Raw genomic sequence first — 56,393 nt, 5'->3', positions numbered from 1 at the left:
GGTGTCGCTGCCGCAGCCCGCGGTGGAAGCCGGCGGCGTGGCCGCGGAGATCGACGATACGCAGCCGCTCGCCGGCGGCCAGGACGTCGACGGTGCGCACGCCCTCCTGGAACGCCTGCGCCCGGCGCAGCAACCGGTGATCGGGCCGGAGTGGGTGGCGGTGCCCGAGCCGATCGCGTTCCCGTCCGCGGGCGGGCGCACGGCGTACGCGATCCTGTACCGGCCCCGGCACGCAAAGGTTCAGGCGCCCGAAGGGACGCTGCCGCCGCTGATCGTGTCGATCCACGGCGGGCCGACGTCGATGACGCGGGCGATGCTGACGCTGAACATCCAGTACTGGACGACCCGCGGGTTCGCGTTCGTCGACGTCAACTACGGCGGCAGCACCGGCTACGGCCGCCCCTATCGGGAACTCCTCGACGGTGCCTGGGGCGTCGTCGACGTCGAGGACTGCCAGGCGGCGGCACGCCACCTCGCCGACACGGGGGTGGTCGACCCGGGAAAGCTGGCGATCCGCGGCGGTTCCGCGGGCGGGTTCACCACGTTGGCCGCGCTGGCGTTCGGCGACACGTTCCAGGCGGGCGCGAGCCATTTCGGCGTCGCGGACCTGGCGGCACTCGCCCGGGACACGCACAAGTTCGAATCGCGGTACCTGGACGGGCTGGTCGGGCCGTACCCGGACAAGGCGGGGGTGTACGCGGAGCGTTCGCCGATCAACCACGTCGACGGCATCGACTGCCCGCTCGCGGTGTTCCAGGGCCTGGAGGACGAGGTCGTGCCGCCGTCGCAGGCCGAGATGATCGTGGGTGCGGTGCGTGACAAGGGCCTGCCGTATGTGTACCTGGCATTCGAGGGCGAGCAGCACGGGTTCCGGAAGGCGGAGAACATCATCCGCGCGCGTGAAGCGGAGCTGTGGTTCTACGGGCAAGTGTTCGGGTTCGCGCCGGCGGATGCGATCGAGGCGCCCCCGGGCGAAGGGTTCTGACGTCGCGACACCGGCAACAGCGGCGGACGGAAAGACCAGCAAAGCCGAGTAAAGCCAAACAAAGCAGAACAAAACAGAACAAGGCAGAACAAGGCAGAATCTCACCCGATCGTGATCACCCGTTCGTGCCGGGCGCGTCCGCCGCGCCCGGCACCGCAGTCCGGACAGACTGGGACGTATGCGAACCCGACCGGGAGCGTGAGCAGTTGGATACCTGTCGGTAACAACGGCCGCACCGGAGGGAAACACGGGCCGGGGATTCTCGTGGGCAAGCCAGGAGGCACCGGTCGATCGGAAGAACGGGGGACCCGCGCGTGCTGCTCACACCGCACGAACAGGAGCGGCTGATGCTCTCGTACGCGGCCGACCTGGCGCGTCGGCGCCGAGCCCGCGGTCTGCGGCTCAACTATCCGGAGTCGATCGCCGTCCTGTCGTCGTTCCTCCTCGAGGGGGCCCGCGACGGGCGCGGTGTGGCGGATCTCCAGGAGGCAGGCCGGCACGTGCTCGGCCGGGACGACGTCATGGACGGCGTCCCCGAGATGCTCGGGGAGGTGCAGGTGGAGGCGACGTTCCCGGACGGCACCAAGCTGGTGACGGTGCACCACCCGATCCCGTGACCGCCGGTCGCGGCGGCGCGTCCCCGAACGGTTCCGGGTCCGCCAACGGCGTCGGACCCGGCTCCGGACCGGCAACCGCCCGGCCTCGCGGCCGGGTCCGCCCTGCCGCGTCGCCCGGGCCCGTGGTGCCCGGTGAAGTCCTGCTCGGCGAGGGGCCGGTGCCGCTCAACCCGGGCCGTCCGGTCACCGCGCTGCGGGTTCTCAACACGGGGGACCGGCCGGTGCAGATCGGTTCGCATCTGCACTTCCCGGCGGCCAACGACGCGCTCGACTTCGACCGGGCGGCGGCGTGGGGGCGGCGGCTGCACGTCCCCGCCGGCACGGCCGTGCGGTTCGAGCCGGGCGTGGTCCGCGAGGTGGAGCTGGTGCCGATCGCCGGTGCCCGCGTCGTCCCCGGGCTGAAGGACGGCCGCGGGGGCACCCTCGACGCGGTGGCACCGGCACCGCCGACGGAAGCCGATCCCGCCGACGGGGCGGTCGCATGAGCGCGATCGACCGGCACCGCTACGCGCTGCTCTACGGCCCGACCACCGGCGACCGCATCCGGCTCGCCGACACCGACCTGATCGTCGAAGTGACCGAAGACCTCTGCCGTCCGCGCGGTGCGGGCGGCGACGAGGCGATCTTCGGCGGCGGCAAGGTGATCCGCGAGTCGATGGGCCAATCCGCCGTGACCCGTGCGGAAGGCGCACCGGACACGGTGGTCACCGGCGCCGTCATCCTCGACCACTGGGGTGTGGTCAAGGCCGACGTCGGCATTCGCGACGGCCGGATCTGCGGCATCGGCAAGGCCGGGAACCCGGACACCATGGACGGCGTGCACCCCGACCTGGTGATCGGCCCGTCCACCGAGGTGATCTCCGGCAACGGGCGGATCCTCACCGCGGGCGCCGTCGACTGCCACGTCCACCTCATCTGCCCGCAGCAGTTCGCCGAGGCGCTCGGTGCGGGCGTGACCACGATGATCGGCGGCGGCACCGGACCCGCGGAAGGCAGCAAGGCGACGACGGTCACGCCCGGCGCGTGGCATCTCGCCCGGATGCTCGAAGCACTGGACGACGTCCCGATCAACTTCGTACTCCTCGGCAAGGGCAATACCGTCTCGGACGCCGCACTGTGGGAGCAACTGCGCTCCGGCGCGGCCGGGTTCAAGGTGCACGAGGACTGGGGTTCGACCCCCGCGGTGATCGACGCCAGCCTGCGCGTCGCCGAAGCCTCGGGCGTGCAGGTCGCGCTGCACAGCGACACACTCAACGAAACCGGCTTCGTCGAAGGCACGTTGGCGGCGATCGGGGACCGGACGATCCACGCGTACCACACGGAAGGTGCCGGCGGCGGGCACGCGCCCGACATCATCACGGTCGCGGCGCTGCCGAACATCCTTCCGTCGTCGACGAACCCGACCCGGCCGCACACCGTCAACACGGTCGAGGAACACCTCGACATGCTGATGGTGTGCCACCACCTCAACCCGTCGGTGCCGGAGGATCTGGCCTTCGCGGAATCCCGGATCCGGCCGTCGACGATCGCCGCCGAGGACGTGCTGCACGACCTGGGCGCGATCTCGATGATCGGATCGGACAGCCAGGCCATGGGCCGAGTCGGCGAGACCGTGCTGCGGACGTGGCAGACCGCGCACGTCAACAAGGTGCGGCGCGGTGCGCTCCCCGGTGACGGTGCATCCGACAACCTCCGGGCACGCCGGTACATCGCGAAGTACACGATCTGCCCGGCCGTCGCGCACGGCCTCGACGACGAGATCGGGTCGGTCGCGGTCGGCAAGCTCGCCGATCTGGTGCTGTGGGAGCCCGCGTTCTTCGGTGTGCGCCCGCACCTCGTGCTCAAGGGCGGGGCGATCGCGCACGCCGCGATGGGGGACGCCAACGCGTCCATCCCCACCCCGCAGCCGGTGCTGCCGCGGCCGATGTTCGGCGCCGCGAACGCCCGTGCCACGAGCGTGCATTTCGTCGCGCCGGCGGCGCTCGACGCCGGCCTCGCGGACCGCCTCGCGGTACGCCGCAGACTCGTTCCGGTCGCCGACGTGCGCGCCCGCGGCAAGAGCGCCATGCCGCTCAACGACGCGACCCCGCGCATCGAGGTCGACCCCGGGACGTTCGCCGTGCGCATCGACGGCGAGAAGGTGGAATCGGAGCCCGCTGCCGCTTTGCCGATGGCGCAGCGTTACTTCCTGTTCTGACCCGGCTGCCTTCCGTTAACAACCGACAGGTAGCCTGACCGTGCAGGGCGGGCCCGCAAGGGGCCGCGACACGCACATGGCCAATCGGCAGCGGTGACCGGCCAGGACCGGAATCGACGGCTTCGAACGGTACTTGAAGTTTGGGGTGGTACATCATGGGGGCGGGACTCCTTCTCCTCGGCGACTCACGACTCCCCGCGGGCGGACACGCCCACTCCGGCGGACTGGAAAACGCGGTGGCCCGCGGCGACGTCCACGACCTCGACACACTCACCGACTTCCTCCTCGGCCGCCTCTACGGCGCCGGCACGGTGCAGGCCGCGTTCGCCGCCTGCGCGGCCCTGGCCGCCGGACCGTACGCGGTGCCGGCCGACGCGCCGTGGAACGAACTCGACGCGGAACTCGACGCCCGCACCCCGTCCGCCCCGGCCCGCGCCTCTTCCCGCGCGCAAGGCCGCGCGCTGCGCCGCATCGCGCGCGCCGCGTGGCCGGAGGACCCGTGGACGGCGCTCGGCGTCTCCCCGCACCATGCGGTGGTGCTCGGCGCCGCGGCGACCCGGGCCCGGCTCGACGCCCACGGCGCGGCCGTCCTCGCGGCGACGCACACCGTCAACGGCCCGGCCTCGGCCGCGGTGAAGCTCCTGTCGTTCGACCCGATCGCGGTCACCGTCGTCCTCGCCGAAATGACCGGGCACTGCGACCAGGTCGCGGCGGAAGCGGTCGCGGCGGCGCGGACGGTGATGGCCGACCGCGACTGGGACCGGCTGCCCGCCTGGTCGACGCCCGGCCTCGACGTGAGCGCGGAGCTGCACGAACACGAGGAGGTCGTGCACTTTGCGTCGTGAGGCGGTCGGCTGAGGGGCGTCCACTGGTTATCCCACCTCGGACCGAGCCCCATAGCCCTTCCAGGAGGCGCCGTCATGGCCCACGTCGAACACAACCCCGGCAACGGGGGCCGCGCACACGGCTCCGCGCCCGACGCCCCCGGATCGCGGGCGCTGCGGATCGGGATCGGAGGACCGGTCGGGTCCGGCAAGACCGCACTGGTGGCGGCGCTGTGCCGGGCGTTGGCCGGGGACGTGTCGCTGGCGGTCGTGACCAACGACATCTACACCACCGAGGACGCCGACTTCCTGCGGGCGGCCGGCGTCCTCGCGGCGGACCGGATCGCCGCGGTGCGGACCGGCTGCTGTCCGCACACCGCGGTACGCGACGACATCAGCGGCAACCTCGACGCTGTCGAAGATCTCGAAGCGGCGCACAGCGACGTGGAGTTGATGCTCGTCGAGTCCGGCGGCGACAACCTGACCATGACGTTCAGCCGCGGCCTCGCCGACGTGCAGCTGTTCGTCATCGACGTATCCGGCGGCGACAAGGTGCCGCGCAAGGGCGGGCCCGGGGTGATGCGCTCCGACCTGCTCGTGATCAACAAGACGGACCTGGCGCCGATGGTCGGCGCGGACCTGGGCGTGATGGCCCGCGACGCGGAGCGCATGCGGCCCGGGACACCGGTGGTGTTCCTGTCGCTGCGCGGCGGCGCGGACGGGGCGGCCCCGGTGGTGGCGTGGGTGCGGGCGCAGTTGGCGGCGTGGCAGTCGGGAGTGGCGGTGCCGGTGGTGGCGGATCCGGTCGAGTCCGCGCGATCGGCCGGGTGACGCGTGGAAGCTGTGGCCGTCGTACGGGCGGAAACGGCGCCGAGCGGGCAGGGTACGGGGAGCCGGATCGTGGTGCTGCAGGGGCGGGCGCCGTTGCTGCCCCGGGTCGCGGCGGTGCCGGGTTCCGGCGCGGAGGTCGTGTTCGTCGGCGGGGCGGCGGGGCCGCTCGGCGGTGACGAGCTGGCGGTGCGCATCGAGGTCGGGGCCGGGGCCCGGCTGACGGTGCGCACCGCCGCGGCGTCCGTCGTCCTGCCGGGCACCGGCGCGGCGGCCCGGCAGCGGGTGGAGATCGACGTCGAGGACGGCGGCGAACTGGCGTGGCTGCCGGAGCCGGTGGTGGTGGCCGCGGGGGCGCGCTACGAGTCCGCGGTGCGGGTCACGCTGGGGCGGGCGACCCGGCTGCTGATGCGTGAAACGCTGGTGCTCGGAAGGGCGTTCGAGCCGTGCGGCGATGCCCTGTCGCGGTGGGACGTGAGCGCCGAGGGCCGGGTGCTGCTGCGCCAGCAGGCGGCGTACGGGCCGGCGGCCAAGCCCGGGTGGCGCGGGCCTGCCGGCACGTGCGGGGGCACGGTGGTCGGGACCGAACTGCGGTACCCGGACGTCCCCGACCTCGCGCCGCGGCTGCCGAGCGTGCCGGGACGCGCGGTGTGTGCGTTGGCGGGCGGGGGACGGCTGACGACGGTGGTGGCGGGGGACGCGCTGCGGGCCGAGCAGTTGATGGCGGAGGAGGCAGGCGTGGGGGAGGCCGAGCCGACCGCAGTTGCCGGTGCCACGATCCCACCCGTCGGTTCCTCCAGAAGCCTTGCCGCAACCTCGCCCTGAATCGGACCTCGATGCACGACAATCCCCCCTGGAGGGGCGGCTCGGCGGCGGCGGGATGGGGCAGGTCTTCCTGGGCCGCTCTCTCGGCGGCCCCCGTCGCGGTCAAGCTGGTCCGGCCCGAACTGCCCGGCGATCCCGGATTCCGGCGCCGGTTCGCCACCGAGGTCGAGGCAGCCCGCCGGGTCGGCGGGTTCCACACCGCACAAGTGGTCGAGGCCGATCCCGATGCCGACCCGCCGTGGCTGGTCACCGCCTACATCCCCGGCCCGTCCCTGCAGCAGGCGGTCCGGCCGTCCTCACGGTTCTCTCACCTCTCCCCGGCACGATTTACTGTCCTCGAGCCGGGTCGACGAAAGGGAACAAACTGATGCGACTCCTCGTGACCGGTGGCGCCGGATACATCGGCTCGGTGACGACGGCGATGCTGCTCGGCGCCGGGCATGACGTGACGGTCCTCGACGACCTGTCCACCGGCCACCGCGACGCGGTGCCGGCCGGGGCGGCGTTCGTCGAGGCGCACATCACCGAGGCCGGGCCGGTGCTGGCCGCGGCGGCGTACGACGGGGTGCTGCACTTCGCGGCGAAGTCCCTCGTCGGCGAGTCCGTCGATGCGCCGGCCAGGTACTGGGGCAACAACGTGGCGGGCTCCCTCGCCCTGCTGGACGCCGTCCGCGAGCACGACGTGCCGCGTTTCGTGTTCTCCTCGACGGCCGCGACCTACGGCGACCCCGTCGAGGTGCCGATCGCGGAGACGGCGGAGACCCGGCCGACGAACCCGTACGGCGCGTCCAAGCTGGCCGTGGACCACATGATCGGCTCCTACGCGCAGGCCTACGGCCTCGCCGCGGTGTCGCTGCGCTACTTCAACGTCGCGGGCGCCCACGCCGGCCTCGGGGAACGGCACACCGTCGAGACCCACCTGATCCCGCTCGTCCTCCAGGTCGCCCAGGGCACGCGCGACCACGTGTCCGTCTACGGCACCGACTGGCCGACCCCCGACGGCACCTGCATCCGCGACTACATCCACATCGCCGACCTCGCGCGCGCCCACCTGCTCGCCCTCGACGCCGCCGCCCCCGGTGTCCACGAGATCTGCAACCTGGGCAACGGCATCGGTTTCTCGGTACGCGAAGTGATCGAGGCGTGCCGCCGCGTCACCGGCCACCCGATCCCCGCCGTCGACGCCCCCCGCCGCGCGGGCGACCCCGCCGTCCTCGTCGCCTCCGCGGACCGCGCCCGCACCCTCCTCGGCTGGAAGCCCGAGCACCCCGACCTCGACCGCATCGTCGCCGACGCCTGGTCCCTGCTCACCTGACGCACCCCGGCCGCAGGAAACGCCCGCAAAAAAACGGAGGGCGCCCCGGCCAAAGGGCGCCCTCCATGCGAACTGCACAGTTCGCGAGCAGGGACAGCATAGCCGCTCCCCACGCCGGCCGCGGCCATGCGTCTGTACGGCACGAAGACCAAGGCGGCCGCGGTGCGCGCCGCCATGGAAGAAGCGGTGAAGAAGCGGCTGCGCGACGAGTTCTTCGCGGCGATCGACAGCGGCGAGATCGATCTCACCTATGACGCCCGTGATGCGGGCACAGGTGCCGCATGACCGACTCCTACTTACTCGATACTTCGGCGCTCCAACGCCGGGCGAAGCCCCAAGCGAGGTTGCTGCTCGACGAGTTGAGCGAACGCGGCGGGTTGGCCGTGTGCGGCCCGGTCGAAATGGAAGTCATGTACTCGGCGCGCAACGTCGGCGAGGCGCTGCGCATGCGTGAGTGGCTGCGCGGATTCGACCATCTGCCCATGCCCGACGAGGTCTGGGATCGCGCGATCGACGTTCGGCACTTGGCCGTCGCCAAGGGCATACATCGAGCATTGTCCCTGCCAGATCTGCTGATTGCCGCGACCGCCGAGCGTCACGGCGTAACGGTGCTCCACTACGACGGGGACTACGACATGATCGCCGCCATCACCGGTCAGCCGATGCGGTGGATTGCGCCGCCGGGCACCGCCGACTGAGGGTCGGAGGTGCCCGGCGCCGCCCGGACTCAGTCCCGCACCGGAACCCGGACCACCTGGCCCGGCAGGCCTGCCTCGTCTTCCCTGGCCCCGTCGACCTGGATCGGGGTGCCGTTGACGATGACGTGGCGGATTCCGGTGGGCTGGTCGGCGGTGAGGCGTTCGCCGTCGGCGGGGAAGTCGCGGACGCGGCGGACCGGGCCCGGGGCGACGGTGGCCGGGTCGAAGACGACGATGTCGGCCCAGCAGTCGGGGCGCAGGTAGCCGCGGTCGGTCAGGCCCAGGAGGTCGGCCTGCACGCCGGTGAGTTTGCGTACGGCCGTTTCGATCGGCATCAGCGACCGCTCGCGGACCCACTTGCCGAGGTAGTCGGTGGCCTGGGGGGCGTCGCAGAGCTGTCCGACGTGGGCGCCCGCGTCGGACAGGCCGAGGGTGCAGTGCTCCTCGGTGAGGATACCGAGCAGGGCGTCGACGTCGTCGTTGGCCAGGATGCAGCGCATGCGCAGGCCCAAGTCCGGCTCCTGCAGGGCCAGGTCAAGGAGGACGTCGAACGGGTCGCCGCCGCGCTCGGCGGCGATCGCGTCGAGGTGCCGTCCGACCAGGTCCGGGTTGGCGGGCGCCTCGTCGACGAGGTAGGTGCCCCAGCGCGGCACCAGGAACGCGCCCTCCTTCTCCCACGCCGCGCGGGCGCGCTTGCGGAACTCCGGGTCGGCGTAGGCGGATCGGCGTTCCGCGACGCCGCCGGCCATGAGTTCGCCGAAGGCCGGGTTGGAGTTGAGGGTGAACGGCTCCACGAGGCTGAAGGAGAAGGTCAGCGGTCGCGGGCTGACCTGCGGCCACACCTGCGCGCCCTTCTCCCACCCGGCGCGGTTCAGCGCGACGAGCCGGTTGTGGGAGCCGGCCGGCGTGGTCATCAGGGCCGTGTACGTGAACGGCACTCCGACACCGGGCTGGATGTCGTACAGATCCGGCACCCCGAGCTGCTCGCCGGGCGTGAACTCCACGATCCCGCGCCGCTCTTCGCGGACGACGGCGAGCAGCGCGTCGATCTCGGCGCGGTCCGCGAGGCGGCTCGGCACCGGCTTGCCATCGATGCCGCGGTGCGTGGGGGCGAAGCTGGTCGCGAAGCCCGCCGCGCCTGCCCGCAGGGCGGCGCGCAGCACCTCGGACATGCGGGTGATCTCCGCCTCGTCGGCGGCGCGTTCGTAGGCGTCCATGCCCATGACGTACAGCCGCAGGGCGGTGTGGCCGATGTAGGCCGTGTAGTTGAGGCCCACGCCACGGCGTTCCACGGAGTCCAGGTACTCGCCGAAGTCGACGAAGTCCCAAGGGATTCCGGCGGCGAGTGTGGCGACGTCCATGTCCTCGACGTTCTCCAGTGTGCGCGCGATCACGTCGTGGTGTTCGGGGCGCGTGGGGGCGATGGAGAAGCCGCAGTTGCCGGCGACGACGGTGGTGACGCCGTGGAAGCAGGACGGGGTGAGGGCCGGGTCCCAGAACACCTGCGCGTCGTAGTGCGTGTGGATGTCGATGAAGCCGGGTGCGACGACGTGGCCGGTCGCGTCGAGGGTGCGGCGGCCGGTCAGGCCGGTGCCGATCGCGGTGATGCGGCCGCCGGTGACGGCGACGTCCGCCGCATAGGGCGCGGCCCCGGTGCCGTCCACCACGGTTCCGCCGGTGATCACCAGGTCTGCGGTCATGCGTCGGTGCCCCTTCCGTGCGCTGCTTGCTGTGCCTGCTGTGCCTGCTGTGCCTGCTGTGCCTGCTGTGCGTGCTGTGCCTGCCGGCCGTCGAGCGAGAGCCCGTACAGGTCGGCGCAGTTGCGCCACAGGATGGCGTCGCGGACCTCGTCGCCCAGGTGCGCGGTGTGCTCCGCGAGGACGTCCTGCGAATGCGGGAACGTCGAGTCGGAGTGCGGGTGGTCGCTGGCCCACATCAGGCGCCGGTGGTCCATGAGGTCGGCGACGCGGAACGCGACGGCGTCGTCCTGGAACGTGAGGTGGATGTGGTCGCGCACGTATTCGCTGGGAAGGCGTGCGAGTGCGCGGTCGCCGAGCCAGTTGTGGTGGTACTTGACGGCGTGGTCGGCGCGGTACATCCAGTGCGGCATCCATCCCGCGTCGGCTTCCACGCACACGACTTTGAGGTCCGGCACGCGGTCGAAGACGCCGCCGAACACCATCGTGCCGATGACGTCCTGGCAGCCGCGCATGATGCCCAGGAAGCTGTTCATCTTCGGGCCGCGGTACTGCGCTCCGCCGATCTGGTCGTTGCCGGACGTGAGGATGTGGAACGCGACGGGCAGCCCGAGTTCGGCCGCGGCGCGCCACAGCGGGTCCCACGCCGGGTTGTCGTAGTCGCCGATCTCGCTTTCCGCGGCGGCGTGTCCCGGCATCATGACGCCGCGCAGCCCGAGTTCCTTGATGCGCCGGAAGTCCTCGACGCCTTCGGCGACGCTGCGCAGCGCGGTCTGCCCCACGCCGATGAGCCGGTCCGGCGCGTGGGCGCAGAACGCCTCGGCCATCCACAGGTTGTAGGCATCGAAGCAGGCCTTTTTGTAGTCCGCGTCGGGGTGGTTGCACAGCAGCATGCCGACGGACGGGTAGATGACCTCCGCGGCGACGCCGTCGCGGTCCTGCTCGGCGAGGCGCGCGGCCGGGTCCCAGCCGCCGGGATGGAGCTGCTCCCAGTCGGTGAACTCGAACGGGCCGACGGTCTCGGGCGGGCGTCCGGCGGCGGCGACCATCCCGTAGGGGATGCGGTTGCGGCCGTTGTCGATCTCCATGACGGCGCCCATGCGCGGGTCGGTCGCGGCCACGGGGGCGCGGTCGCGGAAGCGCGGGTCGATGCGGTCGACGTAGCAGTCGCCCGGCTCGGTGACGTGCGAGTCGGCGGATATGGCGAACAGCGGGGTGCCCATGAGGTGGGGTCCTCTCCCGCAGGGCCCTCCTGCGGGAGAGGCCGTGCGATGGACAAGCGTGCGAGGGATGCGCTGCGGGGGAGCAGCCGCAATTGATGAGTGCACATTAAGAAGGGCGTCCGTTAGTTTCAATGCTCGTGGGACGCAATCCGGAAGCGACGCGGCGCGAGCTGCTCGACAGTGCCGCGCGGCTGTTCGCCGAGCGCGGTATCGCCGCGGTGTCGCTCAACGAGATCAACACGGCCGCGGGGCAACGCAACGCGTCGGCACTCCAGTACCACTTCCGGTCCCGGGAGGGGCTGCTGCGGGCGCTGCTGGAACGCCATCTCGCGCAATTGCGGGAGCGCCGCGACGAGCTGCTGGGGGTCGCCGACGCCCATCCGGAGAAGGTGCGGCGCGCGGCCGAGGCGTTCGTGCTGCCGCTGGCCGGGTTCCTGGAGGGGGACTGGCGCGGCCGCGCGTTCCTGCGCATCGTGGCCGAGCTGATGGCGGATCCGTCGCGCAGCGCGCCGGAGGTCCGCGAGCTGCTCGACGCGACGGCGGCCGACGAGGCGTACGCGCGGATCTGGAAGCACGGCCGCGGCGTCCCCGCGGTGCTGCGCCCGGAGCGGATGCGGGTCGGCGGCTCGATGGTGCTGCACGCGTTGGCGGACCGGGCCCGGCTGCTGGAGCACGAGGGCAAGCCAACCCAGATCGCGCCGGAGCTGTTCGTGGGGAACCTGGTGGACATGTTCCTGGCGGCGACGCTGGCACCGGTCGGGCGGTAGGCGGCGGCGAGCCCGCGGAGCGGCCGGGGGCGGCCGGGCGGAGCGGCCGCCCGGGAAGCTCGTTGACTCGGTCGGCAACCCCTCCACATAATGAACTCTCATTATTCAGCGCCGGGGCGACCGGACCGGTCGAACCACGCCCACCCAGGGGGTCCGCCATGAAGCACGCCGACGTCGTCGCCACCGCGCGCCGCATCATCGGGCACCTGGAAGCACGCACCCTCGATCTCGGCGAGGCCCCGCTGCGCGTGGACGCGTCGGTGTTCACCGACCCGGAGCGACTGGCCCGCGAGCGCGAGGTCCTGTTCCGGCGCACGCCGCAGGTGGTGGGCTGGGCGGGCGAGGTCGCCGAGCCCGGCGACTTCCTGGCCCGCGACGTCGACGGCGTGCCGGTCCTGGTGACCCGCGACGAGGACGGGGAGCTGCACGCGTTCCTCAACGCCTGCACGCACCGCGGCAAGCCGGTCGCCGACGAGTCCGCCGACCGCGAAGGCACCTCGGGCACCGGCTGCGGCACCGCCCGCCGCTTCCTGTGCAGCTACCACGGCTGGCAGTTCGACGGCCGCGGCGCGCTCGTCGGGCTGCCCGCGCGGCAGCAGTTCCCGGGCATCGACCCGGCCGAGTTCGGCCTCAAGCGGCTGCCGGTGGCGGTGTCCGCGGGCCTGATCGTGGTCGGCCTGCGGCCGGACGTCGAGGTCGAGGGCGCGCTGGCCGACGTCGAGGACGCCTTCGCCGGGTTCCCCTACGACCGGACGCGCGCCGTCGTCAGCGAGACCTTCCGGCTGCGCGCCAACTGGAAGCTGACCGTCGACATCAACCTGGAGGGCTACCACATCCCCTTCCTGCACAAGGCGACCATCAACGGCCTCGTGCTCAACCACGGCATCGTCGACACGTTCGGCCCGCACACCCGCTTCGCGGTGCCCATCGCGGGCGGCTTCGAAGGCCTCGCCGTGGTGCCCGAGGAGCAGTGGCCGGCCCGGCTGCCGATGGTCAACGTGCAGACCGTCAGCCCGTCGACCGTGCTGATCGAGAGCCCGCTGAGCACCACGATGCTGCGCGTCTACCCGGGGCAGGTGCCCGGCGAGTCGGTGATCCACATGACCGAGGGCACCTGGGAGCCGCTCGACGAGCGGAGCATCGCGACGGCCCGCATCAACCACGAGACCAACAAGGGCGTGCTGGTCAACGAGGACTTCCCGGGCGCGGAAGCCTGCCAGCGGGGATTCTCCGCCGGCCTGGACACCATGGTCGTCGGGATGGGCGAATCGGCGGTGGCGCACTGGCACGAGGTGTGGGACAAGGCGCTCGCCGACGCGAGCTGAACGGTGCGACCTGCAAGCGACCTGCAAGCGACCCGGCCGGCGCGGGCCGAACAGGGGAAATCGGCAGGTCGGCGGGCCGGAACCGGGAGCCCCGGGTCAGGTCCCCGACGGTGATGTGGTGTGATCGACGAGGAAGGAATCATCGGAGGTCACACGCGTGAGCCACGTCGAGACGGTGCGTTTCGAAGTCGCCGGGGTGCACTTGTCGGGGCTGCTCGCGCGCCCGGACGGCGGTGCCGCGCGCGGCACCGTGCTTGCCTTGCACGGCGGCGGATCGCGCGCCGCGTACTGGCACCGGGACAACGCGCCGGACGCGTCGCTGCCGCTGCTCGGCGCCTCGCTCGGCTGGACCGTGCTGGCCGTCGACCGCCCCGGCTACGGCGAGTCCGCCCGCGACGCCCGCGCCCGCGTGAACCTGGACGGCCAAGCCGACCTGCTCTTCGCGCTCCTGGACGTGCTGCCCGCCTACCTCGGCGCGGACTACGGCGCCGGGGTCTTCCTCGCCGCGCACTCCATGGGCGGGATCCTCGCGCTGCGCATGGGTGCCGCGGACGCCGGGCGCGACCTGCTCGGCATGGCCGTCGGCGGCGTCCCGCTGCGGTACAGCCCCGCGAAAGCCGAGGCGATGGCGCTGGTGCCGACCGACCGGGAATTCGTGCCGCCGATGCGCGCACCCGGGACCGGGCCGGAGACGTTCTTCGGGCCGCCCGGCTCGTACGACCCGGGGCTGCTGAGCCGCGACGGCCGCATCGGGGCGCCCGTCCCGACCGCCGAGTTCGTCGACGCCCGCGACAACCCGCTGACCCTGCCGGGCGTCCTCGGCAAGGTCCGGGTGCCGGTGCACTGGACGGTCGCCGAGTTCGAAAGCTCCAACCAGGCCGGCCCTGCCGTCCTCGACGAAGCCGGGCGGCTGCTCGGCCAGGCCCCGCGCGTGGAACTCCACACGCAGCCCGGCGTCGGGCACAACCTGAGCCTGCATTACGCGGCCCGCGCCTACCACCTCCGGGTGATGGCGTTCGCCGAAGAGTGCCTGCCGAGGGGAAGCTGACACCGCGCGGAGGCGAAGCGGCGCGGGGACGCGCGATTCACTCCTGAGAGTGGAACGGGGCGTCGCTCTCCAGGGTGAACCACACGACCTTGCCGCTCGGGGTTTCCTCGGCTCCCCACGCCGCGGCGAGGCACTCGACGAGCGCCAGCCCGCGGCCGAACTCGTCGTCCAGCCCGCCGCCGCGCGCGGCCGGCAGGCGCGAACTGGCGTCCCGTACCTCCACGCGCAGGCGCGCGCCGTCGTGCCGGAGCGTCAGCGAATGCCACGCTCCCGGTCCCACGTGGACCAGCACGTTGGTGAGCAACTCGCTCAATAAGAGGCTTGCGACATCGCCGAGTTCGCCAAGTCCCCAGCTACGCAAGGTGTGTTCCGCGGCGCGGCGGCTGCGGCTCACCCCTCGGTCCGAGGCGGCGAGCTGGACGCAATAGTGACGGACGTCTTCCGCCATCACCGGCATGGTCTTCCTCCGTGGGGACACGCATGGCGTGCGTGGGATCGGGGGTCCTCAAGGCCGGGCATGAAGCCGTCGGGGCGACCGAGAGTGACCCTGAGACAACGGTGGGTCAGATCGGACATTCAGCGTGCCGTGCGACCACCAACCCTGCAACTCCCATCTTTGGATTGTCGGGTGATTGTTCGTACTGGCCACGAAGCCGCCCATCGTGGTGCACACTGTCCCCCCGCCCACGTTGTCGCGCAACGCGGCCGGCCCGCGCCGGAACGCGGGCGCGGAGCCCGCCGGGCACGCGGAAGACCAACCGGCACATAGGCACGACCCGGCACGTACGCACAACGCCCTGGAGGTGCATCGTGGCCTTAGCCCCCAACCCCACCGTCCGCCAGCGTCGGCTCGGCACCGAACTCCGGCGCCTGCGCGAAGCCCGAGGCCTCAGCCTCGAACACGTCGCGGCCCGCCTGGAGTGCTCCGACTCCAAAGTCAGCCGCATCGAACTCGGCCGCAGCGGTGTGCGGCCGGTAGACCTGCGGATCCTCCTCGACCTGTACGCCGTCGACGACGACGCCGAGCGCGAGTCGCTGCTCACCCTCTCCCGCGAGGCCAAAAAGCGCGGGTGGTGGCGCAGTTACTCGTCGGTGCTGCCGCCGTCGTACACCGAGCTGCTCAGCCTCGAAGCCGACGCTTCGGGCATGCGCGGTTTCGAACTGTCGCTCGTCCCCGGCCTGTTGCAGACCCCCGACTACGCCCGCGCGGTCATCTCGTCGGTCCGCGACGACCTGGCGCCCGACGAGGTCGACACGCTCGTGCGGGTGCGCGCCGCCCGCCAGTCGATCCTCGACCGGACCGGGCCGGACGGCGAACCGGCGTTCCAGCTCACCCTCGTCCTCGGCGAGGCCGTGCTGCGCCAGCACGTCGGCGGGCGCGAGAGCATGCGCGCCCAACTCCTGCACCTGGCCGAGGCCGCGACGCGGCCGAACATCCGCATCCAAGTCCTGCCGTTCGCGTGCGGCGCACACCCCGCCATCGAAGGGGCGTTCGCCGTCATCGATTTCCCCGCACTTTCCGATCTGGACGTGGTGGTTGTCGACACGCGCACGAGTAGCCTCTATCTCGAGGAACCCGAACACGTCCGCGTCTATCACCGGATGTTCGAGGACATCCGCGCTTCCGCGCTCTCGTACGGGGACTCATCGTCCATGATCGAGCACGCTGCAAAGGAATTGTCTTGAGCAACGCACAGCACGATCCCGCACTTTCCGTTCCTTCGGCCGACCCGGCCGCGGCCCCCGTCGCCGCAGTTCACCCCGGGTCGGGCTGGCGCCGCAGCAGCTTCAGCGGCGGCGCGAACAACTGCGTGGAGGCCCGCCCCGACGGCGCCTTCGTCGCCATCCGTGATTCGAAGAAGGTCCGCGGCCCGATCCTCGCCGTCGACCCCGCGGCATGGACCGAATTCCTCGGCGGCCTCGACTCGCGGGCCCCCGGACACTGAGGCAAATCACCCCGGGAATTCACCACAAAGGGTGATCTGAATTACCCGCGCGGGTGAATTCTCACGATGATCGTTCCGGCCTGAAGCGCGTCCGCGGCACCCCGGTCCCGAGTCCGGGGCGACGCGGCGGGCCCGCGCCGTGCCGCCCCCGGCCCCCGTTTTCACCGGGAAGAGTGGGCCACCTGGAAGAGTGGGGGTGTGCATGTCTCGGTACTGGGCCCGCTTCAGGTGCGGGACGACGAAGGGGGGCCCCTCGCGGTCTCCGGCGCACGCCTGCGCGTGCTCCTGACCCGCCTCGCCCTCGACGCCGGCCGGCCGGTCCCGGCCGACCGGCTCGTCCACGCGGTCTGGGACGCGGACGAACCCGGCGGCGCGGCGAACGCACTGCAGTCGCTCGTGTCCCGGCTGCGGCGCATGCTCGGCACCCACCGGATCCGCTCGGGCCCCGCCGGTTACACACTGGCCGTCGAACCGGACGCCGTCGACGTGCACCGTTTCGAACGGTCCGCCGCCGACGGACGCACGTTTCTGGCCGCCGGGGACCTCGCCGCCGCCGACCGGCACCTCACCGCCGCGCTCGCGCTGTGGCGCGGGCCCGCGCTCGCCGACGCGGCGGGCGCCGCGTGGGCGGTCGGCCCCGCGGCGCGCCTCGAGGAAATGCGGCTGACCGCGGTCGAGGACCGCATCGACGCCCGGCTCCGGCTCGGCCGCGCCCACGAAGCCGTCGCCGAACTCGAACAACTGGCCGCCGAACACCCGCTCCGCGAACGCCTGCACGGACAGCTGGTCGCCGCCCTCGACACGGTCGGCCGCCGCGCCGACGCGCTCTCCGCCTACCAGGCCTTGCGTGACCGCCTTGCGGAGGAACTGGGCATCGACCCGTCGCCGGAACTGGACGCCGTGCACTTGGCGGTACTGCGAGGCGAGCGGACGGTGGTGGCCATATCGGTGCCGCCCACCAGCTCCACCGCCACCAGCCCCGCCACCACCAATCCCTCTGTCTCTGCGGACACCGTCGCGCAGGGCGACCGTGCGGCGCGGGTGGCGAGCGGCCTCGGTGCCGCGGCGCCCGTGGAGGCCCCGGACGGCAGCACCCCGGCTCGCGCGGGCGGTTTGGGCGGGGCACCGTCGAAGGGCGGCGCGGCAGGCGCGGGGGGAAGCGTCGCGGAACCGGCTGCGGGCGGGCAGACCGGTGGCCGGGTCGGCACCGGGCCCGCGCAGGAACCCGGCGCGGGCAACACTTCCCCGGCGTTCGCGCCCGGCGGCTCGTCGGACGCCTCCGGCACCCGCGAGGCCACCACCCCGTCCACCAACCTCACGCTTCGCCTCACCAGCTTCGTCGGGCGGGTGGACGAGCGGGCGAAGCTGGCCGGGCTGTTGGCCGAGTCGCGGTTGGTGTCGGTGGTCGGGCCCGGGGGTGCCGGGAAGACGCGGATCACCGTGGAGACCGGGCGTGAGCGGCTGCCCGACTACCCCGGTGGCGTGTGGTTCGTGGAACTCGCGCCCGTGCACGATCCGCTCGACATCCCGCACGCGATCGTCGCCGCGCTCGGGCGGCGCGACGTCGGGATCCTCGGCGACCTGCTGGAGACCACCACCGGCAAGACGCGCGGTCGCGACGCGCTGTCCCGGGTCGTCGAAACCCTGTCCCGGCGCCCGGCGTTGCTGATCCTGGACAACTGCGAGCACCTCGTCGGCGCCACCGCGGAGATCGCCGATTTCCTGCTCGGCGAAGTCCCCTCCCTGCACATCCTCACCTCGACCCGGGAGCCGCTCGGCGTCCTGGGCGAAACCCTCTACCCGCTCGGCCCGTTGGCGCTGCCGCCGAGCAGCGCCGGTGCCGACGAAGCGATGCGCTACCCGGCCGTCCGCCTGTTCGCCGACCGTGCTTCCGCCGTCCGCCCCGGCCTCGCCGTCGACGACGCGAACCTCGCCGCCGTCGTGGAGATCTGCCGCCGCCTCGACGGCATGCCCCTCGCGATCGAACTCGCCGCCGCCCGCACCCGCGCGCTCTCCCCGCAGCAGATCGCCACCCGCCTCGACGACCGCTTCCGGCTGCTGACCGGCGGAAACCGCACCGCGATGCCCCGCCACCAGACACTCCGCGCCGTCGTCGAATGGAGCTGGGACCTCCTCGACGACCGCGAACGCGCCGTGCTGCGCCGCCTGTCCGTGTTCGCCGGCGGCGCCACCCTGGACGCCGCCGAGGAAGTCCTGCCCGACGGCGACGTCGTGCACCGCGACGACGTCCTCGACCTGCTCACCGGACTCGTCGACAAATCCCTCGTCGACGTCTTCGGCACCGGCGAACCCCGCTACCGCATGCTGGAGACCATCGCCGCGTTCGCCGCCGAACACCGCGAGCGCGCCGACGAGACCGAGACCACGGGCGCCCGCCACCTCGTCTGGTGCAAGGCGATGCTCGACGCCGTCGAACCGGAGCTGCGCGGGCGCGGCCAACTCGCCGGACTCGCCGCGGTCGGCGCCGAACACGACAACATCGCCGCCGCGCTGCGCTACGCCGTCGACCGCACCGACACCACGTCGGCCCTGGTGATCGTCGCCCGGCTCGGCTGGTACTGGCAGATCCGCGGCTACCACCGCGAAGCCCGCACCTGGATGGCCGAGGCGCTGGCGCTGCCGTACGACGAGGTCACCACCGACCGGGCCAACGCCGAGTGGTTCTACGGCATGACGCTGGCCGTCAGCGGCCGCGAACCGGATGCGCTGCGCTGGCTCATGCGCGCCCGCTGGCACGTCCGCCACTTCGCCCCCGAGGCGATGCCCCCGACGCTTCGCCTGATGCGCGCGCTGACCGCGGCGTTGCGCGACTATCACCTCGGCACCTTCAGCGCCAAGGAACTCGAACCGGACCCGGCGTACTACAGCGACCCGTGGACCCGCGGCTTCCACGACCTGATCCGCGGGCACCTCGCCGTCAACGTCGGCATGACCGAAGCCGGCCTGCGCTGGCTGCGCGCCGCCCGCGCCCAGTTCGCCGAACTCGGCGAACGCTGGGGGCATTCGTCGGCCGTCGCCGGACTCTCGGAGGTGTACGCGTACACCGGACGCCTCGACGACGCGATCGCGGCGATCGGCGAAGGCCTCGGCCTGGTCCGCGAACTCGGCGCGCCCGAGGACATGCCCATGCTGCTTATCCGGCGCAGCCTGCTGCGGATCGTCACCGGCGACCGGGCCGGGGCGCAGGCGGACGTCGACGAGGCCGCGCGGGTGGCGACGGACGGGGAGACGGCGGGCGGGATGATGCTCGCGTACGCGGGAGCCGCCGACATCGCCCGGCTGATGGGCGATCTCGCGGAGGCTGACCGGCTGTTCGCCAAGGCCCTGGGCGAAATGGAGCGGTCCCACAGCCGGCCCGGGCAGGTCTCGGCGCGGATGTTCCTGGGGATCGCCTACATCGCCGACAGCAAGGGCGACCGGACGGCCGCCCGGGACGCGCTCGACCGGGCGACCATGGTGGCGCTGGACACCCGCGACATGCCGATCACCGCCGGGGTGGCCGAGGGCCTGGCGTGGTGGGCGCAGACCGAAGGCGATCCGGAGCGCGCGGCGCTGCTCCTCGGCGCGGCCGTCACACTGCGCGGGCATCCGGATTTGGGGCATCCCGACGTCGTGCGCATCACCGGCGAGGTGCGCGCGGCGCTGCCGCCCGAGGTGTTCGACCGGGAGTTCGCCCGTGGGGCGGCGTTGCCGCCGGCCGAGGCGGAAGAGCTGATGCGGAACAGTTGAGTGCCGACGCCGCAACGGCGGACCGAGGTCGTCTCGGGCCGCCGTCGCGGGGGGTTGCGCGGGTCCGGTGGTTCCGGTGGTGCGGGTTCTCCGCCGGGGGCGGGGCATGGCACGGGTGTCCGGTCAGGACTTGTTGCGGTAGACGCGGACCGTGAGCGGGGCGAAGACCGCGAACATGCCGGCCGACCAGCCGAGGGTGATCAGCGCGTCGGTCGCGACCGGGCCGCCGTCGACGAGCAGGTTGCGGATCGCGGTGGTCAGGTGCGTGACCGGGTTGAGCTTGACCCAGGCCTGGAGCCAGCCCGGCATCGTCTCGGTCTTGGCGAAGATGTTCGCGCCGAAGGTCAGCGGGAAGCCGACGAGCATCGCGGTGCCCTGGACGCTGCGGGGGTTGCGCATGACGACGCCGAGCAGCGCGAAGATCCAGGACATCGCGAACGAGAACACCAGCACGAGCCCGATCGCGGCGGCCGTCTCCATCGGGCCGGTCTGCACGCGGAAGCCGATCGCGGAGCCGAAGCCGAACACGACGGCGATCGCCACGACGTACCGGCACAGGTCGCCGACGACGGCGCCGGCGAGGGGTGCCCACCGGGAGATCGGCAGCGACCGGAAGCGGTCGAACACGCCCTTGGAGATGTCCTCGCACAGCCCGACACCGGTGCCGAGCGACGCGAACACGACGGTCTGCACGAGGATGCCCGGCAGCGCGAACTGCAGGTACTCGTGCGTGCTGCCTTCGATCGCGCCGCCGAACAGGTAGACGAACATGACGGTGAAGATCACCGGTTGGAGTGTCAGGTCGATCAGTTGTTCGGGTTGATGCTTGAGCCGTACCAGGTTTCGCCAGGTGAGCGTGAGGGTGTGGCGGACCACCGCGAACGGGTCGGCCCGGCGGCGCGCGGGAGCCGGGGCGGGGGCGACGGGCGTGGGGGTGGCTTCGCGGGTGGGGAGAGTGGTGGTCATGGGGGACTCCTTCTCGGTGTGCGGCAGGTGTGCGGCTTGTGTGCGGCTTGTGGGTGATCGGGGTGCGGGTCAGGCGGCCTTGTCGGCTTCGGTGCCGTCGGCGGCGTCCGCGCCGCTGCGGTGACCGGTGAGTTCGAGGAAGACCTCGTCCAGGCTCGGCAGCCGCAGGGCGAGTTCGGTGGCCCGGATGCCGGCGTCGTCCAGGCGCCGGACGACGGCCGTGAGGAGCCCCGGGTCCGCGACGGCGACGGTGACCAGGCCGTTGCGGAGGTCGGGCTTGCGGCCGGCCAGCTCGGCGAGGATCGCCGCGGTGTCCTCGGCGCGGGCCGGGTCCTCGGGCCGGATCTCCAGGCTCTGCTCGCCGACCTGCGCCTTGAGCGCGGCAGCGGTGCCGTTGGCGATGACGCGGCCCTGGTCGATGACGGCGATGTCGTCGGCGAGCTGGTCGGCCTCGTCGAGGTACTGCGTGGTGAGCAGCACGGTGACGCCTTCGTCGCGGACCAGGCCGCGCACCAGGTCCCACACGTCGCCGCGGCTGCGCGGGTCGAGCCCGGTGGTGGGCTCGTCGAGGTAGAGGAACTGCGGGCGTCCGACGAGGCTCGCGGCCAGGTCGAGGCGGCGGCGCATACCGCCCGAGTAGGTGCCGGGCGGGCGGCCCCCGGCCTCGCTGAGCTGGAAGCGTTCGAGCAGCTCGCTCGCCCGAGCCTTGGCGTCGGCCCGCGACAGGTCGAGCAGCCGTCCGAGGAGCAGCAGGTTCTCGAACCCGGTCATCTCCTCGTCGACCGAGGCGTACTGCCCGGTCAGGCCGATCAGCCGCCGCACCTCCGCCGACTGCTCGACGACGTCGAACCCGGCGACCCGGGCGCGGCCCGCGTCGGGGGTGACCAGTGTGGCCAGCACCCGCGTGGTGGTGGTCTTCCCGGCGCCGTTCGGGCCGAGCAGTGACAGCACCGTGCCCTGCTCCGCGACCAGGTCGATCCCGGCCAGTGCGGTGGTCTTCCCGTACCGCTTGACCAGCCCTTCGGCTTCGATGGCGTAGGTCATGTGCTCCTCCGTTCCGTCGGCCGGCGGCCTTGGCGGCCGCCGGCGCTGTTCTTCCGACGAGAACCAAGGTGCCGGGCGGCCCTGATACGGCCCGCACATGCCGCTGACAGCGGCGGAGGGGACGGAGGACAGCGCTGAGACGGCGCTGAGACGGCCCTGACACGGCGCTGACACGGCGGCCGCGACGGGGCTGTTACAGCGGGGCGAGGAGCATCAGGACCTCGTCGCGGTCGCCGTGGGCGAAGCGGAGGGCGTCGGGCCAACGGCCGATTTCCGTCCAGCCCAGGCGGTTGTAGAACGCTTCGAGGCCTTCGCCGCCGCGGGCGGTCAGGTGGAGTTGTGCCAGGGCCATCTCGTCGCGGGCGATGGCGCGGATGCGGTCCATCAAGGCGGTGGCGATGCCGCGGCCCCGGTGGTCGGGGTGGGTCTGGACGCGTTGGACGGTGCCCCAGTGGCGGACCAGGGGGTCGCGGTGGCGGGTGAGGCTGAGCCATCCGGCGAGACGGCCGTCGACCTTGGCGAGGAGAAGGCGGCTGTAGGCGGGGTCGAGGCCGGCCACGAGTTCGGCGGCGACGGGCGAGACTTGGGCGCGGTCGACGGGTGGGAAGGCGAAGCCGACGGCGCCGCCGGCGTTGGCGACGGTGATCCAGCAGTCGGTCAGTTCGCGGGCGAGGGAAGCCGGGACGTCGTGGGGGTGCAGGGCCTGGACGAGTTCGACCGGGCCGCGGGCGGCAGCGGGGGTCATCGGGATTCCTTGCCTGGTCAGCGGCGGTCCTGGCGGGCGGTGTGGGCGGTGATTTTGATGGTGATGCCGGCGGCGAGGACGGTGGAGGCGAGGGACGTCCACAGGCACACTTGGGCCCACGTGGCGTCGGGCGACAGCGCCTGGGAGAGGAACTCGAGGAACAGGAAGCCGCCGGCCAGGAACAGGACGACCGCGAGCATGATCAGCGGGCCGTGGGCGCGGGGCTCGTCGATGAACTCGCGTTCGGTGCGCTCGCGGTGCCTCGGCAGGTTCGACGTCATGCGGCCACGATGGCGGATCGGCCCGGTGACCGGGATGAGTTGTGGTACTCAACCGGGATTGAGGGAAGACCATCGAAGCAATGGCCAAGGGCCGCGATAGCTTCGGGGTGGGGGCTTCCGGTTCGGTGGGGCAGTCGGCAGGTTGGGGGAGGTCGCAGGGTGGTCATGGCGGTGGCGCAGCCGGAAGCGAGTGCGGTCCAGCCGCGGACGCGGGGCCGGTGGGTGCGGCGGGTCGTGCGTGTGGCGCGTACGACGCCGGGCCGGTTGGCTTCGACCGGGGTGGTGCTCGTCGTGCTGGCGCTGCTGGCCGGGGTGTTCGGGTTCGTGGCGGTCAAGGAGCGGTCGGATGCCGCGGAGCGGGTCGCGACGCGCAGTGAGCCGCTGGCGGTGCGCACACAGGAGCTGTACCGGTCGTTGGCGGACGCCGACGCGACCGCGGCCGCCGCGCTGCTGTCCGGCGGCATCGAGAAGCCCGCGCTGCGCGACCGCTACGAGCAGGACATGGACAGCGCGCAGCGCACCCTGATCGCCGCGTCGTCCGCGGGCGCCACGGGCAATGTCGCCGAGTTGCTGTCCCGGCTGTCGGTCGAGGTGCCGCAGTACCGGGAGGACGTCGCCCGGGCGAAGACCGAGACGCGGCAAGGTCACACGGTCGGTCCGGCGTGGCTGAGGGCCGCGTCGAAGCAGATGCAGGACGTGATCCTGGTCGACGCTGCGGCCCTGCACGAGGAGGCCGGCAAGCAACTGCGTCGGGACCACGACCGGGCCACCGGCATACCCGTGGCGGCGATGGCCGCCGGGGCGCTGGCGTTGGCGGCGCTCGTGGTCGCGCAGGTGTGGTTGGCGCGCCGGACGAAGCGGGTGTTCAACCCGGGGCTGCTGCTGGCCTGCCTGTCGGTGGCGGCGCTGCTGGTGTGGGTGAGTGTCGGATTGTCGAGTGCGCGCGACCGGTTCACGGACAGCCGGGACGGCGGGTGGCGGCCGGTGGAGGCACTGTCCGCGGCCCGGTTCGCGGTGCTGCGGGCGCGCGGCGACGAAGGCCAGATCCTGGTGCAGCGCGGCACCGACAACGGCAAGTACGAGGCGGATCTCAAGGGCGAGTTCGACGACCTGTCCGGCAGCACCGGCGACCCGGCGCCGGAGAAGCGCCTGCTCGGCGAGGCGGCGAGGCTGTCCGCGGGCGACCCGGCGACGCTCGCCGACATCGACAAGGCGCGCGGCGCGGTGGGGGACTGGATAACCGCGCACACAGGCGTGAACACCAGATACCAGAACGTCGACTACGCGGGCGCGGTGGCCGAGGTCATCGGCGACAAGGGCGGCTCGCAGACGGCGTTCGACCGGGCCGACGGCGCGTTGGCCGACGCGATCAAGAAGGACCAGGCCGACTTCGAGAAGTCGGTCAAGCAAGGCCGGGACGAGCTCGCCGGGTTGGGCGTCGGCGTGGTCGTGCTCGCCGTGCTCGCCGCGGTGGGGATCGTCGACGGCATGCGGCGGAGGTTGGGGGAGTACCGATGACCAGGACCGCCGCCGCTCGCGGCCGGAAGAGGACGACCCGCACCCGGGCAGCTCTCGCTTTCGCCGCAACTGCCTCCGTGCTCCTCGCCTCCGCCTGCGGAACGTCCACGACGGGTGATCCCTCGCCCATCAGTGCCGCGCAGGCCGCGCGTCCGCAGGCCGCCGGCACCCCCGAACCCGGGCCGACGCCGAACTGCGGCAACCCCGAGCTCAGCCTGAAGCCGACCGCGGTGCTGCCGACGTCGTTCCCGGACGGTTCGTTGTTGCAGCGCATCAAGTCGCATGGCTACTTCACCGCGGGCGTCGACCAGAGCACCTATCCGTTCGGGTACGTGGATCCGGCCGACGGCCGCCTCAAGGGCTTCGACGTCGACCTGCTCCGCGAGATCGCCAAGGCGATCTTCGGCGACGCGAACGACGGCCGGATCCGCTTCCGGGTGCTGAAGAACGCCGACCGGGTGCCCATGGTGGCCGACGGGACGGTCGACATCGTGGCGATGACGATGACCGTGGACTGCGTGCGCCGCCAGAAGGTCGACTTCTCCGACGTGTATTTCCGGGCCGGGCAGGAGGTGCTCGTGCAGAAGGACCCGGCGCTCCCGGCCGCGGTCAAGCGGCAGGGCTTGGCCGGCATGACCGGTCTGCGGGTCTGCGCGCTCGACGGCTCGACGTCGTTCACGCGCATCAAGCAGCCGCCGTTCACCGGCATCGTTCCGGTGACCGGCGACACGTGGGCGGACTGCCTGGTCAAGCTCCAGAAGGGCGAGGCCGACGGGGTCTCGACCGACGACACGATCCTCGCCGGGCTCCAGGCGCAGGACCCGGTGTTCACCGAGGTGGTCGGACCTCCGGTCAGCCATGAGCCTTATGCCATGGCGATCGCCAAGGAGAACCCGGACTTCGTGCGGTACGTCAACGGCGTCCTCGCCAAGCTCCGCGCCGACGGCACCTGGAAGGACCTCTACCGGAAGTACATCGGGAACTCGCTCAACGACGCCGACCCGAAGCCGCCCGCGGTGACTTCCTGGCGGGACCAGCCGTGACCGCACCCGACCCGATGTGGACGCGCGACGACGTCGACCAGGCCGTCGCCCGGCTGGAGTCCGAGTCCGACGGGATCTCGGCCGGCCTGATGGCGCTCGACGAGCACCCCGGCCGCCGGCTCCTGGAAGGCGCCGCACTGGACGGCCGCACCCGGGACCGCTGGGCCGCGTGCCGCGCGGACATCGCCCGCCTGTGGGAACTGTACGCCGCCTACGGCGCCGTCCTCGACGAGGTCCGCACCCTGCGGGCCCGCCGCTCCCGCCCCTCGCGCACCGAACTCGACGAGATGGCACGCCTGCTGACGGGCCCGTCGATCGTGGTGCCCGGGGTCGAGGTGCCGATCGCCCAGCGCGACCTCGTCGATCCCCAGGCCGGGGTGCGGAGGGTGACCTTCGACGCGCTCGTCTCCGAGATGAACCAGGTGTGGCGGCGCGCGACCGAACTCGTGGCCGCCGTCGACGAGGTGTGGACGCAGATCCTGCCGCGCCTGGACCGCGTCGAAGCGTCCGCGACCGAGGCGGCCGCGCTCGTCGACCGCCTCGGCGGTGCCGCGGCGCTCGCCGTCGAGGCCCGTGTGGTCGCCGACGTGCGCAAACGCCTCGACGAGGCCCGGCACTTGGTCGCCGCCGACCCGCTGCGGTTCGCCGGAGCCCGCCCCGACGCCCGCCTCGGCAGTGTCGACCTGGCCGCCCTGGACCGCGACCTGGCGGGCGTCCGCGACGGGCTGCGGCAGCTCAAGCTGCTCCAGGAACGCTACGAGGAACGCATGCAGCGCGTCGCCGGCCTCGTCGACGTGCTCGCCGCCGACGAAGCCGAAGCGCACCGGCGCCGCGCCCACGTGAGCGCCCGGATCGCCCGTGGACTGCCGGAAATCACCCCGCAGTCCCCGCCGTTGCGGGCGCGCACCGCGCAGGTCGCGGACCTGCGCCGGCGTGACGCGTGGCCGCAGTTGTCCGCGCAGCTCAGCGCGCTGGAACGGGACCTTGTGGGGGCCGCGGAACGCCTGCGTGCGGCCCGGACCGACCTCGACGCGCTGCTGGCGCGCCGCGACGAACTCCGCGGCCTGCTCCAGGCGTACCGTGCGATGGCGGGCGGCCGCGGCCGCGGCGAGGACGCCGCGCTGGAGGTGCTGCACCAGCAGGCGTACGACGCGCTGTGGCGCGCGCCGTGCGACCTCGACCACGCCGCCCGGCTGGTCGCGGATTACCAGGACGCCGTTACCACGGGCGGGGGAACTTCCGCCGCTTCCCGTGGCGTTCGTCCGATACCCGGAGGAAACCGGGACACTGCCGCCGGAATAGTGCGGTCGACGCAGGGGGAGGGCAAGGACCATGGCGATCTGTAACCGGCCCGACTGCGGGACTGGCGAGATCGACGCCGACGGGTACTGCGAGGACTGCGGGCGCGCCCCGCTCCAACCGGCCACGACCGGCGGAGGGACGGGCACGTCCGCGAGCGGGACCGGTTCGGGGACCGCGTCGTCGGGGCGTACCGGCACCGGGCGCACCTCGGGCCGGACGTCGCGGCGCACCGGCGCGGTGCCCACCGGGCGGCGCCTCGGCGCGGGCATCGTGGAGATCCCGGCGGTGCCGGTCCGCGACCCCGCGTCGATACTCATGCGCGACCCGGCGATCCCCGAAGAGCGCCGGTTCTGCCGGAACGAGGCCTGCGGGCGGCCGGTCGGCCGCGGCCGGGACGGCAAGCCGGGCATCGCCAACGGCTTCTGCCCGTACGACCGCACGCCGTATTCGTTCGCACCCAAGCTGGAACCCGGCGATGTGGTCGGCAACCAGTACGAAGTGGTCGGCTGCCTGGCCCGCGGCGGCTTCGGCTGGGTCTACCTGGCCATCGACAGGGTCGTGCACGACGCCTGGGTCGTGCTCAAGGGCCTGCTCGGCAGCAACGACACGGACGCCCGCGAGGCGGCCGTGGCCGAGCAGCGGGCGCTCGCGCAGATTCAGCACGCCAACATCGTGAACATCCGCAACGTCGTCTCGCACGTGGACAAGTACACGGGCGACCAAGAGCCGTACATCGTCATGGAGTACGTCGGCGGCATGTCCCTCAAGGACCTGCTGGAGCGCCGCCGCACCGAGACGCAGGACCGGCGTGCGGTGCTGCCGCTCGACCAGGTGCTCGCCTACATGATCGAGATCCTGCCCGCGTTCGGCCACCTGCACAGCCGCGGCCTGGTCTACTGCGACTTCAAGCCGGACAACGTCATCCAGACCGACGACCAGCTCAAGCTGATCGACATGGGCGCCGTGCGGCAGATCGACGACGAGTACGGCGCGATCTACGGCACCGTCGGCTACCAGGCGCCGGAGATCGAACGCGACGGCCCCAGCCCGGAGTCCGACCTGTACACGGTCGGGCGGTCGATGGCGGTGCTGAGCTTCCCGTTCGCGAACTTCACCAAGAAGTGGAAGCACTCGCTCCCGCCGGCGAGCGAAGTGCCGCTGTTCCAGGAGTTCGAGTCGTACCACCGGCTGCTGCTGCGCGCCACGCACCCGGACGCGGCGCAGCGGTTCGCGTCCGCGGCGGACATGGCCGAGCAGTGCCTGGGCGTGCTGCGCGAGGTCGTCGCCGCGCGCAGCGGCGAGCCGAAGCCCGCGCTGTCCGGGCTGTTCGGTCCGGAGACGCGGGTCGGGCACCCGGACATGACCGCGTGGGACGATCCGGCCGCGCCGAAGCCGAGCGCGCTCGCCGCGGGCCTGCCCGTGCCGCGCGTCGATCCCTCGGACCCGGCGGCGGGCCTGCTCGCGTCGCTGCCGACCAACGATCCCGACGAGTTGCTGGCCGCGCTGACCGCGGCGGGGGTGAGCACGCCGGAGTCGACGCTGCGGCTGGCGTACGTCTGCATCGAACGCGGCCAGATCGTGCGTGCCGAGGCGTTCCTCGACGACATCGACCCGGACGACTGGCGGCTGCTGTGGTACCGCGGCCTCGCGGCGCTCGCGGAGGGCCGCAACGCGGACGCCCTCGGCGCGTTCGACGCGGTCCGCGCCCTGCTGCCCGGTGAGCGTGCCCCGCGCCTGGCCCTCGGGCTGTGCCTGGAGCTCGTCGGGCGGCACGCGGACGCGGCCCGCGAGTACGACGGCGTGTGGCGCACCGACCGGTCGTACGTGAGCGCCGCGTTCGGCCTCGCGCGGTGCCGTCAGGCGCTCGCCGACCGCCCCGGCGCGGTCGCCACCCTGGAATCGGTGCCGGACACGTCCGCCTACCACGTCGCCGCGCAGACCGCCGCGCTCCGCACGCGGGTCTGCGACCGCGACCCGGTGGACCACCTGGAGATCGACCTGGTGCAGGCCTCGGGGCACTTGACGGCGCTGCCGCTGGAAGGCGAGGCGCACGACCGGCTCGCCGCCGTGCTGCTGCGCGCCGCCCTGGACTGGGTCACGCACGGCAGCGCGGGCGCCACGGGGCAGGCCGGTCCGGTCCTGGGCAGCGCGTTGGAGGAGCGGTCGCTGCGGTTCGCGTTGGAACGCACGTACCGCTCGATGGCACGGCACGTCGACAGCATGGAAGAACGGGTGGCACTGGTGGACATGGCCAACGAGGTCCGACCGAGGACATGGGTGTGAGCGCCATGGGATGGGTGCCAGGCGCCCCGCCCCCGGCGTCCCCGGCGTCCGGGTCGCCCGCGGCGTCCGTCGAGCCGACGGTCCCCGCGCAGGCCGTGCCCGACGGGTCGGGCGAGTCCTGCCCGAACTGCGGTGTGGTGCCTCAGCCGGGCCATCTGTTCTGCGAGGCCTGCGGTTACGACCTGCGCCGTGCCGCGCCGCCTCCGCCGGTCGCCGAACGCGCGCCGCGCCGCGGCGAGTTCGCGGGTGCGACGTGCCGGTTCTGCCGGACCGCGTCGATTTCCCCGGACGGCTGGTGCGAGGCGTGCGGCCGGGAGTTCAACCCGCGCGACTCGGTCGAGACCGACCTGAAGATCACCGCGGGCGTCAGCGACCGCGGGCTGCGGCACCGGCGCAACGAGGACGCCATGGCCGTCCAGGTCGTGCCGTCCGCGCACGGCGGCGGGCCCACGGTGGTGGCGGTGGTCTGCGACGGTGTGTCGTCGTCGCCGCGTCCTGACGAGGCGTCCGCGACCGCGGTCCGGTCGGCCTGCGCCGCGCTCGTGTCCGCGCTGCGCGGCGGAGCGGGGCCCGAGGCGGCCACCCGGGCGGCGGCCGCGGCCGCGGCGAGCGCGGTGGCCCGGCTGGCCGGGCCCGGTGATCCGGACGGCAACGCACCCGCCTGCACGTACGTCTCGGCGGTCGTCACTCCGTCGTCGGTGACGATCGGCTGGGTCGGCGACAGCCGCGCCTACTGGCTCTCCGCCGACGAACTCCCGGTGGCCGAAGGCGACGCGACGCTGCCCGCCCGCGGCGGGGGCGTTGCCCTGCACCCGGCACCGGAACCCGACCACGAGCCGGTGCGCATCGCCATGCCGGACGCGCCCGGCGGCGGGACCGGCCGCGACGGCGCCCTCGACGAGCCCGCGCCCGTCGAGGACACGCTGCGGCTGCCGACCCCGTCCGTGCTGCTCACCGAGGACGACTCGTGGGCCGCGCGCATGGTGGCGTGCGGCCAGCTCACCGAGGCCCAGGCCTACGCCGACCAGCGCGCGCACGCGATCGTGTCGTGGCTCGGCGCCGACGCCGGCGAAGTCCGGGCCCGCGTCATGACCATGCGTCCGAACAACCCCGGCGCGGTGCTGCTGTGCAGCGACGGGCTGTGGAACTACGTGCAGGCCGCCGCGACGCTGTCCGCGTTCGCGCTGCCGTACGGGCTTTCCCAGCCGCTGCGCGCCGCCCGGGCCTTGACCGACTACGCGCTCCAGTCCGGCGGCGCCGACAACATCACGGTGGTGCTGGTGCCCTACCCGCCCGCCGCTCACGTCCCCATCCCGCCCGCCGGTCAGGCCGGGCCGGACCCCAAGGAGTAGCCGCCCATGGCCGCCAATCCGAGCACGCCCGGCGTGCCCGATTTCGACGTCCAGGTCTTCCAGAACGAATACGTGCCGCTAGGCGGCCAGGTCGTCCATGCGATAGCCCAGGTCACCGCGTCCGGCGCGGGCGCGACCGGGGTGCCGGTGACGAGCCAGGCCGCTCAGGTGATCCTCGTCGACACGTCCGGGTCGATGGACTTTCCCGGAACCAAGCTGATCGCCGCCAAGCAGGCCACCAAGGCGGCCATCGACACGATGCGCGACGGCACGCTGTTCGCGGTGGTGTCCGGCACCGGCATGGCGACGATGGTGTACCCGCAGGACGAGCGGCTCGTCGTCCTCGACCAGACCACGCGCGCCGAGGCCAAGCGCGCCGTCGACCGGCTGCGGGCCCGCGGCGGCACCGCCATGGGGGCGTGGCTGACGGCGGCCAAGCGGCTGCTGGAGCCGTATCCGCACACCATCCGGCACGCGATCCTGCTCACCGACGGCAAGGACGAGAGCGAGACCGAAGCCGACCTGGAGGCCGCGATCCAGGCCTGCGAGGGTGTGTTCACGTGCGACTGCCGCGGCGTGGGCACCGACTGGGTGGTGTCCGAGCTGCGCAAGGTCGCGTCCGGGCTGCTCGGCTCGCTCGACCTGGTCGCCGAACCGGCGAAGCTCGTCGAGGACTTCACCGCGATGATCGAGAACGCGATGGGCAAGGCCGTCGCGGACGTCGCGCTGCGGGTCCGCACCCCCGGCACCGCGAAGGTCCGGTTCGTCAAACAGGTCCGGCCCACCATCGAGGACCTCACCGACCGCCGCGCCGACGCCGGGACGAACATCGGGGACTACCCGACCGGCTCGTGGGGCGCCGAGAGCCGCGACTACCACATCTGCCTGGAAGTCCGGCCCGCCGACCTCAACGACCGGGTGCGCGTCGCGCTCGTCAGCCTGGTGTCGCGCGGCCCCGACGGCTCCGAGACCGAACTCACCCGGATCGGCGTGTTCGGCGAGTGGACCGACAACGAGGAACTCTCCACCAAGATCAGCCGCGAAGTGGCCATGTACACCGGCCGCGCGGAACTCGCCGCCGCCATCCAGGGCGGCCTCGAAGCCCGTCGCCAGGGCGACGACGACGAGGCCACCGCCAAACTGGGCCGCGCCTACGCGCTGGCCGCCGAAGCCCAGGACGAGGACACCGCCAAGCTGCTCCGCAACCTGGTCGAGGTGGAGCCGGTGACCGGCACGATCAAGCTCAAGGACCGCAGCAAGGTGTCCGTGGAGGACGAGATGCGGCTGGACACCGACTCGGTCAAGACGTCCCGGCTGCGTCCCAAGTCGTGAGCCGGGAGCCGGCGCGGGCCCGGGTACGGGACCGCGCCGGTGGGCCGGTCGGACCCAACCGGCATGATGGCCCGAAACGCCCGAACCGGCGGCCCCGTGCCGCGCGTCGTCGTCACGGAAGAAGGAGGCGCTGACATGGCGATTTGCCCGCGCGGCCACTACTCGCTCGCCGACGACGGCTACTGCGACGAGTGCGGCCTCCGGACGGAACCGGGCGACGGTTTCGGGCCGCCGCCCTTCCCGCCGTTCACCGAGCACTGCCCGGTGTGCAACACGCCACGCACCGGCGGCTGGCTGTTCTGCGAAGCATGCGGCCACCAGTTCCAGGAGCAGCCGTCGACCGATCCCGGGCCGATCTTCCCGCCTCAGCCTCCCCCTCCGGACCCGGGGCCAGGTCCCGGGCCGGACCCCTACCCCCCTGTGCATCCTCTGCCGCCGATTGATCCCGGGCCGGTTTTCCCGCCTCCGGATCCGGGGCCGGGTCCGGGGCCGGACCTCTATCCCCCTGTGCACCCTCCTCTGCCGCCGACCGATCCCGGGCCGGTTTTCCCGCCCCCGGTCATGCCGGGGCCGGACCCCTTTGTCCCCATGCCGCCCCAGCCGCCCGTCGCCGACGCGCTGTGGATCGTGACGATCACCGCCGACCACGAGTACTTCCAACGGGTCGTGGCGCAAGGCGGGCCGGACGCGAGCGGCATGCGGTTCCCGCCGTACCACGAGCCGCGTCCGGTGTATCTCCAGGGCTCGCGCATGCGGGTCGGCCGCCGCCGCACCACCGAGACGGCGTCCGGGGCACCGGAGATCGACCTGTCGGGCCCGCCGTCCGATCCGGGCATCTCGCACCTGCACGTGGTGTTCATGCACCAGGAGGGCATCGGCTGGACGCTGGTCGACCCGGGCTCGCGCAACGGGACGACGATCAACGGCGGCGAGGAGGCCATCGACGCCAACGTGCCGATCGTCCTGCGGGACGGGTTCCGCGTGCACATCGGGGCGTGGACGACGCTGGAGATCCGCGTCGTGCAGGGCTGACGGATCGCGGATCGCGGATCGCGGGGTGACGGAGAGACGAAGAGACGGAGAGACGGCCGGAACCGGGCCGGGACCGCGGGGCGGATGCCTCGGGGGCCCGGCCCGGTCGGCGTTCTCCCGGGGGGCATTCCCCGCTGGTTCCGGCGACTTCGCGGCGACTTCCGGACCCCGGTGCGGTGGATCACGGGCCCGCCTTCCCCTAAGGTGGTCTGGACCAATTGTGGTCGCCCGTCGGGGGAGGTCCCTTGCGCATGCCGTCGCTGCACGCCTCCGTCCTGCTCGCCGTGCTCCTGCTCGCGGCGGCCGGAACGGTGGCCTGCTCGTCGTCCGAGCCGGGGGCGCCCCCGTCCACCCCCGCCGAGCCGGGCAAGGAGCAGTCGAACGTGCCCTCCACCGCCGGATATTCCGCCCTCGTCCCGGTGCCCGTGCGGGCCGCGGCGGCGCCCGGGGTCGCCTGGGTGCTCGCCCCCGACACCCGCATCCACACCGCACCCGGATCCGCGGAGGCCGCCGGCGTAGGCGAGTTCCTGGCCGGACTGCTGCGCCGCGCCACCGGCTACCCGCTGCCCGTCGAGGCCTCCGACGCGCCCGCCGGGATCACCCTCGCGCTGGAACCGAGCGCACTCGACCGGGACGGCGAGGAGGACTACCGGCTCGACGTCACCGCGGCGGGCGTCGCCATCCGTGCGGCACGCCCGGCGGGTTTGTTCTTCGGTGTCGCCACGCTCCGCCAACTGCTGCCCGCCGCGGTCGAGTCCGCGGCCGGCGCGCCGGCCGACGGGTGGACGGTGCCCGGCGGCAGTGTCGCCGACCGGCCGCGCTATGCGTACCGCGGCTTCTCACTGGACCTCGCACGGCACTACTTCACGCCCGCGGAAGCGCGCCGCTTCGTCGACCATCTGGCGCGCTACAAGTTCAACACCCTGCACCTGCACCTCACCGACGACCAGGGCTGGCGCATCGCGATCGACGGGCGCCCGAACCTGACCGGTGTCGGTGCGGCGACCCAAGTCGGGGGCGGGCCGGGCGGGTTCTGGACGCAGGACGACTACCGTGCGGTCGTCGCCTATGCGGCGGAGCGGTTCGTGACCGTCGTGCCGGAGATCGACATGCCGGGGCACACGAACGCGGCCCTGGTCGCGTATCCCGAACTCGGCTGCGACGGGGGCACGTACACGCCGTACACCGGCGTCAAGGTGGGGTTCAGCGCGCTGTGCGTGGACAGCGAGAAGACGTACGCGTTCGTCGACGAGGTCGTCGGGCAGATCGCGGCGCTCACTCCCGGTCCGTACCTGCACATCGGCGGCGACGAGGCCCACACCCTGCCGAAGGACGCGTACGCGCGGTTCATGGCCCGCGCACAGGCCGTCGTGGAGCGGCACGGGAAACGCGTCATGGCGTGGCACCAGCTCGCGGACGCGGCACCGGTGCCCGGCGCGGTGCTGGAGTACTGGAACCAGTCCGGCAAGGACGCCGACCGGGTCGCCGCGGCGGCCCGGGGCGGAGCCAAGGTCGTCCTGGCGCCCGCCGACCACACCTACCTCGACATGGCGTACGCGGGCGGCGAGCGGCTCGGGCTCACGTGGGCGGGCACCGTCGACGTGCGGCAGTCGTACGAATGGGAGCCCGCGACGCACCTCGACGGCGTTCCCGAGGACGCGGTGCTCGGCGTCGAGGCGGCGCTGTGGGGCGAGACGGTGACCTCGGTGGCCGATGCCGAATACCTGGTCTTCCCACGCCTGGCCGGGGTCGCCGAGACCGCGTGGTCGCCGCGGGACGCGCGGGGCTGGGACGGCTTCCGCGCCCGGCTCGCCGCGCAGACCGCGTACTGGGACGCGGCGGGGATCGGCTACGCGAAGCGGCTGTGAACGACGGGTCTTCCGCCGGACCGCGCGCCGGATCCGGGGCTCAGGGGAGCCGCCCCGGCGCCGGCGCGGGGCCGCGGGGAGGGTGGCTGAGCACCGTCCGCGCGGCACACCTCGACGGCCCGCCCACCTCGGTGTCGGGTGGACGGGCCGTCGGGGACGCGGAATTCCGGTTGTCGCCGCGGATCAGACCGCGCAGGCGCCGTCCGCGCAGTCGTCGCCTGCCTCGCCGGGCTTGGCTGCTTCGGCGGCGGCGGGGGCCTCGGCCGCGACCTGCTCGGTGACCTGGGCGAGGACCCGCGCGAACGTCTCGGTCTCCTGCGCGCCCTGCACCGCCCACTTGCCCGCGAACACGAACGTCGGCACGGCCGTCACGCCGATCTGCCGCGCCTCGTCGATCTCCCGGCGGGTCTCCTCGACGCCCGCGTCGGACGCCAGGAACGCCGCGGTGCGGTCGCGGTCCATGCCCGCCTCCACGGCCGCATCCACCAGCTGCGCGTGGTCGCCGACGTTCGCGCCCTCGCTGAAGTAGGCCTTCAGCAGGCGGTCCTTGAGCGCGGCCTGGGTGTCGCGGCCGTACGCGTCGAGCGCATGCCACAGCAGCCGGTGCCCGGTGAACGTGTTCGCCGACAGCGCCTTGTCGAAGTCGAAGGAAATGCCTTCGCCCATGCCGACCTCGTTCAGCCGCGCGTGCATCGCCGGCAGCGCGTCGGCGCCGAACTTCGCCGCGAGATGCTCGGACAGCGGCGCCGCCTGCTCCGGCGTCGTCGGGTCGAGCTGGTACGGGCGGTAGACCACCTCGATGGCGTCCGCACCGGCGAACTCGGCGAGCGCCTTCTCGAACCGGCGCTTCCCGACGTAGCACCACGGACACGCTATGTCGCTGTAGACCTCAACCAGCACTTTCGTCCCACTTCCCACGGCACCCGAGCACACGAAACCGGACCCGCGCCGCAGGTCCTTGACCATTCAACCAAGCTCAACGGCGGAATGTTCCGGCCCCCGCCCCCGACCCCCGGCGCACGCGGGCTCGGGCCCCGGGCCGGGCGCTTGCGCAAGGGCCTCCCGGGAGCGCATGCGGGGGCGTACGTTCGGGGCATGGCCGACGCAACCACCGCGCGCCCCGTGCGCAGCCACCCCGTCTTCGCCGTCTTCTACCGCCGCCTCTGCGACGTCACCGACCGGGCGGGGTTCGCCGAAGTACGGGCCGCGCTGCTGGCCGAGGCGACCGGCAAGGTACTGGAGATCGGCGCCGGGACGGGCGGGAACCTGCCGCACTACGTCAACGCCGACCGGCTCAGCGTCGTCGAACCCGACCCGGCCATGCTCAAGGTGCTGCGCACCCGGCTCGACCGCGCGCCGGTGCCGGTCGAGCTGATGCCCGCCCCGGCGGAGCGGATTCCGTACGCCGACGGGCAGTTCGACACCGTCGTGTTCACCCTCGTGCTGTGCTCCGTCGCCGACCTGGACAAGGCCGTGGCCGAGGCCAAGCGGGTGCTGAAGCCGGGCGGCAAGGTGCTGTTCATCGAGCACGTCGGCGCGCCGTCGGCGAAGGCGCGGCGCACGCAGCAGCGCATCGAGCCGGTGTGGAAGCGGCTGTTCGGCGGCTGCCTGCTGACCCGCGACCCGGTGGCCGCGTTCGAGCGGGCCGGATTCGCCGACGTCGCGGCCGAGGACGTGGTCCTCGGCCGCAACCCGGCCCCGGCAAAGCCGATCATCCGGGGGAGTGCGCGAGCCTGAGCCGCCCCGACCGGTCCAACGCCGCCACACACGCGGCGCACCCGAGGCCCGTCGCCGCCATCAGCAGCCACGGCAGCGCGGTCAGCCCGGCGCGCGCGGACGCGTCCCACAGTGCGCCGGTGCCGATCGTGCCGACGGTGATGCCGACTCCGCACACGGTGTTGTAGAGGCCGTAGTGGGTGGCGACGAGCCGGCCGCCGGACAGCCGCACGACGGTGTCCATCTCGAACGGGTAGGCGAGCGCCGACCCCGCGGCCAGCAGCGCCGTCGTCGCGAGCAGCGCCGCCAGGCCGCCGGACAGCAGCAGCGGGACGAACGCGGCGCCCATCAGCGCCGCGCCGTGTGCGATCGCCCGGCCGGGCGACCAGCGGGCGCGGGCATATGCGGTGAGCCGGCCTTGCGCCAGCACGCCGGTAAGTGCGGATACCGCGAACAGCGCGGTCGTGGCGGTGTCCCCGGCGTCGCCGAACGCCCGCTCGGCTTGGAGCGGGAGCGCCAGGTAGACCTGGAAGGACAGCACGTAGGTGCCGGTCATCGCCGCGGAGAAGGCCAGGAAGCGGCGGTTGGCGAACACCTCGCGCCAGGACGCCAGCACCCCGACGCGCCCGGCCGCGGGCTTCGCGTCACGCGGCAGCAACAGGATCTGACACACACTCAGCACCGCGAACAGCACCGCGGCTCCGGCGGCGACCCAACGGAATTCAAAGGCCAGCAGGGCGAGTCCGATGAGCGGCCCGGCGAACATGCCCGCCTGGTAGAAGAGGTTGAAGACGGAGAACGCCTCCACACGGCGGTCGCCCGCCTGATCCGCCACCGTCGCGCGCACCGCGGGATTGAACAGCGCCCCCGCGAAGCCGGTGGCCGCGGAGGCGGCCACCAGCGCGGGCAGCGACGTCGCCACCGCGAGCAGCGCGAACCCGCCGGTGCGCAGGAGGCAGCCGGCGACGATCATCGGCTTGCGGCCGTACCGGTCGGCGAGCGCGCCGCCGAGCAGGAACAGCCCCTGCTGGCTCAGGTTGCGCACGCCCAGCACGAAGCCGACCGCCCAGCCGGCCAGTCCGAGCGGGCCCGCGAGATGCGCGGCCAGGTACGGCATGAGCATGTAGAAGCCCGCGTTGATGGTGAATTGGTTGACCATCAGGAAGCGGAGGGGGACGGGGAAGGCGCGCCAAGTGGTGCTGAGGGGGAGGGCGGGTTTGGGGTCGGCTTGGGGGGCAGGCCCGGCCGCGGACGGTGCCGCGTGGGCGGCGGCGGGCCCCGCGGTGGATGCGTCGGGGGCGGCTGGGCTGTCGGCGTGGCCGGTCGGACCCGAGGCAAGGTTCCCGCGCGTGCGGCCCGTCGGGTTCGGGCCGCTTTCCGGTCGGGCGGTCATGCCGCGGCCTCCGGGGTGGGGCGGCGGGTCCAGCGGGTCCAGCGCTCGGCGATCTCGGTACCCGGGTCGTGCAGGGTGAGCGGGGGTTCCGGCGGCGCGGTCGCGGTCAGGCCGCGGGCGGCGCACCAGGCGTCGTCGAAGACGGTGCCGCAGTAGCGGTGCATGCCGTCCGGGAACACCGCGGCGATCCGGGTGTGCGGCGGCAGTTCGCCCGCGAGCCGCCCGGCGACCAAGGCCACGGCGCCGACGCTCCAGCCGCCGCTCGCCCGGTGGTGCCGGGCCAACGCCCGGCACGCCCACACCGCTTCCGCGGGTGCGACCCAGTGCACCTCGTCGAACGCGTCGTGGTCGACGTTGCCCGGATGGATGCTGCTGCCCAGACCGCGCATCAGCCGCGGCCCGGCGGGCTGGCCGAAGATCGTCGAGCGGACCGAGTCGACGCCCACCAGCCGCAGCCCCGGGCTCAGCGACCGCAGCGTGCGCGCGGTGCCGGCCGAGTGGCCGCCGGTGCCGACCGCGGCGACCAGCACGTCCACCCGGCCGAGCTGCGCGGCGAGTTCGAGGCCGAGGGCGGTGTAGGCGTCGACGCTGTCCGGGTTGCCGTACTGGTCCGGGCACCACGCGCCCGGTTCGGCGGCGAGCAGTTCGGCGACGCGTTCGCAGCGGGCCCGCTGCCAGCCGCCCTGGTCGTGCGGGCGGTCGACGACCTGGACGTCCGCGCCGTACGCCCGCAACTGCCCCAGCAGCGGCGGCTCCATGCCCGGATCGGTGACCAGCGTGACCGGGTGCCCGTGCGTCAGCCCGGCGAGCGCCAGCCCGAGGCCGAGCGTGCCCGACGTCGACTCGACGATCCGCGCGCCCGGCGCCAGCACGCCGCGCGCCCTGGCGCGGGCGACCATGTGCAGCGCGGCGCGGTCCTTGATGCCGCCGGGGTTGGCGCCTTCGAGCTTGGCCCAGAACGACCGGCCGGAAGGGGCGAGCGGCGCGCCGATGCACAGCACCGGGGTGTTGCCGACCAGGCCGGCGGGAGTGCGGACGGGGACGGGGAGGCGGCCGGGCTGTTCCGGGGCATCGCCCGTGGCGTGGGCGGACGTGGGCAGGGTCGTCGTGGGCAGGGCTGTCGCGGGCAAGGGCGTTGGGGGCAGGGGCGTCGCGGGCAGGGGCGTCGCGGGCAGGGCGGAAGACAGGGCGGTGCGGTGCATGGGGTCCTCTGGACGGTGAGCGTGAACGGGGCGGGACGGGGCGGCGGCGCGTGACGGCGCCGCCGGTCAGGTCCGGCTCACGCAGACGAGGTCGAGGACGGGGCGGTGCCCGGGCAATGCCCGCTTCACACAACGCTGCCGGGCCAGCGGGGCGAGCGGCCCCGGGTCGCCGGACGGGTCGGCGGCGACGGGCGGCGGCGGCAGGAGCGGCGACGCACCGCCGAGGGGTGGAGCGGCGGTGTTCGGCACGGCTTGGCGGGCACAGCCCGCCGGGGTGTCGCAGGGGAGTTCGGCGGGCTCGCCGGTGCCGTCGGCCGGGCCGTCGGGCGCCGCGGCGGCCGGGGTGTCGGCCGGGTGCGCCGAGGCGGCGCTGTGCGCGGTCACCCCGGCCACCGCGGCGGCGACACGGATCGTGTTGGTGGGGGGAGCGTACGGCGATCCCGTGCGGGCCTGGGCGCGGTCGGCGGTACGGGGGTTGAGGGCCCGGTCGGCGTCGGAGTCGGTGGTCCGGTCGGTGCCGAGGTCGCCGACGCGGGTGCCGTCGTCCGGGGTGCGGGTGTGGTTGGCCGCGGCGGTGACCGACCAGGGGCCGTCGGCGCCGGTGTCCGGGACGGCCCGGCCGGGCGGGAAGACGTCGGGCGCGAGCGCGTCGAGCGCGTCGCGGGGGACGGCGGCGTCGGGCAGCGGGGCGTAGGCGAAGAAGCCGCCGTGCCGGGGCGGGGCGGGCCGCGTATCGAAGTGCGCCGTACCGCGCGGTGCGGCATGCGGCGCGATCGGCAGGGCGGCGGAGACCGGGTTGGCGAGGACGCTCGTGTGATCCGACCCGCCGGAGGCCCCGTGCGGCGCACATGCCAAACCGTGCGCCAGCGTGAGCAGCGCGACGGCGGCCAGTGCGACGGCGACGAGGAGGCGCGGGAGGCCGCGCCGGGCACGCTTCGACGCGGAGGTGTCGGCTTCGCCCCGACGCGCTGTGCCCCGACGCGCCGTGCCCCGACGTGGCGACAGCTCGGGCGCTGCGGCTTCCGACTGCGCTCGCGCGCGCCCCACCGCGGCGCCACCCGCGGGGGTTCCGCCCCGACGAGAGCGCGGCCGAGGGCTGCCCGAACCGGGCAGAGTCGCCGCCATGGCACTGATAGTAAGCACTTGAACGCGAAGAGTCGCGAACCGCTGCCTCGTTCGAGTGAACAGGTGGGGAAGGGAGGACGCGGGCAGAGATTCGCGGTGGCCGAGTCGGAAGGGACGGACGGCGTGGTGTTGCGCCGGGCCGCGCGCGTGGGTGGCCGCTGCGTCGGCGCAGGCTGCGCTGTGGGGTTACGCGATTTCGGGGCGACGAGGGTGCGGCACCGCGCGGTGTCGCCGGGGCGCGGGTCAGGTCGGGTTCGGGGGTGCGCAGGTGGGGGTGGGGGGATCGGTTTGTTCGCCGAGCGCCAGGGCGTGGCGGCGTGCGGTCGGGGTGTCCCGGGGCGGCGGGGACCGGGCAGCGGGGGAGCGCGATTTCGGGCACCCGGAGGGCGCGCGCCGGAGCGGACCGGGACCCCGTGCGGTTGCCGTGCCGACGGCGGCGCGGTCCGGGCGGGCTGTGCGGAGGGGGTGCGCGAGATGGGCTCACGCCCCCTCGCGCTGCCGCCCCGCCGCCCGCGATGGAGCTGCGTCCGGCGCCCGCCGAGGGCGTCGCCGTCCTGTCCGCGGCGCGGATCCGCCCCAGCCGCCCCGGCGACCCGAAGCCCGCGCCGGCGAACCGTCCCTGTCCGCAGGAAACCGAGCGCGACGCCGCCGCGTCGCCCCCTTCCTCAGCCCCGCCCCCGCGTGTTCAACCGGGCCGCCTCCCGCGTCAGGTGGTTCCGTTCCGCCAGGTTCGGGGCGTGGAGGGCGGCTTCCGCGTACAGGCGCGCCGCGGTGTCCGTGTCGCCGGCGCGTTCGTGGAGGTAGGCCGACGCCGCCGTGTAGCGGGGGAGCGTGGCGTCCAGGGTGGCCAGTTCCGCCAGGCCCGCGCGTGGGCCGTCGGCCTCGCCCACCGCCACCGCGCGGTTGAGGCGGACCACCGGGTTGTCGGTGAGCGCGGCAAGTTCGTCGTACCACTCGACGATCTGGACCCAGTCGGTCTCCTCCGCCCTCGGCGCGTCGGCGTGCAGTGCCGCGATTGCGGCCTGGGCCTGGAACTCGCCGAGCCGGTCGCGGGCGAGCGCGGCCTGGAGCACCACCACTCCCTCGGCGATCGCTGCCGTGTCCCAGCGGCTCCGGTCCTGTTCGGCGAGCGGGACCAGGCTGCCGTCCGGCGCCGTGCGGGCCGCGCGCCGGGCGTGGTGGAGCAGCATCAGCGCGAGCAGTCCCGCGACTTCCGGGTGGTCGATGCCCGCCGCGAGCTGCCGAGTGAGCCGGATGGCCTCGGCGGCGAGGTCGACGTCCCCGGAGTAGCCCTCGTTGAAGACCAGGTAGAGCACCCGCAGCACGGTGGCCACGTCGCCCGGCTGGTCGAGCCGCACACCGGACACCGTGCGCTTCGCCCGGCTGATCCGCTGCGCCATCGTCGCCTCGGGCACCAAATACGCCTGGGCGATCTGCCGGGTCGTCAGACCCCCGACCGCACGCAGCGTCAGCGCCACCGCGGACGCCGGGGTCAGCGATGGGTGCGCGCACAGGAAGTACAGCCGGAGCGTGTCGTCCGCCTCGCGCGCGGGCCCCGGCGCCGGTTCCTCGTCGACGAGGTCCTCGCGCCGCCGCCGGGCGGCGTCGGCCCGGGCCGCGTCGAGGAACTTGCGCCAGGCGACGGTGACCAGCCAGCCCTTCGGATCCCGCGGGGGGTCGGCCGGCCAGCTCCGTATCGCCTCGATCAGCGCTTCCTGGACGGCGTCCTCGGCCGCCGCGAAGTCTGCTCCGCGGCGGACGAGGATGCCCAGCACGTGCGGCGTGAGACGCCGGATCAGCGCCTCGTCCATCGGCACGGTCACTCCGTGACGGTGGGTGCCGCGGTGAGGAACGGCCGCAGTTCGAGCCACTCGTGGATCGGCTTGCCGCCCGCGCCGGGGGCCGCGGACAGCTCGCCGGCCAGTTCGACGGCGCGTTCGTAGCTGTCGACGTCGATGACCATCCAGCCCGCGACCAGGTCCTTGGTCTCGGCGAAGGGGCCGTCGGTGGCCGGCGGGCGGCCCTCGCCGTCGTAGCTGACCCACGTGCCCTCGGGGGCGAGCGCCTGGGCGTCGACGAACTCGCCGGTGGCTTCGAGCCGGGCCGCGAAGTCGTTCATGTACTTGATGTGCGCGGTGACCTCCTCAGGCGTCCACTGGTCCATCGGCACGTTGTTGACCGGGTCCGGAGCGCCGCGGTAGTGCTTCAGCAGCAGGTACTTGGCCATGGTGGTTCTCCTCGGTGCTGGTGCGACCCAGTGTGGCCGCGTTCAGCCCGGGGACGGAGCACGCCGCGCGTTCTCGACACGGCCGGCGAAATTTCCCGGAGAATTTTTTCGGCCCGGGGAAGCCGGCCGTCCCGCGGTCAGTCCCGCCGCCGCACCCAGTCGCTCGTCGCGTGTGCGGCCAGCTTGCCGAGCAGGGCGGTGAGGGTCTCGCACTCGGCCTCGGTGAGGCCGTCGGCCCACCGGCGTTCGCGGGCGTTGTGCTCGCGGTAGGCGGCCGACATCGCCGCCTCGCCGGAGGCGGTGAGCCGCAGGGTGACCGCGCGTCCGTCGTGTGCCGCCTGTTCGCGGGTGACGAGCCCCTGCTTCTCCAGCGTGTTGGCGAGGCTGGACACCGCGGCGCGGCTCATGCCGGACATCGCGGCGATCCGCTTTCCCTCGGTCGGCCCCGCCAGGTACAGCACGTTGAGCAGCCGGAAGCCCGACCACGTCCACCCGTGCGGCCGGTGGACGGCGGATTCGAGGTCGTACGTCACCACGCTCGCCACCCGGTTCAGCAGCAGGATCAGCCGCTGCGCGGCGCCGTCCTGCCCGGGCTGCAGCTCCGCCGCGCGGCGCACCGCGAAGTCGACGAAGGACAGGAAGTCGACGCCCGCGGCCGCATCCGGCCCGTCGGGGCCGCGATCGGGCACGGCGGACGCGGCGAACTCGGCAGGTCCGGAAGCAGAGCCGGCAGCAGGTCCGGCGGGGGGAGCGGCGGGGTCGGGCACCCGGTCAGGGTACGCGCCCGGTCCGCGAACCCCGGGCGCGCCGACGCGGAAGGTCGGCGCGCTGCCTGCGCATCAGTGCTGGAGCCCGAGGATCAAGCGCACCGAGTTCTCGACCTGCCGTAGTTCGGCCGGTGCCAGCAAGCCGAGCCGCCGCCGGAGCCTCGGCTTGGCCACGGTGTGGAGGTCCGTGCAGTTGACGTAGGACTCGGCGTACTTGGTCAGTCCTGACTCGGTCCCGAGAGGGATATGTGTGACTGCCGGCCCGGCTGTTCCCGTGACCACCGCGACGGTCACGGCGGACAGCGGCTCGGCGATTCGGTTCACGGTCAGAATGACGACGGGGTGCGGGCCCACGGGCTGGGGCAGTGCGCAAACCCATACCTCGCCGCGCAAGGCGTTACCGGGTGTCACCACTGCATCCGGTCCGCTTCCGCGAGTTCGTCCTCGTCGACGTCGGCCGTCCCCGCGGGCAGGGGTGCGGGCTGTCCGGCGTAGAACGCGCGCAGTTCCCGGGCCGCTCCGACTTCGGCGGCCTCGCGGGAGAGCAACCGCAGCCCCTCGCGCAGCGCTTCCGAGGTCGAGCTGAGATCGAGCACGCGCATGACTTCGTGCAGCGCGTCGAGTTCGTCGGGCCGGAGCCGGACCTGGGCCAGCTTGCTCGGGCCCGGTTCGCCCCCCTGCGGCAGCCGGGCGTGCGCTGCGGCCGCCGGTTTCTCGGCCTTCTTCCGGGACGCTGCGGCGGCACTCATCGCTCACCTCCACTCTGTCTTACAAATGTCATACACCCAGAATCGCCCGGCGTCGCCGTCGCGTCAAGCGGGCTCGCGCGGGGCTGGTCGGCCATCATCCCCGGTGCTACGCTCCGAATTAGTAAAAGGTTTTACAGAGTTTCCCGGTTGGATCTCCCGCCACCCGGGAACGGGCACAGGCAGGCGTTCCGCAACCCGGCACGCAAGCACGCATATCGCTCCACCGTCGGGGCACCGCCCCGGCAAGAGCGCACCGCAGCACCGCCGCGCACGAATCGAGGGTGTGACGTCATGGCCTACTACCGGCGGCTCGGGTCGGTGCCGCACAAAAGGCACACCCAGCACCGCACCCCCGACGGCGGCCTCTACTACGAGGAGCTGATGGGCGAGGAAGGCTTCTTCTCCGACTCCTCGCTCCTCTACCACCGCCACATCCCGTCGGCGATCGTCGATGCCGCGGCCTGGGAGCTGCCCGACCAGGCCACCACACCCAACCACCCGCTCAAGCCGCGGCACCTCAAGCTGCACACGCTGTTCGCGGGGCAGGACGGGGCGGACGCCGTCACCGGCCGCCGCCTGGTCCTGGGCAACGCCGACGTGCGGATCTCCTACGTCGTCGCGACCGCCGCGAGCCCGCTGTACCGCAACGCGCTCGGCGACGAATGCGTCTACGTCGAGTCCGGCAACGCCGTCGTCGAGACCGTCTTCGGGGCGCTCACCGTCGGCCAGGGCGACTACGTGCTGCTCCCGCGCGCCACCACGCACCGCTGGGTGCCGACCGGCGAGGAGCCGCTGCGCGCGTACTGCATCGAGGCGAACAGCCATATCAGCCCGGCCAAGCGCTACCTGTCCAAGTACGGCCAGTTCCTCGAACACGCGCCCTACTGCGAACGCGACCTCCGCGGCCCCGACGAGCCCTTCGTCGCCGAAGGCGTGGACGTCGACGTGCTGGTCAAGCACCGCGGCGCGCAGGGCGCCCCGGTCGGCACGCGGTACACGTACCCGCATCACCCGTTCGACGTGGTCGGCTGGGACGGCTGCCTGTACCCGTACGCGTTCAACGTCGCCGACTTCGAGCCGATCACCGGGCGCGTGCACCAGCCGCCGCCCGTGCACCAGGTATTCGAGGGTGACAACTTCGTGATCTGCAATTTCGTGCCGCGCAAGGTGGACTATCACCCGCTGTCGATCCCGGTGCCGTACTACCACTCGAACGTGGACTCGGACGAAGTCATGTTCTACTGCGGCGGCAACTACGAAGCCCGCAAGGGCTCCGGCATCGGCCAGGGCTCGATCTCCCTGCACCCCGGCGGCCACGCGCACGGCCCGCAGCCGGGCGCGTACGAGCGCAGCATCGGCGTCCACTTCTTCGACGAACTCGCGGTCATGGTGGACACTTTCCGCCCTCTGGAACTCGGCGAAGGCGGCCTCGCCGCGGAAGACCCGGCCTATGCGTGGACCTGGTCGGGACGGGAGCCCGCCTCGTGACCACCACCCCCGACCCGGTACACGGCGACGACCCGCTCGCCGCCGCGCCCGGCACCATCCCCGCCCTGTTCCACGGCCTCGTCGACGACGCCGCGATCTTCCCGCCCGGCAACCTCCCGCTCGCGGACGCGGTCGAAGCCCACCACCGGCACCGCGAGGCCTGGTACGCCGACCTGGTCGGCCCGTTCCTGGTCTCCGCCGCCAAGCTCCCCGGCCTGGTCGCGCTCGCCGACCCGCAACGCCCCCTGCGGGTCGCCGTCGTGGTCCCCGGCGGTGCCGAGGGCGTCGGACCGGCCGTGGCCGCGGTCATCGGCACGCCCGGCCTGGTGCTCGACGGCGTGGAGACCGCGGGCGGCACGCCGGAGGCGATCGTCGCCGCGTACCACGAGCACGTGCCCGAAGACGTGGCCGGCGCCGTCGAGATCCCGGCGGATGCCGACCTGGACGCGGCACTGGGCGCCCTCGCCGGGACCCGGCACCGGGCGAAGTTCCGCACCGGCGGCACCACCGCCGGCGCGTTCCCGAGCGCGCCCGCGCTCGCCGCGTTCCTCGCCGGGTGCGTCGACCGCCGCCTGCCGTTCAAGCTCACCGCCGGTCTGCACAACGCGCTCCGGCACACCGACCCGGACACCGGGTTCGTGCACCACGGGTTCCTCAACGTGCTGGTCGCCGCGGCCGGTATGGAGAACGACGAAGGCCCCGAGATCGCCGAAGGACTGCTCCGCAGCGAGGACACCGAACTCGTCGCGCTGCTGCGCGAGCAGACGCCCGCGGCGCTCGCCGCCGCCCGCACCCGGTTCACCGCGTTCGGCTCGTGCAGCATCGAGGACCCCCTCGCCGACCTCGTCGACCTGGGGTTTGTCGCCCCGCCGGGGGCAACCGCGCTACGGTCGCCGCGCGTAGACAAGCCGGAATCCGCTGCCCGCCCGACCCCGGAATCCCAGGAGCACCCGTGACGTCCACTTGGCTGCCGGCCAGTACGGTCGCCGCCGATTCGCCCTTCGGCATCCACAATCTCCCGTACGGCGTCTTCACCACGACCGAGGACCCGTCGCCGCGCGTCGGCGTCGCCGTCGGGAACGCGGTCCTCGACGCGGGCGCCGTCGCCCAGGCCACCGGATCGGACCACGCCGCCCTGCTGTCCGCGGCCACGCTCAACCCGCTGATGGCCGCCGGACGCCCGGTGTGGACGACCGTGCGCGCGGAGATCACCGCCTGGCTCACCGACCCCGGCTACCGGCACGACGTGCTGCCGAACCTGACCCCGCTTCAGGACGCGCGCCTGCACCTGCCGTTCGAGGTCGCCGACTACGTCGACTTCTACGCGTCGGAAGACCACGCGACCAACCTCGGCCGGATCTTCCGCCCCGACTCCGAGCCGCTCACCCCGAACTGGAAGCACCTGCCGATCGGCTACCACGGCCGCTCCGGGACGGTCGTGGTGTCCGGCACCGACGTCGTTCGCCCGTCCGGGCAGCGCAAGGCCCCCGCGGACGCCGCGCCGACGTTCGGGCCGTCGCGGCGCCTGGACATCGAAGCCGAGGTCGGATTCGTCGTCGGCACCCCGTCCAAGCTCGGCGAGCCCGTCGCCCTGGCCGACTTCCGCGACCACGTGTTCGGCGTGTGCCTGGTCAACGACTGGTCGGCGCGCGACATCCAGGCCTGGGAGTACGTGCCGCTCGGCCCGTTCCTCGGCAAGTCGTTCGCGACGTCGGTCTCCCCGTGGATCGTCCCGCTCGACGCCCTCGCCGAAGCGTGGGTCGCACCGCCCGCCCGCGACGTGCCGCTGCTGCCCTACCTCGACGACGCGGCCGCCGCACCGGCCGGGCTCGACCTGGACATCGCGGTCGCCCTCAACGGGCACGAGATCTCGCGGCCGCCGTTCAAGGGCATGTACTGGACGGCCGCGCAGCAGCTCGCCCACATGACGGTCAACGGCGCATCGCTGCGCACCGGCGACCTCTATGCGTCCGGCACGGTCAGCGGCCCCGATCGCGACCGGCGCGGCGCGTTCATCGAGATCACCTGGAACGGACAGGACCCGCTCAAGCTGCCGGACGGCACCACCCGCGGGTTCCTGGAGGACGGCGACGAAGTCGTGATCACGGCCACCGCGCCCGGCCCGGACGGCACCCGGGTCGGCTTCGGCGCGGTGACCGGGCGGATCCGGCCCGCCGCCGGCTGACCCGGCCGGCCGGGGCGCCCCCCGCCCCGGCCGCCGCGCACCACCGCACGACCGCAGGACCGCACATCGCACATCGCACAGCGCACCACCGCACTGCTGCACCACCGCACGACCGGTGCCGTGCTGCCCCGCCCCCGAACTTCCCGAGGCGGCGCGGTCCCGCCCAGCACACGTCCCCCAGCAAAGGACCCCACCCCCATGGACAAGGTGGTCGGATCGGCGGCAGATGCCGTCGCGGACATACCCGAGGGCGCGACGCTCGCGGTAGGCGGCTTCGGGCTCTGCGGGATCCCGACCGTGCTGCTGGCCGCGCTCTACGAACAAGGCGCGGGCGGCCTCGCGGTCGTCTCCAACAACTGCGGCGTCGACGGCCTGGGCCTCGGCCTGCTGCTCGGTGCGGGCCGCATCGCGCGCGCCACGGGCTCGTACGTCGGCGAGAACAAGGAACTGGCGCGGCAGTACCTGGCGGGCGAGATCGAACTCGAACTCGTCCCGCAGGGGACGTTGGCCGAACGGCTGCGCGCGGGCGGCTGCGGCATCCCCGCGTTCTACACCCCGGCGGGCGTCGGCACCCAGGTCGCCGACGGCGGGCTGCCGTGGCGGTACGACGCCGACGGCGGCGTCGCGGTCGCCTCCCCGGCCAAGGAAGTCCGCGACTTCGACGGCACCGAGTACATCCTCGAACGCGGCATCACCACCGACTACGCGCTGGTCCGCGCGGCCCGCGGCGACCGGCACGGCAACCTCGTCTTCGACCGCTCGGCACGCAACTTCAACCCGCTCGCGGCGATGGCCGGGCGCGTCACCATCGCCGAAGTCGAGGAGATCGTCCGGCCGGGCGAGCTGGACCCCGACGAGATCCACCTGCCGGGCGTGTTCGTGCAGCGCGTGGTGCCGCTGACGTGGGAGCAGGCCGCCGACAAGCACATCGAGAAGCGCACGATCCGAGTGGAGGCGGGACGCTGATGGCCTGGACACGCGAACTCATGGCGGCGCGCGCCGCCGCCGAACTCACCGACGGCGCCTACGTCAACCTCGGCATCGGCCTGCCCACCCTGGTCCCCAACCACATCCCGCCCGGCGTCGAGGTCTTCCTGCAGTCGGAGAACGGCCTGCTGGGCGTGGGCCCGTACCCGCACGTCTACGACGTCGACCCGGATCTGATCAACGCGGGCAAGGAAACCGTCACCCTCGTGTCCGGCGCCAGTTGCTTCGACTCGGCGTTGTCCTTCGGCATGATCCGCGGCGGCCACATCGACATGGCCATCCTCGGCGCGATGCAGGTGTCCGCTTCCGGCGACCTCGCGAACTGGATGATCCCGGGGAAGATGGTCAAAGGCATGGGCGGCGCCATGGACTTGGTCCACGGCGCCCGCCGCGTCGTCGTCCTGATGGAACACACGGCCAAGGACGGCAGCCCGAAGATCGTCGACACCTGCACTCTCCCGCTGACCGGACGGGCCTGCGTGCACCGGATCATCACCGACCTGGCGGTCCTGGACGTCACTCCGGAGGGGTTGCGCCTGGTCGAACTCGCCCCGTATGTCCGGGTGGACGAGGTTCGGGCGAAAACCGGGGCGGAGATCGCGGTGCCCGTCAAGGTATGAGGGTGAGGCGCTCGCAGGCCGGCACGTGCTCCCGGTGCCGGCTACGCGATCATGGCGGCCATGAGTGTCCCCGGTGCAGGTGAGTCCGTCGCGGCCGAAGTGCCGTTGATCAAGGTGTGGTTCCGATTCGTGCCGCGGGACGGCTGGCTGCCGCACGACCGCGAGGGGCTGTGGGCGGTTCAGATGGGCGCGGATACGGCACGGATCGAGAACGTGCCGTTCCTGCAGGACGGGGTCGCTTGCGGCGACATCGTGCGGTTCACGACTGATGGCGACGGGGTGCATTGGGCGGTCGCGCAGGTCGCGTCGTCGGGCGGCTGCACGATCCGCGTGCTGCCCGTCCCGGACGGCCCGCTCGGGCGGAGCGCGGCGGCGGTACGCGAACGCCTGGCCCGGCTCGGCCTGAGCGGCGAGGCTTTCAGCGATGAGTTTCCGCTGGTTGCCTTCGATGTTCCGGCCGGCGCGGATCTGCGAGCGATCAAGGCGCTGCTGGTCCGGCGGCAGGGGGAGGGGTGGTGGCACTTCGTGGAGGGAAGCGTGACGGAGGCTTGGCGCGAGGCGTAGGGGGCGGGGCCGCGGTGGCCTGCGGTTCGCGTGGGAGGGCCCGGTGGGTGGGGTCCGAGGGCTTGGGGGCCGTGGGGCGTGGAGCCCGGCGCGGCCGCACGCCCGCACGTTGCGTCGGAAATCGCTTTGCGGAAAGCAGCTTTGTGCTGCGCGACTTCACGAGCACGCTCTTGCGGGCGTTGCGGCGCATCAAAGCGCGAGGTAGAGGGCCAGGGCGCCGCGACTGCCGGACCTCCCCGTGCGGACCGCCGTATAGGTGTAGTTGCGGGCATGCATCCGCAACTACACGTCGACTGCGTGGGCTCAGGCCTTCAGGTCACGCGCTGTTGCGGACAGGAGGGCGTTCCAGGCAGTGGGACCGACCGTCAGCCGTGGGCCTGCGGTGATCTTGGAATCGCGGAGCAGGATCAGGCCTGGGGCGGTGGTGGCAACCTCGACGCATTCGCCGCCCTGGTGATCGCTGTAGCTGGACTTGCGCCACGCGACCTCGACGCACGCGCCGCCTTGGTGGTCGCTGTAGCTGGATTTGCGCCAGACGAGTTCGCCGTTCACGGTCCCTCTCCTAGCCCTTCGGATCGCATGCTGTTGCCGACAGAAGCGCGTTCCAGGCGTCGGCGCCGATAGCCAGCCGCGGCCCCGCGGTGACCTTGGAGTCGCGCAGCAGGATCAGGCCCGAGGTGGTGGCAACCTCGACGCAGTTGCCGCCTTGGTCGTCGCTGTGACTGGACTTGCGCCACGCCAGTTCGCCGTTCACAGATGCTCCTCTAGCTCCGTGATGTATCGCGCAGAATCCTCCACATTGAGGGCTCGCGCCTGCATCATGCCATGACGCTGAGTCAGCTGGTGGATCGTCTCCGGTGAGGAGTAGAGGGCGCTCGTCTCGGGCCCTTCAACGTAGGCGTATTGCTCGTGTTCGGCTGTTTCCAGCAGCACCACGGGGCCGCTCAGGCCCAGCGTCGTGCTGCTGTCGGCGCGGAGTACCTGAATGGAGACATTGCGCAACACGCCGACTTCGCGCAGGTGGCGCAACTGGCGCTTCATCACGTCGCGTCCGCCGACCATGCTGCGCAGCGCGGCCTCGTAGACGATGAACCCGAACTGCGCGTAGGGCTTGCGCGTCAGCTTCTCCTGGCGCTGCATGCGCGCGGCCACACGTTCGTCGATGGTCTCGTCGTCCAGCGGCGGGCACGAGTCGCTGATCAGAGCGCGCGCGTACTCTTCGGTTTGCAGCAACCCCGGGATCAAGCCCAACTCGTAGGAGTTGATCGAGATCGCAGCCTCTTCCGCATCCATGAACTCGCGGGTGCGCGGCGGGAACTTCTCCGGCTTCAAGTAGTCCTGCGCCGCCAGCAACAGCCCGTTCGCGCCGCACATCTCGTCGGCGATCGTCAGCACGTGCACGGTCGCGCGGCGGCGGCCCTGTTCCATCGACTTGATCGTCTCGGCGCCGTACCCGGCCTCGTCCGCCAGTTGCTCCCTACTGACGCCCGCGCGGGTGCGCCACAGCTTGACTTGATTTCCGCAGTACCGCCACGCCATCGGCGGCTGGGAACCCGTCTCCGTCATGCCTTCCTCCCCTTCGACACCACCGGGACGCCACGCTGCGTACCCGGGTCGCTACTGAGCAGGTTAAGCAGCAAAACGCAGGCTGGAGGGCGATTGCACGGAACCCACACATTCGCCATCGGCGGCAGCCGGCCACCGATCGGCCCCGAGATCCCAGGACGGCAATGGACGCGCACCCCCTGGCCTTGACCGCCCCCGCACCCTTCGCATGGTCGAAATCCCGCCACCAAGCCGAGTGGCAGTTCGTCCGCGACCCACGCTGCGCCGGCGGGGCTCGGCTGCTGCTCCACGAACACGCGGACGAGTGGGGGATCGCGGCGGACTCCGCGGACACCGCCGCCCTGCTCGTCAGCGAACTGGTCACCAACGCCTACCGGTACGGAGCCGCCGTACCGGCCAGCACGTCGCCGGACTTGATCACCGTGCGCTGCTTCCTCGCCTTCGGCCTGCTCCGCATCGAGGTCTCCGACGGCGCGACCGAACTCCCGCGCCCACGCCACGCGTCGCCCGACGACGTGTCCGGCCGCGGCCTCGCCCTGGTGACCGCGCTCGCGGACCGCTGGGGTGCCTACCCGGCACCGGCGGACTGCCGGAGCGGCACGCCGGCGGGCGGGGGCAAGACCGTATGGTGCGAGCTGACGGTCATCGTGGAGGCCGCTTCCGGCTCTGGCCCAGGTTTTGGATGCGGTTGGTGATGCGGCGCATCCCCTCGGCGCACAGCGGTCGATGAACGAGGGAAACACCAGGTCAGCGGCCTGCACCGACGCGGTTGCCGGGCGAAGGACCCGACCCCGGAACCGGTTCTCGTGGGCAAAGTCGTACCTGCGTCATGGACACAGGCGAAGGCTCATGCGCCCGTCTCCCGCTTCCAGGAGCGCCTGGTCGTTGCGCGCTGCGCGGGCTTGCGGGCCGCGTTTGGGCGGTACGGAGGCATGGCCTCAGGGTGCGCCTTGCGGAGCGATTCGCTCCGGGTTAGCTTATTCGGAGCAATCCACTCCGATTCGGCGAGAGGGCTTCGCCATGCCTGCACACGAACCCGTCCTCGTCATCGGCGCCACCGGCAACCAAGGCGGCGCCACCGCACGCGAACTGCTCGCACGCGGCCGACGAGTCCGGGCCCTGGTACGTGATCCCGACCAGCCCGCCGCCCAGGACCTGCGGCGCCACGGAGCGGCACTCGTCCAAGGCGACCTCGACGACGCCGCGTCACTCCGCACAGCGATGGAAGGTGTCCGAGGGGTATTCAGCGTTCAAGCACTGGCGTACGAGCCGCACACCCTGGCCGCCGAAGTCCGCCAAGGCAAGACCGTGGCGGACATCGCCGCCGAACTGCGCGTCGCACACCTGGTGTACAGCTCCGTCGACGGAGCGGAACGCGGCACCGGCATCGACCATTTCGAAAGCAAGGCCGAGATCGAACGCCACATCCGGGCCCTCGGCCTGCCCGCCACCATCCTGCGCCCGGTGTTCTTCATGAACAACCTGCTCCACTACGCGAAGACGGACGGCGAGCGCGTCTTGTCGCTGCCGGTCGACCCCGTCCGGCCCATGCAGTTCATCGCCACCGACGACATCGGCGTGTTCGCCGCCGACGCATTCGACGACCCGGACCGGTTCGTCGGCCACGCGCTCGCGCTCGCCGGCGACGAACTGACGTTCCCCCGGGTCGCCGAAACCTACCAGCGCATCACCGGCGTGCCCACCCGCCTGGAAGTCCTCCCGATCAAGGAGCGCATGTTCGAGTGGTTCGCCGAAGAGGGCTACCAGGCCGACATCCCCGCTCTGCGCCGCCAACATCCGGAGATGCTGACGTTCGAACAGTTCCTGGCCCAGCGCCTTACGCCCGCCAAGGCACGCGAACACCAGGAGGCCGACGCGTGAACCAGCCCGAGCAAACCTTCCCCGTCGAACACGTCGACGCCGAACAACTGGCCGCGATTCGAAGGCTGGTCGCCGACGCCGAACGCCGCCAGCACGACCTCGAACCGTTCCTCGACCTGCACACCAACGATGTTGTCATCGTCAACGTCGCCGGACGGCGGGTCCTGGGCAAGGCCGACCTGCGGCACGTCAGAGCAGCAGCTTTGGCCTCACCCCTGGCGCAGGTACGCACCCGACCAGAAATCGTCGACATTCGTGCTGTGGACCCGGGGAGCGCGATCGTGAGCTGCATCAAGCACGTTTCGGACGGACGGGATCCCGGCGCGCGAGGCTCCGACAGCACGCGCCTGCCCACCACCGCAAGCCTCACCTACCTCGTGGTGCGCACCGGTAACGGCGACTGGCGCATCGCACTGGCGCAGACAACGCCCGTCGCCACCGCCTGATCCCATCCGCGGTGCGCGGCTCTGTGGGGTCGGGTCCTTCGCCCGGCAACCGGGTCGGTGCAGGCCGCTGACCTGGTGTTTCCCTCGTTCATCGACTGCTGTGCGCCGAGGGGACGCGCCGCATCACAGAAGTTGGTCACCGGATTCTGTTCCGTCTGACTGTCGGCAGCCCATGGAATGCTCACGCTCATGGGGGTCCTGTTCGGCTACTACGCCGCAGCCGATGACCAAGATGCCGGTCGCGCCGTCGTGCGTGAGGACGATGAGCCAATTGGCTCCGGGTACGACGAGTTGGTGGTCAAAGGCATCGATCCCGTGGTGGCTCTGGTGCCTGCCGAGGTGCTCGTCACCGGCAGAACCGAGGCGGAGGTCCAGGCCGACCCCCGCCACGGATGTCTGATTGCCATGGTCGGAGACGGTGAGGTGGTCGGCGTGGCGCTCACCGATGTGTTCCGGGACCGGCTGGCTGCCTTCGATCGTGAGTTGCTGGGCGAAGTGGCGCAGGGGTGGGCGGCGTCGGGAGAGTTCTTCAGCGCCCCCGACGCGGAGCAGATCGAAGACATGGGCGATTTCCTGCGCAGCCTGGCTGAGTTGGCGAACCGGGCGGTCGCCTGCGGGCATCGCCTGTACTGCTGGATCTGTCCGTAGGCAAGGCTCAGGCGACCGACCCCCAGGCGAACCGCGCACCCCCAAGCCGGAGCCTCACTTCCGATACCGCTGCGCCACCGCGCTGAAGGCCGCTTTCGGTTCCCATTCCATGTCGGGGTACGTCTCGCCGCGCCGGTCTTCGAGGAGTTTGACGATGCCGAGGCTTGCCCGGTCCAAGTCGTCCCGGGGGTCGCCGTCGGGACGGTGGGGGTACCCGGGCAGGGCGAACAGGTACACGAAGGCGCTGTCCACGCCCTCGGACTCGAAGATCTCCAGGAGTTCGGCCAAGTAGGCTGCCTGGCCCGGCTCGTCGCGTTCGTAGACGCCGTCCAAGCGAAGCGGGGCCTTTGTCTCCGGGTTGTGCTCGACGACTTCCAGCACCCGGCCGCCGCGGTCGCCCGCGCCGCGGTAGGCCGCGGTGCCGAAGCCGGTGATGGCGAGCGGCTTCGGGCCTTGGGCCAAGATCCGCACTCCCTCCCGGAAGCGGTCGGCGACCTCCGCGGAGCGGATCAGCTCGAACGTCGCGAAGTCGAACGGCGTCCAGTCGACCTGTTCGAACTGGATGGACGCATAGGTGAGTTTGCCGTGGAAGTGGTCGCGGATCGCGGCCACGGCCTCGCGGAGGAAATCGTTGACCCGCACGCCTACCGCGCGCATCGCTTCGGCCCGACGCCCGGGATCGCTCAACAGTGCTGCCACCCGCTCCTCCGCGCTGTCGCCTGGCAGGAATCCGCGGTTCATGACGCTGAGTTCGACCCCGGCGACGAACACGACCTCCGCGCCCTGCTGCCGGAGCCGCTCCGCCCGCTCGGCGCAGTCGCGGAAGAGAGTGAGGATCTGCTCCGGGTCCAGCTCCAGCGGATAGGGGGAGAACCAGACCTCCAGCCCGAGTTCGGACGCGGCAGAAGCGGCCATGTCCAAGCGCTCCGGGTCGCCGCCGATGATCTGCACCGCGTTGCAGTGCAAGTCGTCGCGAATGATCGCGAGTTCGCGCCGCACGACCGCCGGGTCGAAGTGCTCCCGGGAGGTCCGGCCGTGCACGACGAATCCGGTGTCGTAGGTCATGCCTCGTGCCCGCATGGCGGCGTCCCCTTCGGTCGGTCTCGGTAGGCGGCCGAGACTGGCAGAGAAAAGTGCGTGTACGCAAGTTTGCGGTCGCGCAATTTTGCGCGCACGCAGTTCCGTGTGGGAGCCTGGCGCCGTGACGACACCACCGCCGGGGCTGCGGGACCGGAAGAAGCAGGCCACCCGCGAGGCACTGCGCGAAGCCGCGCTGCGCCTGGCCCTGGAACGCGGGCCCGACAACGTGCGGGTCGAGGACATCGCGGAGGCCGCCGGAGTCTCCCCGCGCACCTACAACAACTACTTCGCGAGCCGCGAGCAGGCGATCGTCTCCGCGGTCACCGCCGACCGGGAAGCCCGGATCGCGGCCGCGGTCGCCGCCCGACCTTCGGGCGTGCGCCTCGCGGACGCCGTCACCGACGCCGTGGTCGAGCAGTACACGACCACCGACGACCACGCCCCCCAGCTGCTGCTCATCACCACCCGCCCCGCGCTCCGGCACGCCTTCCTCGACGCCACCGCCGCCATCGAGCCTCCGCTGACGGCGGTGCTCGCCGAACGCCTGGGAAGCGGGGCCGACGTGCCGATCGCCCGCGTTCTCGCGGCAAGCGTGGCCGCGGCCGTGCGCATCGCCGTGGAGAGCTGGATCCGGCCGACCGAGAGCGCCGACGCCGGGGGACTGGTCGTCCCCACCGGATCCCTGCCCGACCGGCTCCGCGCCGCGCTCGCCCCGCTCGCGCCCGCATTCGACGCCGCCGAAGCCGAAGCCGAAGCCGACGCAGAAGCCGAAACCGAAACCGCGCCCGACCCGGCATGAAGCCAGGTCGGGCGCGGTGCGGGGGGGGCCCGGCGGCCCCCGCCCCCGGGGGGGCGGGCCGGCGGCGGGGGGCGGGGGCCCGGGCCCGCGGGCCGACCCACCCCCGGGCCCCCACCCCACCCCCGGGCCCCGCCCCCCC

56 protein-coding genes and 1 pseudogene (1 of these 57 running past the window's edge) are annotated in these 56,393 nt (G+C 72.6%); 37 read left to right on the top strand and 20 right to left on the bottom strand.

What is annotated here, in order from left to right; translation table 11 throughout:
- The 11 genes and pseudogenes from ACPA54_RS37020 to ACPA54_RS36970 all read left to right on the top strand — a co-directional run.
- Positions 1-985 carry the end of a S9 family peptidase gene (locus ACPA54_RS37020; protein ID WP_423536673.1) on the top strand. The gene continues 1,127 nt to the left of window position 1, outside the view, so only the last 985 of its 2,112 coding nucleotides appear in the window; its start codon lies off the left edge, out of view; the stop codon is at positions 983-985.
- A gap of 314 nt (positions 986-1,299) precedes the next feature.
- Entirely contained in the window at positions 1,300-1,602 is a 303-nt protein-coding gene (locus ACPA54_RS37015) for an urease subunit gamma (protein ID WP_423536671.1), read from the top strand.
- Positions 1,603-1,724: 122 nt separating this feature from the next.
- Positions 1,725-2,087: an urease subunit beta gene (locus ACPA54_RS37010; protein WP_423536669.1), complete on the top strand. Its 363-nt coding sequence runs from the start codon at positions 1,725-1,727 to the stop codon at positions 2,085-2,087.
- Positions 2,084-3,799: an urease subunit alpha gene (locus tag ACPA54_RS37005; protein ID WP_423536667.1), complete on the top strand. Its 1,716-nt coding sequence runs from the start codon at positions 2,084-2,086 to the stop codon at positions 3,797-3,799. The genes ACPA54_RS37010 and ACPA54_RS37005 overlap by 4 nt, the downstream gene beginning before the upstream one ends.
- Positions 3,800-3,954: 155 nt before the next feature.
- A complete protein-coding gene (locus ACPA54_RS37000; protein ID WP_423536665.1) occupies positions 3,955-4,644 on the top strand; it encodes an urease accessory protein UreF in 690 nt (229 codons plus the stop codon).
- Between the two features lie 75 nt (positions 4,645-4,719).
- Positions 4,720-5,454 carry an urease accessory protein UreG gene (ureG, locus tag ACPA54_RS36995; protein ID WP_423536663.1) on the top strand — a complete coding sequence of 245 codons (735 nt, stop codon included), beginning with the start codon at positions 4,720-4,722 and terminating at the stop codon, positions 5,452-5,454.
- A gap of 69 nt (positions 5,455-5,523) precedes the next feature.
- Positions 5,524-6,276: an urease accessory protein UreD gene (locus ACPA54_RS36990; RefSeq protein ID WP_423536661.1), complete on the top strand. Its 753-nt coding sequence runs from the start codon at positions 5,524-5,526 to the stop codon at positions 6,274-6,276.
- Between the two features lie 55 nt (positions 6,277-6,331).
- A pseudogene (locus tag ACPA54_RS36985) lies at positions 6,332-6,563 on the top strand (serine/threonine-protein kinase); the annotation flags it as partial.
- 80 nt (positions 6,564-6,643) lie between these two features.
- On the top strand, positions 6,644-7,591 hold the full coding sequence (gene galE / locus ACPA54_RS36980) for a UDP-glucose 4-epimerase GalE (RefSeq protein WP_423536659.1): 948 nt from the start codon (positions 6,644-6,646) through the stop codon (positions 7,589-7,591).
- A 126-nt stretch (positions 7,592-7,717) separates the two neighbouring features.
- Complete coding sequence (locus tag ACPA54_RS36975; protein ID WP_423536657.1) at positions 7,718-7,876, top strand: hypothetical protein; 159 nt, start codon at positions 7,718-7,720, stop codon at positions 7,874-7,876.
- On the top strand, positions 7,873-8,289 hold the full coding sequence (locus ACPA54_RS36970; RefSeq protein ID WP_423536655.1) for a PIN domain nuclease: 417 nt from the start codon (positions 7,873-7,875) through the stop codon (positions 8,287-8,289). The genes ACPA54_RS36975 and ACPA54_RS36970 overlap by 4 nt, the downstream gene beginning before the upstream one ends.
- Before the next feature lie 29 nt (positions 8,290-8,318).
- On the opposite strand, the gene ACPA54_RS36965 is transcribed toward ACPA54_RS36970, so the two are convergent.
- Positions 8,319-9,989: an N-acyl-D-amino-acid deacylase family protein gene (locus ACPA54_RS36965; protein WP_423536653.1), complete on the bottom strand. Its 1,671-nt coding sequence runs from the start codon at positions 9,987-9,989 to the stop codon at positions 8,319-8,321.
- Positions 9,986-11,209, bottom strand: coding sequence for an amidohydrolase family protein (locus ACPA54_RS36960; protein ID WP_423536651.1), 1,224 nt, complete (start codon positions 11,207-11,209; stop codon positions 9,986-9,988). Before ACPA54_RS36960 ends, ACPA54_RS36965 begins: the two co-directional genes overlap by 4 nt.
- Positions 11,210-11,346: 137 nt before the next feature.
- Between ACPA54_RS36960 and ACPA54_RS36955 the strand changes: the two genes are divergently transcribed.
- The 3 genes from ACPA54_RS36955 to ACPA54_RS36945 all read left to right on the top strand — a co-directional run bounded on the left by ACPA54_RS36955 (position 11,347) and on the right by ACPA54_RS36945 (position 14,349).
- Positions 11,347-11,976: a TetR/AcrR family transcriptional regulator gene (locus tag ACPA54_RS36955; RefSeq protein ID WP_423536650.1), complete on the top strand. Its 630-nt coding sequence runs from the start codon at positions 11,347-11,349 to the stop codon at positions 11,974-11,976.
- A gap of 158 nt (positions 11,977-12,134) precedes the next feature.
- Positions 12,135-13,301, top strand: coding sequence for an aromatic ring-hydroxylating oxygenase subunit alpha (locus ACPA54_RS36950; protein WP_423536648.1), 1,167 nt, complete (start codon positions 12,135-12,137; stop codon positions 13,299-13,301).
- 157 nt (positions 13,302-13,458) lie between these two features.
- Complete coding sequence (locus ACPA54_RS36945) at positions 13,459-14,349, top strand: alpha/beta fold hydrolase (RefSeq protein WP_423536646.1); 891 nt, start codon at positions 13,459-13,461, stop codon at positions 14,347-14,349.
- A gap of 37 nt (positions 14,350-14,386) precedes the next feature.
- Here ACPA54_RS36945 and ACPA54_RS36940 read toward each other — a convergent pair whose 3' ends face one another.
- Positions 14,387-14,797 (bottom strand): ATP-binding protein, encoded by a 411-nt coding sequence (locus tag ACPA54_RS36940; protein ID WP_423536644.1) that lies wholly within the window; start codon positions 14,795-14,797, stop codon positions 14,387-14,389.
- Positions 14,798-15,159: 362 nt separating this feature from the next.
- On the opposite strand from ACPA54_RS36940, the gene ACPA54_RS36935 reads away from it, so the two are divergent.
- The 3 genes from ACPA54_RS36935 to ACPA54_RS36925 all read left to right on the top strand — a co-directional run bounded on the left by ACPA54_RS36935 (position 15,160) and on the right by ACPA54_RS36925 (position 20,045).
- Entirely contained in the window at positions 15,160-16,035 is an 876-nt protein-coding gene (locus tag ACPA54_RS36935) for a helix-turn-helix domain-containing protein (RefSeq protein WP_423536642.1), read from the top strand.
- The gene (locus tag ACPA54_RS36930) at positions 16,032-16,295 is read left to right on the top strand and encodes a DUF397 domain-containing protein (RefSeq protein WP_423536640.1); all 264 of its coding nucleotides are present in this window, start codon (positions 16,032-16,034) and stop codon (positions 16,293-16,295) included. Before ACPA54_RS36935 ends, ACPA54_RS36930 begins: the two co-directional genes overlap by 4 nt.
- A 198-nt stretch (positions 16,296-16,493) precedes the next feature.
- Entirely contained in the window at positions 16,494-20,045 is a 3,552-nt protein-coding gene (locus ACPA54_RS36925) for an AfsR/SARP family transcriptional regulator (RefSeq protein WP_423536638.1), read from the top strand.
- A gap of 123 nt (positions 20,046-20,168) precedes the next feature.
- Here the strand turns inward: ACPA54_RS36925 and ACPA54_RS36920 are convergent, their stop codons facing one another.
- The 4 genes from ACPA54_RS36920 to ACPA54_RS36905 form a co-directional block, all read right to left on the bottom strand.
- Positions 20,169-21,011, bottom strand: a complete 843-nt coding sequence (locus ACPA54_RS36920; protein ID WP_423536635.1) for an ABC transporter permease — start codon at positions 21,009-21,011, stop codon at positions 20,169-20,171.
- A 69-nt stretch (positions 21,012-21,080) separates the two neighbouring features.
- Positions 21,081-22,055: an ATP-binding cassette domain-containing protein gene (locus ACPA54_RS36915; RefSeq protein WP_423536633.1), complete on the bottom strand. Its 975-nt coding sequence runs from the start codon at positions 22,053-22,055 to the stop codon at positions 21,081-21,083.
- A gap of 193 nt (positions 22,056-22,248) precedes the next feature.
- Positions 22,249-22,800, bottom strand: a complete 552-nt coding sequence (locus tag ACPA54_RS36910; protein WP_423536631.1) for a GNAT family N-acetyltransferase — start codon at positions 22,798-22,800, stop codon at positions 22,249-22,251.
- 17 nt (positions 22,801-22,817) lie between these two features.
- Entirely contained in the window at positions 22,818-23,081 is a 264-nt protein-coding gene (locus tag ACPA54_RS36905) for a hypothetical protein (RefSeq protein WP_423536629.1), read from the bottom strand.
- Positions 23,082-23,315: 234 nt separating this feature from the next.
- On the opposite strand from ACPA54_RS36905, the gene ACPA54_RS36900 reads away from it, so the two are divergent.
- The 8 genes from ACPA54_RS36900 to ACPA54_RS36865 all read left to right on the top strand — a co-directional run bounded on the left by ACPA54_RS36900 (position 23,316) and on the right by ACPA54_RS36865 (position 34,811).
- Entirely contained in the window at positions 23,316-24,599 is a 1,284-nt protein-coding gene (locus ACPA54_RS36900; protein WP_423536628.1) for a hypothetical protein, read from the top strand.
- Positions 24,596-25,642, top strand: a complete 1,047-nt coding sequence (locus ACPA54_RS36895) for a glutamate ABC transporter substrate-binding protein (protein WP_423536627.1) — start codon at positions 24,596-24,598, stop codon at positions 25,640-25,642. Before ACPA54_RS36900 ends, ACPA54_RS36895 begins: the two co-directional genes overlap by 4 nt.
- The gene (locus ACPA54_RS36890) at positions 25,639-26,988 is read left to right on the top strand and encodes a hypothetical protein (protein ID WP_423536625.1); all 1,350 of its coding nucleotides are present in this window, start codon (positions 25,639-25,641) and stop codon (positions 26,986-26,988) included. Before ACPA54_RS36895 ends, ACPA54_RS36890 begins: the two co-directional genes overlap by 4 nt.
- The gene (locus ACPA54_RS36885) at positions 26,975-29,227 is read left to right on the top strand and encodes a serine/threonine-protein kinase (RefSeq protein WP_423536623.1); all 2,253 of its coding nucleotides are present in this window, start codon (positions 26,975-26,977) and stop codon (positions 29,225-29,227) included. The genes ACPA54_RS36890 and ACPA54_RS36885 overlap by 14 nt, the downstream gene beginning before the upstream one ends.
- Before the next feature lie 5 nt (positions 29,228-29,232).
- A complete protein-coding gene (locus ACPA54_RS36880) occupies positions 29,233-30,579 on the top strand; it encodes a protein phosphatase 2C domain-containing protein (protein WP_423536695.1) in 1,347 nt (448 codons plus the stop codon).
- Between the two features lie 6 nt (positions 30,580-30,585).
- Positions 30,586-31,911: a VWA domain-containing protein gene (locus ACPA54_RS36875; RefSeq protein WP_423536621.1), complete on the top strand. Its 1,326-nt coding sequence runs from the start codon at positions 30,586-30,588 to the stop codon at positions 31,909-31,911.
- A gap of 588 nt (positions 31,912-32,499) precedes the next feature.
- Entirely contained in the window at positions 32,500-32,943 is a 444-nt protein-coding gene (locus ACPA54_RS36870; RefSeq protein WP_423536619.1) for an FHA domain-containing protein, read from the top strand.
- A gap of 251 nt (positions 32,944-33,194) precedes the next feature.
- Positions 33,195-34,811 carry a beta-N-acetylhexosaminidase gene (locus ACPA54_RS36865; protein ID WP_423536617.1) on the top strand — a complete coding sequence of 539 codons (1,617 nt, stop codon included), beginning with the start codon at positions 33,195-33,197 and terminating at the stop codon, positions 34,809-34,811.
- 183 nt (positions 34,812-34,994) lie between these two features.
- Here ACPA54_RS36865 and ACPA54_RS36860 read toward each other — a convergent pair whose 3' ends face one another.
- Positions 34,995-35,711: a DsbA family oxidoreductase gene (locus tag ACPA54_RS36860; RefSeq protein WP_423536615.1), complete on the bottom strand. Its 717-nt coding sequence runs from the start codon at positions 35,709-35,711 to the stop codon at positions 34,995-34,997.
- Positions 35,712-35,906: 195 nt separating this feature from the next.
- On the opposite strand from ACPA54_RS36860, the gene ACPA54_RS36855 reads away from it, so the two are divergent.
- Positions 35,907-36,548, top strand: a complete 642-nt coding sequence (locus ACPA54_RS36855; RefSeq protein ID WP_423536614.1) for a methyltransferase domain-containing protein — start codon at positions 35,907-35,909, stop codon at positions 36,546-36,548.
- Here the strand turns inward: ACPA54_RS36855 and ACPA54_RS36850 are convergent.
- The 8 genes from ACPA54_RS36850 to ACPA54_RS36815 form a co-directional block, all read right to left on the bottom strand.
- A complete protein-coding gene (locus ACPA54_RS36850; RefSeq protein ID WP_423536693.1) occupies positions 36,523-37,686 on the bottom strand; it encodes an MFS transporter in 1,164 nt (387 codons plus the stop codon). The genes ACPA54_RS36855 and ACPA54_RS36850 overlap by 26 nt on opposite strands.
- Positions 37,687-37,916: 230 nt before the next feature.
- Complete coding sequence (locus tag ACPA54_RS36845) at positions 37,917-39,122, bottom strand: PLP-dependent cysteine synthase family protein (protein ID WP_423536612.1); 1,206 nt, start codon at positions 39,120-39,122, stop codon at positions 37,917-37,919.
- 66 nt (positions 39,123-39,188) lie between these two features.
- A complete protein-coding gene (locus ACPA54_RS36840) occupies positions 39,189-40,169 on the bottom strand; it encodes a hypothetical protein (RefSeq protein WP_423536611.1) in 981 nt (326 codons plus the stop codon).
- 743 nt (positions 40,170-40,912) lie between these two features.
- Complete coding sequence (locus ACPA54_RS36835; RefSeq protein WP_423536691.1) at positions 40,913-42,058, bottom strand: RNA polymerase sigma factor; 1,146 nt, start codon at positions 42,056-42,058, stop codon at positions 40,913-40,915.
- An 8-nt stretch (positions 42,059-42,066) separates the two neighbouring features.
- Positions 42,067-42,474, bottom strand: a complete 408-nt coding sequence (locus ACPA54_RS36830; RefSeq protein ID WP_423536609.1) for a YciI family protein — start codon at positions 42,472-42,474, stop codon at positions 42,067-42,069.
- 137 nt (positions 42,475-42,611) lie between these two features.
- Positions 42,612-43,241, bottom strand: coding sequence for a MarR family winged helix-turn-helix transcriptional regulator (locus ACPA54_RS36825; RefSeq protein WP_423536608.1), 630 nt, complete (start codon positions 43,239-43,241; stop codon positions 42,612-42,614).
- A gap of 72 nt (positions 43,242-43,313) precedes the next feature.
- Entirely contained in the window at positions 43,314-43,652 is a 339-nt protein-coding gene (locus ACPA54_RS36820) for a type II toxin-antitoxin system PemK/MazF family toxin (protein WP_423536607.1), read from the bottom strand.
- Complete coding sequence (locus ACPA54_RS36815) at positions 43,649-43,990, bottom strand: hypothetical protein (protein WP_423536605.1); 342 nt, start codon at positions 43,988-43,990, stop codon at positions 43,649-43,651. Before ACPA54_RS36815 ends, ACPA54_RS36820 begins: the two co-directional genes overlap by 4 nt.
- A 291-nt stretch (positions 43,991-44,281) precedes the next feature.
- On the opposite strand from ACPA54_RS36815, the gene ACPA54_RS36810 reads away from it, so the two are divergent.
- The 6 genes from ACPA54_RS36810 to ACPA54_RS36785 all read left to right on the top strand — a co-directional run bounded on the left by ACPA54_RS36810 (position 44,282) and on the right by ACPA54_RS36785 (position 49,834).
- Entirely contained in the window at positions 44,282-45,478 is a 1,197-nt protein-coding gene (locus ACPA54_RS36810; protein WP_423536604.1) for a homogentisate 1,2-dioxygenase, read from the top strand.
- The gene (locus tag ACPA54_RS36805; protein WP_423536603.1) at positions 45,475-46,434 is read left to right on the top strand and encodes a hypothetical protein; all 960 of its coding nucleotides are present in this window, start codon (positions 45,475-45,477) and stop codon (positions 46,432-46,434) included. Before ACPA54_RS36810 ends, ACPA54_RS36805 begins: the two co-directional genes overlap by 4 nt.
- Positions 46,431-47,663, top strand: coding sequence for a fumarylacetoacetase (gene fahA, locus ACPA54_RS36800; protein WP_423536602.1), 1,233 nt, complete (start codon positions 46,431-46,433; stop codon positions 47,661-47,663). Before ACPA54_RS36805 ends, fahA begins: the two co-directional genes overlap by 4 nt.
- A gap of 198 nt (positions 47,664-47,861) precedes the next feature.
- Positions 47,862-48,629 carry a CoA transferase subunit A gene (locus ACPA54_RS36795; RefSeq protein ID WP_423536600.1) on the top strand — a complete coding sequence of 256 codons (768 nt, stop codon included), beginning with the start codon at positions 47,862-47,864 and terminating at the stop codon, positions 48,627-48,629.
- A complete protein-coding gene (locus ACPA54_RS36790) occupies positions 48,629-49,270 on the top strand; it encodes a CoA transferase subunit B (protein WP_423536598.1) in 642 nt (213 codons plus the stop codon). The genes ACPA54_RS36795 and ACPA54_RS36790 overlap by 1 nt, the downstream gene beginning before the upstream one ends.
- A 60-nt stretch (positions 49,271-49,330) precedes the next feature.
- Positions 49,331-49,834 (top strand): DUF4265 domain-containing protein, encoded by a 504-nt coding sequence (locus tag ACPA54_RS36785; RefSeq protein WP_423536596.1) that lies wholly within the window; start codon positions 49,331-49,333, stop codon positions 49,832-49,834.
- Between the two features lie 303 nt (positions 49,835-50,137).
- On the opposite strand, the gene ACPA54_RS36780 is transcribed toward ACPA54_RS36785, so the two are convergent.
- Genes ACPA54_RS36780 through ACPA54_RS36770 form a run of 3 tightly spaced genes read right to left on the bottom strand, consistent with a single transcriptional unit; the run spans position 50,138 to position 51,400 of the window.
- Positions 50,138-50,386: a DUF397 domain-containing protein gene (locus tag ACPA54_RS36780; protein ID WP_423536594.1), complete on the bottom strand. Its 249-nt coding sequence runs from the start codon at positions 50,384-50,386 to the stop codon at positions 50,138-50,140.
- Between the two features lie 10 nt (positions 50,387-50,396).
- Positions 50,397-50,588: a DUF397 domain-containing protein gene (locus tag ACPA54_RS36775; protein ID WP_423536592.1), complete on the bottom strand. Its 192-nt coding sequence runs from the start codon at positions 50,586-50,588 to the stop codon at positions 50,397-50,399.
- Positions 50,585-51,400, bottom strand: a complete 816-nt coding sequence (locus ACPA54_RS36770) for a helix-turn-helix domain-containing protein (protein ID WP_423536590.1) — start codon at positions 51,398-51,400, stop codon at positions 50,585-50,587. The genes ACPA54_RS36775 and ACPA54_RS36770 overlap by 4 nt, the downstream gene beginning before the upstream one ends.
- Before the next feature lie 164 nt (positions 51,401-51,564).
- Here ACPA54_RS36770 and ACPA54_RS36765 point away from each other — a divergent pair, with 164 nt between their 5' ends.
- From ACPA54_RS36765 to ACPA54_RS36750, 4 genes are all read left to right on the top strand, one after another.
- Entirely contained in the window at positions 51,565-52,095 is a 531-nt protein-coding gene (locus ACPA54_RS36765) for an ATP-binding protein (RefSeq protein WP_423536588.1), read from the top strand.
- 325 nt (positions 52,096-52,420) lie between these two features.
- Positions 52,421-53,281 carry an NmrA/HSCARG family protein gene (locus ACPA54_RS36760; protein WP_423536586.1) on the top strand — a complete coding sequence of 287 codons (861 nt, stop codon included), beginning with the start codon at positions 52,421-52,423 and terminating at the stop codon, positions 53,279-53,281.
- Positions 53,278-53,727, top strand: a complete 450-nt coding sequence (locus ACPA54_RS36755; protein ID WP_423536585.1) for a YybH family protein — start codon at positions 53,278-53,280, stop codon at positions 53,725-53,727. The genes ACPA54_RS36760 and ACPA54_RS36755 overlap by 4 nt, the downstream gene beginning before the upstream one ends.
- Positions 53,728-53,916: 189 nt before the next feature.
- Entirely contained in the window at positions 53,917-54,375 is a 459-nt protein-coding gene (locus tag ACPA54_RS36750; RefSeq protein WP_423536583.1) for a hypothetical protein, read from the top strand.
- Positions 54,376-54,429: 54 nt separating this feature from the next.
- Here the strand turns inward: ACPA54_RS36750 and ACPA54_RS36745 are convergent, their stop codons facing one another.
- Entirely contained in the window at positions 54,430-55,455 is a 1,026-nt protein-coding gene (locus ACPA54_RS36745; RefSeq protein WP_423536581.1) for a hypothetical protein, read from the bottom strand.
- Between the two features lie 121 nt (positions 55,456-55,576).
- On the opposite strand from ACPA54_RS36745, the gene ACPA54_RS36740 reads away from it, so the two are divergent.
- Complete coding sequence (locus ACPA54_RS36740; protein ID WP_423536579.1) at positions 55,577-56,254, top strand: TetR/AcrR family transcriptional regulator; 678 nt, start codon at positions 55,577-55,579, stop codon at positions 56,252-56,254.
- Positions 56,255-56,393 lie beyond the last annotated feature (139 nt).

Origin of the sequence: Uniformispora flossi, from assembly GCF_049534875.1 — a bacterium.
Classification (GTDB): Bacteria; Actinomycetota; Actinomycetes; order Streptomycetales; family Streptomycetaceae; genus Yinghuangia; species Yinghuangia aomiensis.
The sequence above is the reverse complement of the archived record's forward strand: the minus strand, read 5'-3'. Positions and strand labels throughout refer to the sequence as shown.

Coding starts and splice junctions, on each gene's coding strand:
- ACPA54_RS37005 (WP_423536667.1), top strand. CDS start 2,084: ATGAGCGCGATCGACCGGCACCGCTACGCGCTGCTCTACGGCCCGACC.
- ACPA54_RS37000 (WP_423536665.1), top strand. CDS start 3,955: ATGGGGGCGGGACTCCTTCTCCTCGGCGACTCACGACTCCCCGCGGGC.
- ureG (WP_423536663.1), top strand. CDS start 4,720: ATGGCCCACGTCGAACACAACCCCGGCAACGGGGGCCGCGCACACGGC.
- galE (WP_423536659.1), top strand. CDS start 6,644: ATGCGACTCCTCGTGACCGGTGGCGCCGGATACATCGGCTCGGTGACG.
- ACPA54_RS36975 (WP_423536657.1), top strand. CDS start 7,718: ATGCGTCTGTACGGCACGAAGACCAAGGCGGCCGCGGTGCGCGCCGCC.
- ACPA54_RS36970 (WP_423536655.1), top strand. CDS start 7,873: ATGACCGACTCCTACTTACTCGATACTTCGGCGCTCCAACGCCGGGCG.
- ACPA54_RS36965 (WP_423536653.1), bottom strand. CDS start 9,989: ATGACCGCAGACCTGGTGATCACCGGCGGAACCGTGGTGGACGGCACC.
- ACPA54_RS36960 (WP_423536651.1), bottom strand. CDS start 11,209: ATGGGCACCCCGCTGTTCGCCATATCCGCCGACTCGCACGTCACCGAG.
- ACPA54_RS36950 (WP_423536648.1), top strand. CDS start 12,135: ATGAAGCACGCCGACGTCGTCGCCACCGCGCGCCGCATCATCGGGCAC.
- ACPA54_RS36940 (WP_423536644.1), bottom strand. CDS start 14,797: ATGGCGGAAGACGTCCGTCACTATTGCGTCCAGCTCGCCGCCTCGGAC.
- ACPA54_RS36920 (WP_423536635.1), bottom strand. CDS start 21,011: ATGACCACCACTCTCCCCACCCGCGAAGCCACCCCCACGCCCGTCGCC.
- ACPA54_RS36915 (WP_423536633.1), bottom strand. CDS start 22,055: ATGACCTACGCCATCGAAGCCGAAGGGCTGGTCAAGCGGTACGGGAAG.
- ACPA54_RS36910 (WP_423536631.1), bottom strand. CDS start 22,800: ATGACCCCCGCTGCCGCCCGCGGCCCGGTCGAACTCGTCCAGGCCCTG.
- ACPA54_RS36905 (WP_423536629.1), bottom strand. CDS start 23,081: ATGACGTCGAACCTGCCGAGGCACCGCGAGCGCACCGAACGCGAGTTC.
- ACPA54_RS36895 (WP_423536627.1), top strand. CDS start 24,596: ATGACCAGGACCGCCGCCGCTCGCGGCCGGAAGAGGACGACCCGCACC.
- ACPA54_RS36885 (WP_423536623.1), top strand. CDS start 26,975: ATGGCGATCTGTAACCGGCCCGACTGCGGGACTGGCGAGATCGACGCC.
- ACPA54_RS36880 (WP_423536695.1), top strand. CDS start 29,233: ATGGGATGGGTGCCAGGCGCCCCGCCCCCGGCGTCCCCGGCGTCCGGG.
- ACPA54_RS36875 (WP_423536621.1), top strand. CDS start 30,586: ATGGCCGCCAATCCGAGCACGCCCGGCGTGCCCGATTTCGACGTCCAG.
- ACPA54_RS36870 (WP_423536619.1), top strand. CDS start 32,500: ATGCCGCCCCAGCCGCCCGTCGCCGACGCGCTGTGGATCGTGACGATC.
- ACPA54_RS36865 (WP_423536617.1), top strand. CDS start 33,195: ATGCCGTCGCTGCACGCCTCCGTCCTGCTCGCCGTGCTCCTGCTCGCG.
- ACPA54_RS36855 (WP_423536614.1), top strand. CDS start 35,907: ATGGCCGACGCAACCACCGCGCGCCCCGTGCGCAGCCACCCCGTCTTC.
- ACPA54_RS36850 (WP_423536693.1), bottom strand. CDS start 37,686: ATGGTCAACCAATTCACCATCAACGCGGGCTTCTACATGCTCATGCCG.
- ACPA54_RS36845 (WP_423536612.1), bottom strand. CDS start 39,122: ATGCACCGCACCGCCCTGTCTTCCGCCCTGCCCGCGACGCCCCTGCCC.
- ACPA54_RS36835 (WP_423536691.1), bottom strand. CDS start 42,058: ATGGACGAGGCGCTGATCCGGCGTCTCACGCCGCACGTGCTGGGCATC.
- ACPA54_RS36830 (WP_423536609.1), bottom strand. CDS start 42,474: ATGGCCAAGTACCTGCTGCTGAAGCACTACCGCGGCGCTCCGGACCCG.
- ACPA54_RS36815 (WP_423536605.1), bottom strand. CDS start 43,990: ATGAGTGCCGCCGCAGCGTCCCGGAAGAAGGCCGAGAAACCGGCGGCC.
- ACPA54_RS36810 (WP_423536604.1), top strand. CDS start 44,282: ATGGCCTACTACCGGCGGCTCGGGTCGGTGCCGCACAAAAGGCACACC.
- ACPA54_RS36795 (WP_423536600.1), top strand. CDS start 47,862: ATGGACAAGGTGGTCGGATCGGCGGCAGATGCCGTCGCGGACATACCC.
- ACPA54_RS36790 (WP_423536598.1), top strand. CDS start 48,629: ATGGCCTGGACACGCGAACTCATGGCGGCGCGCGCCGCCGCCGAACTC.
- ACPA54_RS36785 (WP_423536596.1), top strand. CDS start 49,331: ATGAGTGTCCCCGGTGCAGGTGAGTCCGTCGCGGCCGAAGTGCCGTTG.
- ACPA54_RS36770 (WP_423536590.1), bottom strand. CDS start 51,400: ATGACGGAGACGGGTTCCCAGCCGCCGATGGCGTGGCGGTACTGCGGA.
- ACPA54_RS36765 (WP_423536588.1), top strand. CDS start 51,565: ATGGACGCGCACCCCCTGGCCTTGACCGCCCCCGCACCCTTCGCATGG.
- ACPA54_RS36760 (WP_423536586.1), top strand. CDS start 52,421: ATGCCTGCACACGAACCCGTCCTCGTCATCGGCGCCACCGGCAACCAA.
- ACPA54_RS36750 (WP_423536583.1), top strand. CDS start 53,917: ATGGGGGTCCTGTTCGGCTACTACGCCGCAGCCGATGACCAAGATGCC.
- ACPA54_RS36745 (WP_423536581.1), bottom strand. CDS start 55,455: ATGCGGGCACGAGGCATGACCTACGACACCGGATTCGTCGTGCACGGC.